At 68.8% G+C, this 52,653-nt stretch carries 48 protein-coding genes and 1 pseudogene (1 of these 49 running past the window's edge); 25 read left to right on the top strand and 24 right to left on the bottom strand.

From position 1 onward, the window contains the following. On the bottom strand, positions 1-1,156 hold the 5' portion of the coding sequence (locus OZ671_RS16030) for a lysine--tRNA ligase (RefSeq protein WP_268861677.1). The gene continues 500 nt to the left of window position 1, outside the view; only the first 1,156 of its 1,656 coding nucleotides appear in the window; its start codon is at positions 1,154-1,156; the stop codon falls past the left edge of the window. 227 nt (positions 1,157-1,383) lie between these two features. Here OZ671_RS16030 and OZ671_RS16035 point away from each other — a divergent pair, with 227 nt between their 5' ends. The 5 genes from OZ671_RS16035 (at position 1,384) to OZ671_RS16055 (ending at position 5,455) form a co-directional block, all read left to right on the top strand. Further along, complete coding sequence (locus OZ671_RS16035; protein ID WP_268861678.1) at positions 1,384-2,190, top strand: PhzF family phenazine biosynthesis protein; 807 nt, start codon at positions 1,384-1,386, stop codon at positions 2,188-2,190. A gap of 86 nt (positions 2,191-2,276) precedes the next feature. Then, positions 2,277-3,581 carry an MFS transporter gene (locus OZ671_RS16040; RefSeq protein WP_268861679.1) on the top strand — a complete coding sequence of 435 codons (1,305 nt, stop codon included), beginning with the start codon at positions 2,277-2,279 and terminating at the stop codon, positions 3,579-3,581. A gap of 27 nt (positions 3,582-3,608) precedes the next feature. Further along, on the top strand, positions 3,609-4,211 hold the full coding sequence (locus tag OZ671_RS16045) for a methylated-DNA--[protein]-cysteine S-methyltransferase (protein ID WP_268861680.1): 603 nt from the start codon (positions 3,609-3,611) through the stop codon (positions 4,209-4,211). Continuing rightward, positions 4,208-5,059: a helix-turn-helix domain-containing protein gene (locus OZ671_RS16050; RefSeq protein ID WP_442957089.1), complete on the top strand. Its 852-nt coding sequence runs from the start codon at positions 4,208-4,210 to the stop codon at positions 5,057-5,059. The genes OZ671_RS16045 and OZ671_RS16050 overlap by 4 nt, the downstream gene beginning before the upstream one ends. A 33-nt stretch (positions 5,060-5,092) precedes the next feature. Further along, on the top strand, positions 5,093-5,455 hold the full coding sequence (locus tag OZ671_RS16055) for a VOC family protein (protein ID WP_268861720.1): 363 nt from the start codon (positions 5,093-5,095) through the stop codon (positions 5,453-5,455). Positions 5,456-5,473: 18 nt separating this feature from the next. On the opposite strand, the gene OZ671_RS16060 is transcribed toward OZ671_RS16055, so the two are convergent. Both OZ671_RS16060 and OZ671_RS16065 read right to left on the bottom strand, forming a co-directional pair. Beyond that, positions 5,474-6,721 (bottom strand): hypothetical protein, encoded by a 1,248-nt coding sequence (locus tag OZ671_RS16060; protein ID WP_268861681.1) that lies wholly within the window; start codon positions 6,719-6,721, stop codon positions 5,474-5,476. Positions 6,722-6,839: 118 nt separating this feature from the next. Next, a complete protein-coding gene (locus tag OZ671_RS16065) occupies positions 6,840-7,748 on the bottom strand; it encodes a transporter substrate-binding domain-containing protein (protein ID WP_268861682.1) in 909 nt (302 codons plus the stop codon). 225 nt (positions 7,749-7,973) lie between these two features. On the opposite strand from OZ671_RS16065, the gene OZ671_RS16070 reads away from it, so the two are divergent. The 3 genes from OZ671_RS16070 to OZ671_RS16080 are packed head-to-tail and all read left to right on the top strand — an operon-like array spanning position 7,974 to position 10,713. Next, positions 7,974-8,759, top strand: a complete 786-nt coding sequence (locus OZ671_RS16070) for an enoyl-CoA hydratase-related protein (protein WP_038304993.1) — start codon at positions 7,974-7,976, stop codon at positions 8,757-8,759. A gap of 2 nt (positions 8,760-8,761) precedes the next feature. Continuing rightward, on the top strand, positions 8,762-10,276 hold the full coding sequence (locus OZ671_RS16075; protein ID WP_268861683.1) for a 3-hydroxyacyl-CoA dehydrogenase: 1,515 nt from the start codon (positions 8,762-8,764) through the stop codon (positions 10,274-10,276). A 2-nt stretch (positions 10,277-10,278) separates the two neighbouring features. Beyond that, positions 10,279-10,713: a PaaI family thioesterase gene (locus tag OZ671_RS16080; RefSeq protein WP_268861684.1), complete on the top strand. Its 435-nt coding sequence runs from the start codon at positions 10,279-10,281 to the stop codon at positions 10,711-10,713. Between the two features lie 7 nt (positions 10,714-10,720). Here OZ671_RS16080 and OZ671_RS16085 read toward each other — a convergent pair whose 3' ends face one another. After that, positions 10,721-11,692, bottom strand: coding sequence for an Hsp33 family molecular chaperone (locus OZ671_RS16085; RefSeq protein ID WP_268861685.1), 972 nt, complete (start codon positions 11,690-11,692; stop codon positions 10,721-10,723). 495 nt (positions 11,693-12,187) lie between these two features. Between OZ671_RS16085 and OZ671_RS16090 the strand changes: the two genes are divergently transcribed. The 6 genes from OZ671_RS16090 to OZ671_RS16115 all read left to right on the top strand — a co-directional run bounded on the left by OZ671_RS16090 (position 12,188) and on the right by OZ671_RS16115 (position 19,527). Then, entirely contained in the window at positions 12,188-12,811 is a 624-nt protein-coding gene (locus tag OZ671_RS16090; RefSeq protein WP_038304986.1) for a L,D-transpeptidase, read from the top strand. 140 nt (positions 12,812-12,951) lie between these two features. After that, positions 12,952-15,387, top strand: coding sequence for an ATP-dependent helicase (locus OZ671_RS16095; protein ID WP_442957090.1), 2,436 nt, complete (start codon positions 12,952-12,954; stop codon positions 15,385-15,387). Positions 15,388-15,657: 270 nt separating this feature from the next. Beyond that, positions 15,658-15,735 (top strand): hypothetical protein, encoded by a 78-nt coding sequence (locus OZ671_RS31970; protein ID WP_328286372.1) that lies wholly within the window; start codon positions 15,658-15,660, stop codon positions 15,733-15,735. A gap of 20 nt (positions 15,736-15,755) precedes the next feature. Beyond that, positions 15,756-16,052, top strand: coding sequence for a type II toxin-antitoxin system HicB family antitoxin (locus tag OZ671_RS16105; protein WP_038304979.1), 297 nt, complete (start codon positions 15,756-15,758; stop codon positions 16,050-16,052). A gap of 58 nt (positions 16,053-16,110) precedes the next feature. After that, entirely contained in the window at positions 16,111-17,013 is a 903-nt protein-coding gene (locus OZ671_RS16110; protein ID WP_268861686.1) for a 50S ribosomal protein L11 methyltransferase, read from the top strand. A gap of 84 nt (positions 17,014-17,097) precedes the next feature. Next, the gene (locus OZ671_RS16115; protein WP_268861687.1) at positions 17,098-19,527 is read left to right on the top strand and encodes a penicillin acylase family protein; all 2,430 of its coding nucleotides are present in this window, start codon (positions 17,098-17,100) and stop codon (positions 19,525-19,527) included. A gap of 9 nt (positions 19,528-19,536) precedes the next feature. Here OZ671_RS16115 and OZ671_RS16120 read toward each other — a convergent pair whose 3' ends face one another. The 3 genes and pseudogenes from OZ671_RS16120 to OZ671_RS16130 all read right to left on the bottom strand — a co-directional run. Further along, positions 19,537-19,995, bottom strand: coding sequence for a YybH family protein (locus OZ671_RS16120; protein WP_268861688.1), 459 nt, complete (start codon positions 19,993-19,995; stop codon positions 19,537-19,539). 498 nt (positions 19,996-20,493) lie between these two features. Further along, complete coding sequence (locus OZ671_RS16125) at positions 20,494-21,045, bottom strand: GNAT family N-acetyltransferase (RefSeq protein ID WP_268861722.1); 552 nt, start codon at positions 21,043-21,045, stop codon at positions 20,494-20,496. Between the two features lie 81 nt (positions 21,046-21,126). Then, positions 21,127-21,270: pseudogene (locus OZ671_RS16130) on the bottom strand (DUF1127 domain-containing protein); the annotation flags it as partial. Positions 21,271-21,380: 110 nt separating this feature from the next. Between OZ671_RS16130 and OZ671_RS16135 the strand changes: the two are divergent. Next, positions 21,381-22,298, top strand: a complete 918-nt coding sequence (locus OZ671_RS16135; protein ID WP_268861689.1) for a LysR family transcriptional regulator — start codon at positions 21,381-21,383, stop codon at positions 22,296-22,298. Here OZ671_RS16135 and gor read toward each other — a convergent pair. Beyond that, a complete protein-coding gene (gor, locus tag OZ671_RS16140) occupies positions 22,280-23,656 on the bottom strand; it encodes a glutathione-disulfide reductase (RefSeq protein WP_268861690.1) in 1,377 nt (458 codons plus the stop codon). The genes OZ671_RS16135 and gor overlap by 19 nt on opposite strands. Positions 23,657-23,904: 248 nt before the next feature. Here gor and OZ671_RS16145 point away from each other — a divergent pair, with 248 nt between their 5' ends. From OZ671_RS16145 to OZ671_RS16155, 3 genes are read left to right on the top strand one after another with little or no spacing between them, the layout of a single operon-like run. Then, positions 23,905-24,882: a Bug family tripartite tricarboxylate transporter substrate binding protein gene (locus OZ671_RS16145; protein WP_268861691.1), complete on the top strand. Its 978-nt coding sequence runs from the start codon at positions 23,905-23,907 to the stop codon at positions 24,880-24,882. Further along, positions 24,882-25,355 carry a tripartite tricarboxylate transporter TctB family protein gene (locus OZ671_RS16150; protein WP_268861692.1) on the top strand — a complete coding sequence of 158 codons (474 nt, stop codon included), beginning with the start codon at positions 24,882-24,884 and terminating at the stop codon, positions 25,353-25,355. The genes OZ671_RS16145 and OZ671_RS16150 overlap by 1 nt, the downstream gene beginning before the upstream one ends. An 11-nt stretch (positions 25,356-25,366) precedes the next feature. After that, entirely contained in the window at positions 25,367-26,872 is a 1,506-nt protein-coding gene (locus OZ671_RS16155) for a tripartite tricarboxylate transporter permease (RefSeq protein ID WP_268861693.1), read from the top strand. 90 nt (positions 26,873-26,962) lie between these two features. Here OZ671_RS16155 and OZ671_RS16160 read toward each other — a convergent pair whose 3' ends face one another. The 3 genes from OZ671_RS16160 to OZ671_RS16170 all read right to left on the bottom strand — a co-directional run bounded on the left by OZ671_RS16160 (position 26,963) and on the right by OZ671_RS16170 (position 30,176). Then, the gene (locus OZ671_RS16160) at positions 26,963-27,526 is read right to left on the bottom strand and encodes a DUF2059 domain-containing protein (protein WP_103169519.1); all 564 of its coding nucleotides are present in this window, start codon (positions 27,524-27,526) and stop codon (positions 26,963-26,965) included. Between the two features lie 54 nt (positions 27,527-27,580). Next, positions 27,581-28,282: a ribose-5-phosphate isomerase RpiA gene (rpiA, locus tag OZ671_RS16165; RefSeq protein WP_268861694.1), complete on the bottom strand. Its 702-nt coding sequence runs from the start codon at positions 28,280-28,282 to the stop codon at positions 27,581-27,583. Positions 28,283-28,436: 154 nt separating this feature from the next. Then, positions 28,437-30,176 carry an NAD+ synthase gene (locus tag OZ671_RS16170; RefSeq protein ID WP_268861695.1) on the bottom strand — a complete coding sequence of 580 codons (1,740 nt, stop codon included), beginning with the start codon at positions 30,174-30,176 and terminating at the stop codon, positions 28,437-28,439. A gap of 275 nt (positions 30,177-30,451) precedes the next feature. Between OZ671_RS16170 and OZ671_RS16175 the strand changes: the two genes are divergently transcribed. Then, a complete protein-coding gene (locus OZ671_RS16175) occupies positions 30,452-31,249 on the top strand; it encodes an outer membrane protein (protein ID WP_328286370.1) in 798 nt (265 codons plus the stop codon). 79 nt (positions 31,250-31,328) lie between these two features. On the opposite strand, the gene OZ671_RS16180 is transcribed toward OZ671_RS16175, so the two are convergent. After that, complete coding sequence (locus OZ671_RS16180; RefSeq protein WP_038304952.1) at positions 31,329-32,714, bottom strand: class II 3-deoxy-7-phosphoheptulonate synthase; 1,386 nt, start codon at positions 32,712-32,714, stop codon at positions 31,329-31,331. Between the two features lie 310 nt (positions 32,715-33,024). Between OZ671_RS16180 and OZ671_RS16185 the strand changes: the two genes are divergently transcribed. Then, positions 33,025-34,521 carry a hypothetical protein gene (locus tag OZ671_RS16185; RefSeq protein ID WP_268861697.1) on the top strand — a complete coding sequence of 499 codons (1,497 nt, stop codon included), beginning with the start codon at positions 33,025-33,027 and terminating at the stop codon, positions 34,519-34,521. A gap of 26 nt (positions 34,522-34,547) precedes the next feature. Here OZ671_RS16185 and OZ671_RS16190 read toward each other — a convergent pair whose 3' ends face one another. The 4 genes from OZ671_RS16190 to OZ671_RS16205 are packed head-to-tail and all read right to left on the bottom strand — an operon-like array spanning position 34,548 to position 38,728. After that, positions 34,548-35,501 (bottom strand): DMT family transporter, encoded by a 954-nt coding sequence (locus tag OZ671_RS16190; protein WP_268861698.1) that lies wholly within the window; start codon positions 35,499-35,501, stop codon positions 34,548-34,550. Between the two features lie 16 nt (positions 35,502-35,517). Next, positions 35,518-36,471, bottom strand: a complete 954-nt coding sequence (locus OZ671_RS16195) for an MBL fold metallo-hydrolase (RefSeq protein ID WP_268861699.1) — start codon at positions 36,469-36,471, stop codon at positions 35,518-35,520. Between the two features lie 5 nt (positions 36,472-36,476). Next, complete coding sequence (locus tag OZ671_RS16200) at positions 36,477-37,718, bottom strand: cytochrome P450 (RefSeq protein ID WP_268861700.1); 1,242 nt, start codon at positions 37,716-37,718, stop codon at positions 36,477-36,479. After that, positions 37,715-38,728, bottom strand: coding sequence for a fumarylacetoacetate hydrolase family protein (locus OZ671_RS16205; protein WP_268861701.1), 1,014 nt, complete (start codon positions 38,726-38,728; stop codon positions 37,715-37,717). The genes OZ671_RS16200 and OZ671_RS16205 overlap by 4 nt, the downstream gene beginning before the upstream one ends. 179 nt (positions 38,729-38,907) lie before the next feature. On the opposite strand from OZ671_RS16205, the gene OZ671_RS16210 reads away from it, so the two are divergent. Together OZ671_RS16210 and maiA are read left to right on the top strand one after the other, a co-directional pair. Further along, positions 38,908-39,393, top strand: coding sequence for a MarR family winged helix-turn-helix transcriptional regulator (locus tag OZ671_RS16210; RefSeq protein ID WP_268861702.1), 486 nt, complete (start codon positions 38,908-38,910; stop codon positions 39,391-39,393). A gap of 45 nt (positions 39,394-39,438) precedes the next feature. Continuing rightward, complete coding sequence (gene maiA / locus OZ671_RS16215) at positions 39,439-40,083, top strand: maleylacetoacetate isomerase (protein WP_268861703.1); 645 nt, start codon at positions 39,439-39,441, stop codon at positions 40,081-40,083. Between the two features lie 12 nt (positions 40,084-40,095). Here maiA and OZ671_RS16220 read toward each other — a convergent pair whose 3' ends face one another. After that, complete coding sequence (locus OZ671_RS16220) at positions 40,096-40,461, bottom strand: hypothetical protein (RefSeq protein ID WP_268861704.1); 366 nt, start codon at positions 40,459-40,461, stop codon at positions 40,096-40,098. Positions 40,462-40,655: 194 nt separating this feature from the next. Next, entirely contained in the window at positions 40,656-42,881 is a 2,226-nt protein-coding gene (locus tag OZ671_RS16225; RefSeq protein ID WP_268861705.1) for a transglycosylase domain-containing protein, read from the bottom strand. 211 nt (positions 42,882-43,092) lie between these two features. Between OZ671_RS16225 and OZ671_RS16230 the strand changes: the two genes are divergently transcribed. From OZ671_RS16230 to OZ671_RS16240, 3 genes are all read left to right on the top strand, one after another. Next, positions 43,093-43,350: a hypothetical protein gene (locus OZ671_RS16230; RefSeq protein WP_268861706.1), complete on the top strand. Its 258-nt coding sequence runs from the start codon at positions 43,093-43,095 to the stop codon at positions 43,348-43,350. A gap of 127 nt (positions 43,351-43,477) precedes the next feature. Then, positions 43,478-43,699, top strand: a complete 222-nt coding sequence (locus OZ671_RS16235) for an AbrB/MazE/SpoVT family DNA-binding domain-containing protein (protein WP_268861707.1) — start codon at positions 43,478-43,480, stop codon at positions 43,697-43,699. Continuing rightward, complete coding sequence (locus OZ671_RS16240; RefSeq protein WP_268861708.1) at positions 43,686-44,033, top strand: type II toxin-antitoxin system PemK/MazF family toxin; 348 nt, start codon at positions 43,686-43,688, stop codon at positions 44,031-44,033. The genes OZ671_RS16235 and OZ671_RS16240 overlap by 14 nt, the downstream gene beginning before the upstream one ends. Before the next feature lie 92 nt (positions 44,034-44,125). Here OZ671_RS16240 and OZ671_RS16245 read toward each other — a convergent pair whose 3' ends face one another. The 6 genes from OZ671_RS16245 to urtB form a co-directional block, all read right to left on the bottom strand. Then, positions 44,126-46,939 carry a [protein-PII] uridylyltransferase gene (locus tag OZ671_RS16245; protein ID WP_268861709.1) on the bottom strand — a complete coding sequence of 938 codons (2,814 nt, stop codon included), beginning with the start codon at positions 46,937-46,939 and terminating at the stop codon, positions 44,126-44,128. 86 nt (positions 46,940-47,025) lie between these two features. Beyond that, a complete protein-coding gene (locus OZ671_RS16250) occupies positions 47,026-48,627 on the bottom strand; it encodes a gamma-glutamyltransferase family protein (protein ID WP_268861710.1) in 1,602 nt (533 codons plus the stop codon). 146 nt (positions 48,628-48,773) lie between these two features. Next, positions 48,774-49,469 (bottom strand): urea ABC transporter ATP-binding subunit UrtE, encoded by a 696-nt coding sequence (gene urtE, locus OZ671_RS16255; RefSeq protein WP_268861711.1) that lies wholly within the window; start codon positions 49,467-49,469, stop codon positions 48,774-48,776. A gap of 57 nt (positions 49,470-49,526) precedes the next feature. Next, positions 49,527-50,336 (bottom strand): urea ABC transporter ATP-binding protein UrtD, encoded by an 810-nt coding sequence (gene urtD / locus OZ671_RS16260; protein WP_268861712.1) that lies wholly within the window; start codon positions 50,334-50,336, stop codon positions 49,527-49,529. Positions 50,337-50,345: 9 nt separating this feature from the next. Then, on the bottom strand, positions 50,346-51,485 hold the full coding sequence (urtC, locus tag OZ671_RS16265; protein ID WP_268861713.1) for an urea ABC transporter permease subunit UrtC: 1,140 nt from the start codon (positions 51,483-51,485) through the stop codon (positions 50,346-50,348). Beyond that, the coding region (gene urtB / locus OZ671_RS16270) for an urea ABC transporter permease subunit UrtB (RefSeq protein WP_268861714.1) at positions 51,485-52,653 on the bottom strand (1,169 nt) is incomplete at its 5' end. The genes urtB and urtC, both read right to left, overlap by 1 nt.

Genomic DNA, 52,653 nt, shown 5'->3' on the forward strand with positions numbered 1-52,653 from the left:
AGGAGATCGGCACGTCGACCACGGGCGGATTGCCGGCATGGATGTGCCAGGCCGGGTTCATCAGGCGCGCCTTGTCGTCCTGCCCCGGATACTTCTCCACGAAGGTCAGATAGTCGTCGGCATTGCGCGGAATGACGTCGAAGAACAGCCGCTTGGCGCTCTTCGGCTGCTGGTACATGAACAGCGACAGGCTCTCGGGCGAGGCATAGGTCAGCCATTCCTCGATGGTCAGGCCATTGCCCTTCGACTTCGAGATCTTCTGGCCCTTCTCGTCCAGGAACAGCTCGTAGTTGAAGCCTTCGGGCGGCGTGCCGCCCAGCGCCCGGCAGATCTTGCTCGATTGCGTCACCGAGTCGATCAGGTCCTTGCCGGCCATTTCGTAGTCGATGCCGAGTGCGGTCCAGCGCATCGCCCAGTCGGGCTTCCACTGCAGCTTGGCATGGCCGCCGGTGACCTTGGTCTCGTAGCGCGTGCCCGAGGCCGGGTCGCGCCAGACGATGGTGCCGCGGTCGACATGCCGCTCCTCGATCGGCACCTGCATGACGACGCCGGATTCGGGATGGACCGGCAGGAACGGCGAATAGGTGGCACGCCGTTCCTCGCCGAGGGTCGGCAGCATGATCGCCTGGATGGCGTCGAACCGCTCGAGCGCGATCAGCAGCGTCGCGTCGAAGGCGCCCGACCGGTACATCTCGGTCGAGGACACGAACTCGTAGTCGAAGCCGAACTGGTCGAGGAAGCCGCGCAGGCGGGCATTGTTGTGCTCGCCGAACGAGGCATGGGTGCCGAACGGATCCGGCACCGACGTCAGCGACCGGCCGAGATGCTGGGCGAGCAGCTCCTTGTTCGGCACGTTGTCGGGCACTTTGCGCAGACCGTCGAGATCGTCGGAAAAGGCGATCAGCCGGGTCGGCACCTTGTCCTCGGTCAGCAGCCGGAAGGCATTGCGCACCATGGTGGTGCGCGCCACCTCGCCGAACGTGCCGATATGCGGCAGGCCGGACGGGCCGTAGCCGGTCTCGAACACGACCGGTCCGGCCTTCGGCGCCTTGGCGAAGCGGGCCACGAGTTTGCGCGCTTCCTCGAACGGCCAGGCGGTCGAGACCTGGGCGGCCTCCACGAGGGCGGGCGAAAGCGTCAGCGGGGCGGCGGCCATGGGCTAGGTTCCGGGCAGGGCGGGCGGGACCTCGAGGTCCGGACGGGGCGGATAGGGTTCAGGGGGCGATGCAATAGGACTTAGCCGCGCAAGGGTCAATCAAGCCGGGCCCGCGCGCCGGCCCGAACGATCGCGATCGCTGGTCGGAGGCATCACCAATTGGCATTTGGAAAGGGCCGAGGCGGCCGGCATCGTCGGCCTGCGTCACCGCCAGGGAGATATGCCCGATGCCGCGTCTTACCATGTACCAGGTCGATGCCTTCGCCGACCGCGTCTTCGGCGGCAACCCCGCGGCCGTGCTCATCCTCGACGACTGGCTGCCGGCCGCGGTGATGCAGGCCATCGCCGAGGAGAACAATCTCGCCGAGACCGCCTTCGCCCGGCCGGGCTCCGCGGGCGGCTGGGATCTGCGCTGGTTCACGCCCACCCATGAGGTCAATTTCTGTGGCCATGCGACGCTGGCGACCGCCCATGTGCTGGCCGCCGAACGCGGCGAGCCGGGCGATCTCGCCTTCGCGACGCGGATCGGTGAATTGCGGGTGACGCGCGGCGAAGGCGGCGTGGCCGGCGATTATGTGCTGGACCTGCCCTGTCTCCGCCCCGAGCCGATCGGCAACGAGCCGCCGGTACTCGCGCGCATTTTCGCCGGGCTGCCGCGCAGGAGCTTCCGCAACTTCGAGAATATCTTCGTTGAACTGGCGGACGAGGCGGCGCTGCGTGCCTTCGTGCCCGATCTGACGGCCATCGCAACCCTCACGCCGCCCGGTCTCGTCATCACGGCCCGCGGCGAGAGCCATGATTTCGTCTCCCGCTATTTCGTTCCCGCCGAGGGCATTCCGGAAGATCCGGTGACCGGTTCGATCCACGCGACGCTGGTGCCCTATTGGGCCGACAAGCTGGGCAGGAGCGAACTCTCGGCCTTCCAGTGCTCGAAGCGCGGCGGCCATCTCAGATGCACGCTGGCCGGCGACCGGGTGCTGATCGGCGGCTCCGCGGTCACCTTCATGGAAGCGACGATCCGTTTGCCGGATTGAGGCGGATGCGGAACGGTGACGGTTCGGCCAGGCCCGAAACATCGGGCGGCCGGCACGGGCATTGTCGCCGCCGCGGCCGGCAGCCGATGGCCGAAACGGTAGAACGGGGACTGGGCATGGTGGCGCATACGGGAGAGGGTCCGTTCTTCGGCTGGCGGGTGGTCGCCGGCGCTTTTGTCCTCGCCGTCTTCGGCTGGGGCCTGGGCTTCTACGGCCCGCCGGTCTTCCTCCATGCCGTGCGCGAGGCGCGCGGCTGGCCTTTGACCCTGGTTTCGACGGCGGTGACCCTGCATTTCCTGATCGGCGCTTTCGTCGTCGCCAACCTGCCGGCGCTCTACCGCCGCTTCGGCGTGCCGGGGGTCACCAAGGCCGGCGCCCTGGCCCTGGCTCTCGGCGTCTATGGCTGGGCGGTGGCGGCCGAGCCCTGGCAACTCCTCGCGGTCACCGTGCTGTCCGGTGGCGGCTGGGTGGCGCTCGGCGCTGCCGCGGTCAACGCCATCGTCTCGCCCTGGTTCGTGCGTGGCCGGCCGGCCGCCCTGTCGATGGCCTATAACGGCGCGAGCATCGGTGGCGTCCTGTTCTCGCCTCTCTGGGTGGCCGCGATCGCGCAGGTCGGTTTTCCGGCAGCGGCCGCCGGCATCGGCCTCGTCACCGTCGTGGTGATGTGGCTGCTCGCCGATCTCCTGTTCCGCGCCACGCCCGAGAGCCTCGGGCTCGCCCCGGATGGACCGGCCTTGGCCGCCGCACCGGCAGCCGCACCGGCTCCCTTCGCCGCGCCGCTGCCGGGGCGGGCCTTGTGGCGCAACATCCGCTTCGTCACGCTGGCGGCCGGCATGGCGCTCGGCCTGTTCGCCCAGATCGGCCTGATCGCTCACCTGTTCTCGCTGCTCGTTCCCGCGCTGGGCGCCCAATATGCCGGCCTCGCCATGGGCTTCGCCACCATCTGCGCGATCGCCGGCCGGACGCTCGCCGGCTGGCTGATGCCCGCCAATGCCGATCGTCGCCGCGTGAGCTGCCTTGCCTATGCGATCCAGATCGTCGGGTCGCTGGTGTTCGTCCTGGCCGCCGGCCAGAACGTGCCCCTGCTCCTTCTCGGCGTCGCCCTGTTCGGATCGGGCATCGGCAATGCGACCTCCTTGCCGCCGCTGATCGCCCAGGTCGAATTTGCCCGCGAGGATGTCGCCCGGGTGGTGGCCCTGATCGTCGCCATCGCGCAGGCGTCCTATGCCTTCGCACCGGCCGCCTTCGGTCTGGTGCGCGACCTGACGCAGACGACGCCGGGCGTCGCGCCGCTGTTCTTCGCCGCCGCGGCGATCGTCCAGGGCCTGGCGATCATCGCCTTCCTCGTCGGCGGCCGGCCGGCTGCGGCAAGATTTTCCAAGCCCGCATGAGGCTCGCGGTGTTATGATCGGCGCGTCATGAGCGAAGCTGGCTATGCCCTGTTCGAAACCGCCATCGGTCTCTGCGCCATTGCCTGGGGACCGGCAGGCGTCACCGGCGCGCAACTGCCGGAAGGCAGCGCGGCGCGCGCCCGTGCCCGGCTCGCCCGGCGCTTTCCCGATCTCTCCGAGGCCGAGCCGCCGCCGGCGGTGCGCCGCGCCATCGACGACATCGTTGCCCATATCGGCGGCGAGGCGCACGATCTGCGCGACATCGTCCTCGACCTGACCGGCGTGCCCGCGTTCCACGTCAAGGTCTACGACGTCGCCCGCGCCATCCTGCCGGGCGAAACGCTGACCTATGGCGAGGTGGCGCGGCGTGTCGGCGAGCCGGGCGGCGCGCAGGCCGTCGGCCAGGCGCTGGGCAGGAACCCGTTCCCGATCATCGTGCCCTGCCACCGGGTGCTCGCTGCCGGGGGCAGGACGGGGGGCTTCTCGGCCGATGGCGGCGTCGAGACCAAGTTCCGCCTCCTGACCATCGAGAAGGCACGCACCAGCACCGAGCCGACCTTGTTCGATGGCGACAGCGCCTTCGCTTTCGTCGCGCCGCCGCGGGCGCGCACCCGGACGGGGCGGTCGTGAGCGCGATCCGGCTCCATGACGACGGCGCCATGATCGTCGTGGATTATCGCTGCGCGGCGGGCCCCGGCGATCGGCCCTATGCCGAGGTCCATGACCGCTTTTCCCTGTCCTATGTCCGTCGCGGCAGTTTCGGCGTCGCCTGCCGCGGCTGCCGTCACGAACTGGTCACCGGTTCGGTCTTTGTCGGCCGGCCCGGCACGGAATTCGTCTGCAGCCATGAGCATCACGGCGGCGGCGACGAATGCCTGTCGTTCCAGCCCTCGGCCGCGCTGGCGGACGCGGTCGGCCCCATCGGGGACATCTGGCTGAGAACCGCCATGCCGCCGCTGCCCGCGCTCACCGTCATCGGCGAGCTCGGGCAGGCGGCGGCCGAGGGGCGCTCCGATGTCGGGCTCGACGAGGCCGGCCTGATCATGATGGCCCGTTTCGTCGAGATCGCCTCCGACCGCCGCCGCGAGCCGGTCGACGGCGGCACGCGCAACCGCCGGCGCATGGTCGAGGCGGCGTTCTGGATCGATCAGGCCTCGCACCGGCCGATCGGCCTCGACGACGCCGCGCGCGAGGCCGGGCTCAGCCCGTTCCATTTCCTGCGCCTGTTCACCCGGGTCATCGGCGTCACGCCGCATCAATATCTGGTCCAGTCGCGGCTGCGCCACGCCGCGCGGCTGCTGGCCGACGACATGCGGACCATCACCGGCATCGCCTATGATGTCGGCTTCGCCGATCTCTCGAACTTCGTCCGCACCTTTCACCGGGCGGCAGGCGTCTCGCCGCGTGGTTTCCGGCGGGCCGCCAAGGGTGACCGCAAGATAATCCAAGAACGGCTGGGCCTGCCCGTCCTAGCCTGAGCCTCCCGATCACCAGGAGGCTTCCTCATGTCCATGTTCGATCATCTCGGCCTGCGTGTCCGCGATCTCGACGCCAGCGCGCGCTTCTACGAGGCCGTGCTCAAACCCCTCGGCCATGTCGCGGGCGCGCGCGGCGAGACCTATGCCGGTTTCGGCCCGGCCGACGCACCGGCGCTCTGGCTGCATCCCGCACCGGGCGGGTCGGGGGCGGGCTGCCATGTCGCCTTCACCGCCCGCAACCGCGCCGCGGTCGACGCCTTCCATGCGGCGGGGCTGAAGGCCGGCGCCAGGGACAATGGCGCGCCGGGCCTGCGCCCCGACTATGGGCCGACCTATTATGCCGCCTTCCTGATCGATGGCGACGGCAACAACATCGAGGCGGTTTGCACGGCCTGAGCCAGCCGGCCGGGTCCCTCAGTTGAACCAGAGCGCATAGGTCAGGAACTGGCCGGCGAAGATGCGCTGCCACTGGTTCCAGCTTGTCCGGGACATTTGCGGGCCGTCCTTGAGATAGGGCAGGGCGGCATGGCCGGTCCCCCACATGACGAGGTCGAAGGGGCGCGGCTCGGTGAAGACCGCCTTCAGGTCGAAGCCCTGGCGATAGCGCCAGTGCGGAACGAGCAGCGTGCCGTCGAGCGCCGCCTCGAACTCGGCCAGGGCGGCCTTCCACGCGTCGAGCCGATCGGCGGTCACCTCCAGGCCCGGAAAGGCGGTGTTGCGCTGGTTCGGGCCGGGCAGCCATTCATGGTCGTCGTCGGTCTCCGCCTGGATCTCGGTCCAGCTCTGGCGGCTGAGCGCGATCATGCTCTTCAGGTGCTCGCGCGCCCTTGGCAGGCGCTCCGGCTCGGCCAGCGGCCAGCGCACCAGATGGACGAGCGCGACGAGGTCGGCGAACTGGCCGCCGTCGCCGCCGAGGATCGGATCGCGCGGGCGCTCGGGCGCCGCCCGCGCTTCGGACGGGTCGCTCGCGCCGGCGAAGAACAGGTGGGCGGCGCCCGCATAGGTATCGCGCCAGTCATGGGCCAGCACGAATTCGAGCATGGCCGACAGGAGGTGGCAGTAGCCGCGCAGCCAGGTCATGTCGGCGCGGTCGAAGCCGACCTCCCAGGGCTCGACGGGCATATCGGCGGCCGGTTCGCTGAGGCGGGGATCGGCCCCGCCGACCCGGGCGACGATCCGGCCGAGCGCTTCCGCAGGACTCGCCTGGCCATCGCCGTCGAGATCGAGCCGCACCGCGTTGAGATCGAGCGGCAGGCGCACGGAGCCCTCGGGCAGGCGCGCCAGCACGGCCTCGGCCGCGGCGAGGTCGGCGAGAAAGCGGGCATAGATCGCCCTCAGCGCGTCATAGGTCAGCGGCGCCGGCTGCGGGTTTTCGGGCACCGGCAGGCGCAGCAGGGGAATGTTGTCGTGGCGCGGCGATTTCAGGCCGTGGCGATGGAGCCCCTGCGCCAATGTCTCGACGGCCCGCCCGAACTTGATCATGCCGAGAGCGGCGATGGCCTGGCGGTCTTGCGGCAGGGCCGCCAGCGCGGCCTCGCCGGCGGCAAGCGTCCCCGCTTCCGCATGGCGGCGCAGCAGGTCGGCCGGATCGATCCTTTGCGCCGTCGCCGCGCCGGCAAGGCAGAGGCCGGCGGCGAGAACGGCGGCGAGCGTCTTGATCACGAGGGAACTCCGTCAGGCCGATGCGGGGTGCGCTAGCCAAGCCCGATCACTGTGGCGGACTTGTGCCGGACCTCCGCACGGCGCGCGGATGGCCCGCTGCGGGATCGGCGCCTGCGTGTCAGTAGATGCCGACCGGGAAGGCCTTCAGATAGAGGTCGGCATAGACACCCCTTTCCCACAGGCGTTGCAGGGCGTGATTGATCGCGAGCCGCAGAGGATCGTTGCCGCGGCGCATGACGATGGCGAGGCCCTCGCCGAAATAGCGGTTTTCGGTGAAGGCCTGGCCGAGGAACCGGCAGCAGTCGCCGGAAGCCTGGCCATTCAGCCAGAAGGCATGGGTGATGCCGTCGCCGAACAGGGTGTCGACGTCGCGCTCGCTCAATGCCTTGCGGGCTTCGGCGAGCGTCGGATAGCGGCGGATCGCCGAGCCCTTGAAGAAGGCCTGGATATAGGCCTCGTGTGCCGTGCCGCTGACGACCGCGATCGAACGGCCGGCCAGGGCCTCCGGCGTGGCGTCGGTCAGAGCCGTGTCCTTGCGCATGACGAACCGGGCCGGCGTCTCCAGATAGCGGTCGGAAATCTCGTAGCGCCGGCGGATATCGGGTGTGATCGCCTGGGCCGCGATGATCGCGTCGCCGGCATTGCGGTCGAGGCTCTCGAGCAGCGTGTCCCAGCGCCGCACCTGGATGGTGCAGGGCACTCTCAGCTCCTCGCAGAGCGCCCGGGCAATGTCGACGTTGAAGCCGACCGGCTGGCCGTCGGCGCCGGCGAAGTTGAACGGCGGATAGTTGTCCTCGGTCAGGAACCGGATCTGCGGCACGCGCGTGAGATCGACGCGCTCGCTGCGCCGGCGCGGGTCCCAGTAGCTGGGAATGACGACGTCGGGGGCGGTCTCGGCCGGCCGCGGCCGCGGCACGGGCGCCTCCTGGGCGGCCGCGCCCAGAGGCCGGCCGAGCAGAACCAGGGCGCAGCCCGCGAGAGCGGCCAGTCCGGCCATCGCCAGGGCCTTGCCTATCCATGCCCGCATGATTGTCGCCGCCTCCGGATGGTCCGATGCCGCTGTCCTCGCGCCCAGCATAGGACAGATCGGGGCAGATCTAGGGTCGGATCGTCATTCTCGCGCATCTTCCTTGTTGGTGAAGGCGCGCATGCGGCGCCGGCGGAAGGTGGCGCGGGATTCCGGTTGCTTTCGCTGCGGCGAGAGCGGACAAAGTCGCCGCGGCCCATCGCGCCGCTTGGGGAGAGATCGGCAATGACGGAAGCCAGCAAGCCGAGCGTGGTCGTCGAGGATCTGGCGCCGCATGTCGCGCTCGTCCGGATCGACCGGCCGGAGGCGCGCAATGCGCTCAACGCCGAGACGCGGGCTGGGCTCGTCGCGGCCTTCCAGACGCTCGCCGCCGATCCGCAGGTGCGCGTCGTGGTGCTGACCGGCTCGGGCAAGGCCTTCGTCGCCGGCGCCGACATCAAGGACATGGCGCGGCGCATGCCGCCCGACGTGATGGCCGGCCGTACCCACCTGCAATGGCAGGTGATCGCCCAGTTCCCCAAGCCGCTGATCGCGGCGGTCAACGGCTTCGCGCTCGGCGGCGGCTGCGAACTGGCCATGCATGCCGACATCATCATCGCGGCCGAAAGCGCCAGGTTCGGCCAGCCCGAGGTCAAGATCGGCATCATGCCGGGGGCTGGCGGCACCCAGCGGCTGCTGCGCGCGGTCGGCAAGTTCAAGGCGATGAAGCTGCTGCTGACCGGCGCGCTGATCGACGCGCACGAGGCCGACCGCATCGGCCTCGTCACCGAGGTGGTGCCGGATGCCGAGCTCATGGCGCGGGCCACCGCGCTGGCGACCGAAATCGCGGCGCTGCCCCCGCTCGCGCTCGCCGAGATCAAGGAGGCGGCGCTGACCGGCGAGGACCTGCCGCTGGCGGCGGCACTGGCGCTGGAACGCAAGGCCTTCCAGCTCCTGTTCTCCACCGAGGATCAGAAGGAGGGCATGGCCGCCTTCCTCGACAAGCGCGCGCCGAACTTCAAGGGACGTTGAACATGGTTGAATTTGCACGGGTCGGCGTCGTCGGTGTCGGCGCCATGGGCGGAGGCATCGTCCAGATGGCGGCGCAGGCCGGTTCGCAGGTCGTCCTGTTCGACGCCCGGCCCGGCGGGGCACAGATGGCCATCGACAGGCTCGGCGCGACCTGGGACGGCCTCGCCGGCAAGGGGCGCATGACGGCGGAGGCGGTTGCGGCCGCCAAGGCGCGGCTGACGCCAGCCGCCTCCTTTGCGGACCTTGCAAGCTGCGACCTCGTCATCGAGGCGATCGTCGAGGACCTGGAGATCAAGCGCAAGACCTTCGTCGAGCTCGAGACCGTGGTCCGGCACGACTGCGTGCTGGCCACCAACACTTCCTCGCTGTCGGTCACCGCGATCGCCGCGGCCTGCGCGCGCCCCGAGCGGGTCGCGGGCTATCATTTCTTCAATCCGGTTCCGCTGATGAAGGTGGTCGAGGTCGTGGAGGGCGCGCGCACCGCCCCCGGCATCGCCGACCGGCTCGCGGCCCTCGCCCGCGAATATGGCCATCGCCCCGTCGCCTGCATCGATTCGCCCGGCTTCGTGGTCAATCACGCCGGCCGCGGCTTCGGCACCGAGGCCCTGCAGATCGTCGCGGGCGAAGGCGCCGCCAGCTATCCCGATGTCGACCGCGCGCTGCGCGACCAGGTCGGCTTCCGGCTCGGGCCGTTCGAGCTGCTCGACCTCACCGGCCTCGACGTATCGCAGCCGGTGGGCGAAAGCATGTATCGCCAGTTCTACGGCGAGCCGCGCTTCCGGCCGTCCTGGCTCCTGAAGCAGCGGCTCGATGCCGGCCTGCTCGGCCGCAAGGTCGGTCAGGGCTTCTATGTCCACGGGTCCGAGGGGCAGGACAAGCCCGCCGAACAGCCCGTGCCGCAGGCCTCGCCCCGGCCGGTCTGGGTCGCCGCGGTCGACCCGGCCTGGCGCGACGAGATCGTCGCCATCGTCGAGGCGGCGGGATGGCCGGTGGTGACCGGGCCGCAGCCGCCCGAGGATGCGCTGATCGTCGTCGCGCCGCTCGGCCACGACGCGACCGCGGCCGCGGCCGGGCTCGCCGTGCCGGCGACGCGGCTGGTCGCGGTCGACGCGCTGTTCGGTCTCGGCAAGCGTCGCGTCATCATGGCGGCGCCTGGCGCCGATCCGGCCTTCGTCGATGCCGCCCACGCCCTGTTCGCCGCCGACGGCACGCCGGTTACCCGCATGCGCGATTCCGCCGGCTTCATCGCCCAGCGGGTGGTCGCGACCATCGTCAACATCGCCTCCGACATGGCGCAGCAGCGCATTGCCAGCCCCGCCGACATCGACGACGCGGTGCGGCTCGGCCTCGGCTATCCGCAAGGTCCGCTCGCGCTCGGCGATGCGATCGGCGCGGAGCGGATCGCGGCCATCCTCGGCGCGCTGCATTCGCTGTCGGGCGATCCGCGCTATCGGGCGAGCCCGTGGCTGCGCCGGCGCGCCAGCCTCGGCCTGAAGCTGACGACGGCCGAGGCCTGACCATGGAGGATTCGACCGGTTCCGGGCTCGCCGACGGTCCTGGCCATCTGAGCGCCTTCCAGAAGCTGATCGGCTGGACGGTGGAGGAGTGGCAGGACGGCTATGCGGTGATCACCTGCCGGATCCGGCCGGATTTCATGAACCGCGGCGGCGTTCTGCATGGCGGATTGATCGCGACCCTGCTCGATTCGGTCGCCGGCCATGCCGCGTTCGGCGCGCCACCGGCCAACCCGGGCGAACCACGGCGCGGCGGCGTCACTCTCTCCTTCACGATCAACTATCTCGGCACCGCCCGTGACGGGGTGCTGACCGTCACCGGCCGGCGCACGGGCGGCGGCCGCAGCATCATCTTCGCACGGGCCGAAGTGGTCGATGCGAGCGGCAAGCTGATCGCCGAGGGCAGCGGCACCTTCAAGCGCCGCGCGCCCACCGCCTGACGGCGGCTTATTGGACCGGGTCGAATTCGGCCGGCGCGAAGCGGTAGCTGCTCGAGCAGTATTCGCAGGTGACCGTGATCGCGCCGTTCTCGATCATGTCGTGGCGCTCCTCGCGCGTGAAGCTGCGGACGATGCCTTCGATCTTGTCGCGCGAGCAGGTGCAGTGCTCGGTCACCGGCTGGCTGTCGAAGACGCGCACGCCGCGCTCGTGGAACAGCCGGTAGAGCAGCCTTTCGGGTGAAAGGGTGCGGTCGACCAGTTCGTCGTCTTCGATCGTATCGACCAGCGCCCGCGCTTCGATCCAGGCTTCGTGCGGCTCCGGCAAGGCGAGGCCTTCCGGGGCATCGCCCGGCGCAAGATCGCGCGGCGCGCCACCGGCCGGCGGCAGGTGCTGCACCAGGAGGCCGCCGGCGCGCCAGGCGCGCTGCGGGCCGTCCGGGCCTGGCACGAACTCCTCGGCCGCGGCGAGGCGCACCCGCGTCTCGACCTGCTCCGACTGGCGGAAATACTGGTCGGCCGCCTGTTCCAGCCCCTGGCCCTCGAGCGCCACGATGCCTTGGTAGCGCTGCATCTCGGCACCCTGGTCGATGGTCATCACGAGCTGTCCCGCGCCGAGCAGGCTCGCCGGATCGGCCTTGCCGGCGGCAATGGCGGCAGCGACCCGCTCGGCATCGAACCGGGCGAGCGCGCGCACCTTGTCGGGGGTCGCGATGTCCACCACCACCATGTGGACCGGACCATCGGTCTGCGCCTGCAGGATCAGCCGGCCGTCGAATTTCAGCCCGGAGCCGAGCAGCACGGTCAGCGCGGTTGCTTCCGCGACCAGCCGCGAGACCTCCGGCGGATAGCCGTGCCGGTCGACGATGGTGGTAGCCGAGCGGCCGAGCCGGGCGAGACGGCCGCGCAGGTCGAGCGCATCGACATGGAAGGGCACGACGATGTCGTCGGCCCCGTGGGTGAGATCGGGAACAGTAGCCATCGCCGCTATATGGCGCGTCCGGCCAGCAATTGCGAGAGCCGCGCGGCAGCGATGCGATCGGGGCCCGGCGGCCTTTGTTTCATCTCGGTCGCAGGTGGCGCGCGACGGGCGAAATCAAAGCGACATGAAGTCTTCCTAAAAGCCTCCCGTCCCGCGCTTCTCCGTCGGTGGCATGGCTGGAGTCGGGACGCAGGACATGGCAGTGGCGCGCGCGGGGGCTTGCCCCCGGACCGCCGCAATCACGTTGCGGTGAAATCATCGGGACAGTGCAAAAATTCAGCCTTCCTACGGGTTTGCACCGCTTGGAAAGTTGACGCCGACCAGCCACAGTCATGGCGGAAACGTGGCGAATCGCCTGCCGGGAGGAACTGCGCGCTTTTCTTTGCACAGCAACGCATCCGTGCCGCTTGGTGCTTTGAGCGGTGCTCCACGATCCGGGCCCGGATGGGCTCTTTCTCCCTCAGCGCTTATCTCAACAGGTCCAAGGTGCCATCCATGCGGCGCATCCTCCCCGTCCTCGCTGCGGCGACGACAGTTCTGCTGACGGCCTCGTCGGCTCAGGCGCAGTTCCTCTTTTTCGGCAACCAGGCATCCCAGCAGGTGATGTACGATCCGGCCACGGGGCAGCCCATGCGCGCGGCGCCGCGCACCGATGGCGGGCCGCGCGTCGGCGCCAATCCCGTGCCGCGCGAGACGGTCGCCTATCATGGCGGCCATGCGCCGGGCACTGTGGTCATCTCCACTCAGGAACGCAGGCTCTACCTGGTCCAGGCTGGCGGCACCGCCATCCGCTACGGCATCGGCGTCGGCCGCCCCGGCTTCACCTGGGCCGGCGTCAAGTCGATCACCCGCAAGGCCGAGTGGCCGGACTGGCGGCCGCCCGCGCAGATGCTGCGCCGCCGCCCCGACCTGCCGCGCTTCATGGCTGGCGGCCCGGACAATCCGCTCGGCGCCCGCGCCCTCTATCTCGGCTCCTCGCTCTATCGCATCCACGGCTCCAACGAGCCGCATACGATCGGCACCGCGGTGTCTTCGGGCTGTTTCCGCATGACCAATGACGATGTCACCGATCTCTATGGCCGCGTGCGCGTCGGCACGCGCGTCGTGGTCATGCGCTGACGCCCACAGGACTGTTTTGGGAGCGAAGGGGGGAGGGCCGGCGTTTGCGCCGGCCCTTTTTTCTCCATTTCGGGCGGGTTTGATTCCCGCGCCAAAAAGCCCATTTTGAGGGCGAACCGAATCGGAGCCCTTTGCGCGCCATGGCAGACCGCGAGACCATCAGCCAGCCGAGCCTTGCCGAACGGGCGATGGCTGCGCGCGGCGGACAGGCCGCGGCGGGCTATCTGGCCAACCTCAATCCCGAGCAGCGGGCGGCGGTCGAGACGATCGACGGCCCGGTTCTGGTGCTGGCCGGGGCGGGAACCGGCAAGACCCGGGTCCTGACCACCCGCATCGCCCATATCCTGGCAAGCCGGCGCGCCTTTCCGAGCGAGATCCTGGCGGTGACCTTCACCAACAAGGCCGCGCGCGAGATGAAGGAGCGCATCGGCCAGCTCGTCGGTGAGGCGGTGGAAGGCATGCCCTGGCTCGGCACCTTCCACGCGACCGGCGTCAAGATCCTCAGGCGTCATGCCGAGCTGGTCGGGCTGAAGCCAGGTTTCACCATTCTCGACACCGACGATCAGATCCGCCTGTTGCGCCAGCTGATCCAGGCCGAAAACATCGACGAGAAGCGCTGGCCGGCGCGGGTGCTCGCCGGTGCCATCGACGGCTGGAAGAATCGGGCGCTGACCCCCGACAAGGTGCCGGCCGGCGAGGCCGGGGCCTATGCCAACGGGCTCGGCCTCAAGCTCTACACCGACTACCAGGACCGGCTGAAGGTGCTGAACGCCGTCGATTTCGGTGATCTTCTGCTGGAGACCATCCGGCTGTTCCGCGAGAATGCCGACGTGCTCGCGCAGTATCAGCAGCGCTTCAAGTTCATCCTGGTCGACGAGTACCAGGACACCAATGTCGCCCAGTATCTCTGGCTGCGGCTGCTGGCCCAGCGCCAGGAAGGCCGGCGGCAGAACATCTGCTGCGTTGGCGACGACGACCAGTCGATCTATGGCTGGCGCGGCGCCGAGGTCGACAACATCCTGCGCTTCGACAAGGATTTTCCCGGCGCGACCGTCATCCGGCTCGAGCGCAACTACCGCTCGACCGGCCATATCCTGGCCGCCGCGTCCCATCTCATCGCCCATAACGAGGGCCGCCTCGGCAAGACGCTGTTCACCGACGGCGAGGACGGTGCCCGCCCGACCCTGACCTCGGTCTGGGATTCGGAAGAGGAGGCGCGCTCGATCGGCGAGGAGATCGAGCAGCTGCAGCGCCAGGGCCATGCCCTCAATGAGATCGCCATCCTGGTGCGCGCCTCGTTCCAGATGCGCGAGTTCGAGGACCGTTTCATCACGATCGGCCTGCCCTATCGTGTCATCGGCGGTCCGCGTTTCTATGAGCGGCTCGAGATCCGCGATGCGCTCGCCTATCTGCGCTGCGTGGCGCAGCCCTCGGACGATCTTGCCTTCGAGCGCATCGTCAACACGCCGAAGCGGGGCCTCGGCGATGCGACGCTGCAGCTCCTGCACGACCACGCCCGGGCGGAAAACGTGCCGCTGATGCAGGCGGCGCGCGTGCTCACCGAGACCGAGGAGCTGAAGCCTAAGGCGCGCAACGCGTTGAAGGGCCTGATCGAGGCCTTCGACGGCTGGTCGGCCAAGCTCGACGCGCTGCCGCACCAGGAGCTCGCCGAACTGGTGCTGGACGAGAGCGGCTATACCGAGATGTGGCAGAAGGACCGCACGGCGGAAGCGGCCGGGCGGCTTGAAAACCTGAAGGAACTCGTCCGCTCGATGGAGGAGTTCGAAAATCTTGGCGGCTTCCTCGAACATATCGCCCTCGTCACCGACGCGCGCGGCGATGCCGAGAGCGAGGATGCCGTCTCGATCATGACGCTGCATTCGGCCAAGGGCCTCGAGTTCGAGACCGTTTTCCTGCCCGGCTGGGAGGAAGGACTGTTCCCGCACCAGCGTTCGCTCGACGAAAGCGGCCGGGCCGGCCTCGAGGAAGAGCGTCGGCTCGCCTATGTCGGCATCACCCGCGCCCGCCGCAATGCGCGCATCTATTTCGCCGGCAACCGGCGCATTCACGGCCTCTGGCAGTCGACGGTGCCGAGCCGCTTCGTCAACGAGCTGCCCGAGAACCACGTGACCATTGCCGAGGGGCTCGGCACATCGGGTTACGGCGGCATGGGCCGCGGCGGCTTCGGTGAGAGCCGGTTCGACAAGGTGGGCTCCTTCGCGTCGACCTATGCGACGCCCGGCTGGCAGCGCGCCCAGGCGCAGAAGACGCTGGCCGATGCCGCCGGCCGATTCACCGGCCGTTCCGGCAGCCAGGCCTTCGGCTCGACCTTCGCCGAGGGGCGCGGCGGCTTCCAGGGCCGGCTCACCGAACGCGGCGGCCGCGGCCGCACAATCGAGGGCGAACTCATCGCCAAATCGACCGGCGAACCCTCGCGCCACAAGGTCGGCGACCGGGTGTTCCACCTGAAGTTCGGCTACGGCGAGGTGGTCGCCGCCGACGGCAACAAGCTCACCGTGCAGTTCGACAAGGCCGGCGAGAAGAAGGTCGTCGACAGCTTCGTCGAGGCGGCGTGAGCGGGTAATCGAGGATTGCATCGCACAATACATCTGCGCCGAAGATTGATTGCGCTCGGGTTTTTGTCCTCACATAAACGGATCCCTTTACCTCTCAGATCTGACCGCAGAATTGAGAGTAGTCTATTGGTTGGCACCCATCGATTCGAGGACCAACCATGCTGCGCAGCAGTCGCGACATCATCCGCCGTCTCGAGCTGGACGGTTGGGTGCTGGTTGGCGGGAAGGGCTCGCAAATTTCGGCATCCAGCGAGCGGTAAGATCGTTGTCGTGCCTCATCCGAAGAAGGATCTCGGAAAGGGGCTCGTCGACAGGATCTACAAGGCAGTCGGCTGGACGCGGGACTGACCTTGGCGCATCATCGACCCATGATCCACTATCTCGCGATCGTCGAGGATGCAGGGCCGGACCAGGCTGTCGGCCTCTGGTTTCCGGATCTGCCGGGCTGCTTCTCGGCCGGTGATACGGTCGAGGAGGCCATGCTGAACGCGCGCGAGGCGGTCGCGTTCTATCTCGAAGACTTCGTGAGCGAAGGACGATCATTGCCGCAGCCGCGCTCGCTCGCCGAGATCAAGGCCGATCCGGCGCATGCGGACGACGTGGCAAACCATATCATCGCCTTGATCCCATTCGATCCGCCGCCGCATCGGATCGCTGCCGAGTAGCGGGCTGGCCTGCCGTCACGTGAGGTGACAGGTCCGCCGCAGGCGACTAAGAAGCGCCATGCTCGAAGGCCTGCACCCGACCTCGCCCACCCACCTGATGCGTCTCGAAACCTCGGAGCGCGCCGCTCGGCGCGTCGGCGACATCATTTCCGAGAGCTTCGACCCGGCCGAGACCGCCGTCGCCGCCTTCGAGGCGCCGGATGGCCAGATCTGGCTGGTGGAGGTGTTCTTCCGCGAGGCGCCGGACGAAGCGGCCGTGCGCGAACTTGTCCGGGTGGTGGCGGGCGAGGCGGTGGCGGCAAGCGTCACCTTCCATGCCATCGAGAGCAAGGACTGGGTGCGCACCTCGCTCGACGGGCTCAAGCCCGTGGTTGCCGGCCGCTTCACCGTCTATGGCTCCCACGACCGCGACCAAGTGGCGATCAATGCCATTCCGATCGAGATCGAGGCGGCGCTCGCCTTCGGCACCGGCCATCACGGCACGACGCTCGGCTGCCTCCGGGCGATCGACGCGCTGGCCAAGCAGCGCCGCGCCTTCCGGCCGCTCGACGTCGGCACCGGCACCGGCGTCCTCGCCATTGCCGCGGGGCTGCGCCACCGGGTGGCCGTGCTCGCCTCCGACATCGATCCGGTCTCGGTCGCCGCCGCGCGCGACAATGCCGTGCTGAACCGGGCCCGCCCCTATGTTCATGCCATCCATGCCGCAGGCCTCAAGGACGCCCGTTTCCGCAACGGCGCGCCTTACGACCTGGTGCTGGCCAACATCCTGCCGCGCCCGCTCGTCGGTCTCTCGACCGATCTTGTCCGGCTGGTCGCGCCCGGCGGCACGGTGGTGCTGTCGGGCATCATCCCGCCCCATGCCAACATGGTCATCTCGGCCTATCGCGCGCGCGGCCTGAGGCTCGTCTCGCGCCAGCTGATCGAGGGCTGGGTGACGCTGACCATGCGCCGCGGCCGATGAAAAAATGACCGGGCTCGGACGCGTCCGGCGACTTGCCGGCCGCCGGGCGCAATGATCAACTCCGCTCCTGCGGAGAGACGTCAGATGATGCGCATCGCCCTTCGGATCGCCAAGTGGTCGGGGCTTTTCCTGGTTTTGGCGGTGGTCACCCTGGCGGGCAGCGCCGTCTGGTACTGGCGCGCGGTGGAACCGCAGATCTCCGGCACGGTCGCGTTGCCCGGCTTCGACAAGCCGGTCGAGATCATCCGGGACAAGGAAGGGGTCGCCCACATCTTCGCTGCGAGCGAGGCCGACGCCGCCGCCGCGCTCGGCTTCGTCCATGCCCAGGACCGGCTCTGGCAGCTGGAGATGAACCGGCGCATCGCCGCCGGCCGTCTCTCCGAAATCGTCGGCGAGCCGGGGCTGGAGACGGATCGCTTCCTGCGCACCATCGGCATCCGCCGCACGGCGGAAGCGATCTACCGCAATCTCGATGCCGAAACCCGCGCGCTGCTGCTCGCCTATTCGCGCGGCGTCAACGCCTTCCTGGAAACCAGCCGGGCGCCGCTGCCGCCGGAATTCCATCTGCTCCGCGCTCCGGCGCCCGAGCCCTGGTCGCCGATCGATTCGATCGGCTGGTCGCTGATGATGGCGCTCGATCTCGGCGGCAACCTGTCTTCGGAAATCATGCGCCTGAGGCTCGCCCAGGCCGGCATGCCGATGGCGCGGATCGGCGAGATCCTGCCGCCCTATCCGGGCGAAGCCTGGCCGGCGCTTGCCGACTACACCGCGCTCTACCGCCAGCTCGGCGACCAGACGCGGCGTGCTGCAGCGGCGATCGACGCGCTCGGCCTCGGCCTCGAAGGTGTCGGTTCCAACAATTGGGTCGTGTCCGGCGCGCGCAGCGAAACCGGCCGGCCGCTGCTCGCCAACGATCCACATCTCGGCCTGTCGGCACCGGCGCTCTGGTATTTCGCCAGGCTTACCTCGCCGTCCGGCACGGTCATCGGCGCGACGCTGCCGGGCACTCCGGGCGTCATTCTCGGGCGCAACGAGCGCATTGCCTGGGGCTTCACCAACACCAATCCGGACGTCCAGGATCTCTATATCGAGCGCATCGACGGCCGCGATCCCGATCTCTACGAGACGCCCGGCGGCTGGCAGCGCTTCGAGCGGGTGGAGGAACGCATCCGCGTGCGCGGCAGCGCCGACCACGTCATGACGGTGCGCATCGGCCGGCATGGGCCGATCATTTCGGACGGCGCCTCGCGCGGGGCGACCTCGGCTGCGCCGCGCGGTTTCGCGCTGGCGCTGAAATGGACGGCACTGAACCCGGACAATCTGACCGTGCAGGCGGCGGCTCGCCTCAACAGGGCGCGCAACTGGGACGAGTTCCTCGCCGCGGTCCGGCATTTCCAGTCGCCGCAGCAGAACATCGTCTATGCCGATGTCGACGGCAATATCGGCTTCATCGCCGCGGGCCTCGTGCCGGTACGCAAGCCTGACAACGATCTGCGCGGCCTGTTCCCGGCGCCGGGCTGGGACGCCCGCTACGACTGGGCGGGTTATGTGCCCTTCGAGGCGCTGCCGCGCGCGTTCAATCCGCCCGAAGGCTTCAGGCTCAGCGCCAACGAGCGCATCGTGCCCGACAGCTATCCGTTTTTCCTCACTTACGAATGGGCTTCGCCCCATCGCGCCGACCGCATCCGCGAGCTGCTCGCGACGCGCGACAAGCATTCCCTGGACAGTTTCCGGGCGATCCAGGCCGACCATCGCTCCAATGCCGTGCGCGAGCTCCTGCCCCTGCTGCTCGCAGCGCCGCCCGCGGGGCCGCGTGAACGGGCGATGATCGAGCGGCTGCGCGGTTTCGACGGCACCATGGCAATGGAGCGGGCCGAACCGCTCGTCGTCACGGCCTGGATGCGCGAACTGACCCGGCTCGTCTATGCCGACGAGCTGGGGCCGGACCTCTTTGCCGACTATTGGGATCAGCGCCAGGTGTTCATGAAGGCCGTCCTGGAGAATCAGGGCGGCCAGGGCGCCTGGTGCAACCGCCGCGGCTCGGCCGAGCCGGTGACCTGCGAAAGCCTGGTGCAGCGAGCGCTGGTTCTCGCGCTCGACGATCTCGAGAAACGTTATGGAGCCGACGCCGCACAATGGCGCTGGGGCCTCGCGCATGATGCTCGCTCCGAGCATCGGCCGTTCGCGCGCGTTTCAGGGCTCGCCCGCTTTTTCGACGTGCGCGTTGCCGTGCCCGGCGACACCTATACCGTCAATGTCAATCGCCACACGATCCGCAATGCCGCGGAGCCTTTCGTGTCGCACCATGCGGCAAGCCTCAGGGCACTCTATGACCTCGGCGATCCCGAGCGGTCGGTGTTCATCCACTCGACCGGCCAGTCGGGCCTGCCGACCTCGTCGCTCTACAGCAATTTTTCGGCCCGCTGGGCGCGGGTCGACTACATCCCCATGCGCACGCGCCGGGCCGACATCCAGCGTGACGCGCTGGGGATCCTGACCATCCAGCCGCGCTGACCATCCGCGTCATTGCGGCCGGAAGCGGCTCGACGAGTGCTGATGGGCGATGCGCCAGGCGCCGTCGCGCTTGACCAGAACGAAGGTGTAGCGTCCGGGGATCGAAATCGCGCGTCCGTCCGGCAGCATGGCCGACGCTTCCTCGTAGCCGGTCGCCAATACCGTATCGCCGGCGAGTTCCTGCAGCGTCGTATCGCCGAAGGCGATCCTGGCGCGTGCCTTCAAGGGCGCGGCGAAATAGCGGCGCAACGCTTCCTCGCCAATGATCAGGGTGGAGCTGACCAGGCCGTGCACGGTGGCATCCGGCAGGTAGAACCGCGCGACCGCGTCGGCATCGCCCGCGTTAAAGGCGGCCTCCCAGGCCGCCAGCGTCGCCTGCGCCTCGTCCTTCGGGCCCGCTTCAGCGGCGAAGGGCACGAGCGCCATCAGCGCGGCCGCGGCAAGGGACGAGGTCCAGCTCGATGGCATGGCATGACATTCCGTTGATGTTTGGGGACGGCGAGGCCGGATGCGCTGCGATGCACGCGGCATCGGCGCGGGCGGGGGAGCTTTTGCGGCCCAAGTCCTTACAAACGGTTGCAGTGAACGATTGAACACGGTTTCAAGGCCGTTTCCGTGCGGCCGCGACATGCTTCAATGACCACGGCTGGCCTGTGGAACACAGGCGATCGGATAGGTCCGGAAGGAATCGCCGCATCGGTTGCAGGCCTGCCCATCGGCTCCGGCGCGATCGAATGTCGGGAGAAACGCGGACTTGGGAGCCGCTTGCGCCACAATCGGCGCCGCGTGCGCCGCTCCCTGCACGTTCCTGAAATGCAACTTATGCGTGCGATTGGCGCGGCGGCGCACCACGGCAACCGCCGTTTAACCACGATCTGCAATTCGGCGGAATCGAGGCCGCCGGCCGCGCGAATCCCCGCCGGTGCTTGCGGTCGGGAGGCGGCAGCACGGCGCGTGGTGACGCGTTCAGCGTGGCGGGCTGCCGTTGCCGTCGCCCAGCACACGCTGCATCAGCACGGTATCGACCCAGCGGCCGAGCTTGAAGCCGACGGACCGGAGCGTGCCGGCCGGCTGGAAGCCCAGCCGGCGGTGCAGGGCGATCGAGCCGCTGTTGCCGCTGTCGCCGATGACCGCCAGGATCTGGCGCCACGGGCCGGTCTCGCAGCGGGCGATGAGGGTTCCGAGCAGCCGCGTGCCGATGCCCTGGCCGCCGAGGCCGTCGGCGACATAGACGGAGTCCTCGATCGTATGGCGATAGGCCGGGCGTGGCCGGTAGCTGGTCGCGTAGCTGTAGCCGACGATCCGGCCGCCCCGTTCGGCGGCGAGATAGGGAAGCCCGGCGGCGAGCACGGCGCTGCGGCGCGACAGCATCTCGTCCACCGAGGGCGGCGTTTCCTCGAACGTCGCGAGACCATGCAGGACATGATGCGCGTAGATCGCCTGCACTGCCGCCATGTCTTCGGGCCGGGCGTCGCGGACCAGAATGTCGGAGGCCTTCGTCGCGTCGTTCAGCGTCATGTCCGTTCCTTCAAGGCTGGCGCCATCATGGCTTCCTATCATGGTGCGCAGTGGCCGGAGACCCCTGGCCGTGACCGTGCCGCGCGTCAGTCCGACATCGGCGAGCAGGCGGTCGTCGAGTTCGCGCAGCGCCTGGTATTGCGCCAGGCGCGAGTGCGGCGAGGCGACGAGATAGCGTCCCACCTCCACCGCGATTCCGGCCAGTCGTTGCGGCAGCCACGCCATGATCCGTCAACCGGTTGGGCCGGTCTCGACGCCGGCAAACCAACCTTGCATCCGCCTCACCCATAATGGAAGCTTCTGGAAATTATTCGCTGCATAAGGATTTGTTTGAGATGAGCGGATTGAGCCTCGACCAGCTCCGACGCTTCGCCGATGTCGTCGAGCTCGGCAGCTTTTCGGCCGCGGCGGAGCGCGCCGGGATCAGCCAGCCCGCCGTCAGTCTCGCGGTGCGCCAGCTGGAAAAGCGGCTCGGCAGCCGCCTTGTGGAGCGTGTCGGCCGGCGGGTCAGGCCGACCGCCGCCGGCAGCGAGCTGATGGCCCACGCCGCGCGCATCGACGATGTCGTCGCCGCCATGCTCGACGGCATGGCACGCCATGCCTCGGGTACGGTCGGCCGGGTGCGGCTAGGCACCGGCGCGACCGCCTGCATCTACCTCCTGCCGCCGATCCTCAGGGCCCTGCGCCAGCGCCTGCCCTCCATCGAGATCACGGTCAGTACCGGCAACACGGCCGATGTGGTGAAGGCGGTGGAGGACAATCTCCTCGACATCGGCCTCGTCACCCTGCCGGTTTCCGGTCGGATGCTGGAAACGCTGCCGGTCTGCGAGGACGAGTTCGTCGCCATTCAGGCGAGCGACGGGCCACCCCTGCCGGCAACCGTGACCGCCGAAGCCCTGTCGCGGCTGCCCCTGCTGCTCTACGAGCCGGGCGCCAATACCCGGCGGCTTGCCGACGAATGGTTCGCCCGTTCGGGCATCCGGCTGCAGCCGGTCATGTCGCTCGGCAGCGTCGAGGCGATCAAGCAACTGGTCGCGGCCGGTCTCGGCGCGGCGATCCTGCCCCGCCTGTCGGTGCCGGACGACGCCGCGGACGGCCTCGTCGTCCGCTCGCTGACGCCCAGGCTGTCGCGCCGGCTCGTCCTGGTGCTGCGGCGCGACAAGCCGCTCGGCCGGGCGCTCAAGGCGATGATCGAGGCGCTGACCGGCGCAGGCGACGGTCCGCAGGGCGCCGCTCAGCCCGCCCTCGGATAGCGCGCGCTCGGCGTCCGCATGGTGACGAGCTCTTCCGCGGCGGTCGGGTGGACCGCCATGGTCGAATCGAAGTCTTCCTTGGTGGCGCCCATCTTCACGGCGATGCCTGCGAGCTGGATCATCTCGCCCGCATCCGGCCCGCAAATGTGCACGCCCAACACCTTCTGCGTCTCGCCGTCGACCACGAGCTTCATCAGCATGCGCGTGTCGCGGCCGCTCAAAGTGTGCTTCATCGGCTTGAACGTGGCCCGGTAGATGTCGACGGCCCGGCCGGAGGCGCGGGCAGCGGTCTCCGTGATGCCGACCGTGCCGATCTCGGGCTCCGAGAAGACGGCGGTCGGAATGTTGGCATGGTCGGCCGCCCAGCGCTTGCCGCCGAACACCGTGTCGGCGAAGGCATGGCCCTCGCGGATCGCGACCGGCGTCAGGTTGACCCGGTTGGTGACGTCGCCGACGGCGTAGATCGAGGCGACCGACGAGCGGCTCTCGGCGTCGACCTTGACCGCGCCGATCTCGTCGAGCGCGACGCCCGCCGTGTCCAGGCCGAGGCCGGCCGTGTTCGGCCGCCGGCCGATGGCGCCGAGCACGAGGTCGGTCGCGATCGGGGCATGGCCGTTGCGGAAATGCACGGTGAAGCCGTCGCCGGTCTTGTCGATGCGGCTGAACGTTTCGCCCATGACGAGGGTGATGCCCTTCTTGGCATATTCGGCCATGAGATGGTCGCGCAGGTCCTCGTCGAAGCCGCGCAGGATCTTTTCGCCGCGATAGACCAGCGTCACCTTCGTGCCGAGCCCGGCGAACACGCCGGCGAATTCGACCGCGATATAGCCGCCTCCGGCAATGACGATATGGTCGGGGCGTTCGGCAAGATGGAAGACCTCGTTCGAGGAGATCATGTGCTCGCGGCCGACCAGCGTGTCGTCGTCGGACGGCCAGGCGCCGGTCGCGATCAGGATGGTGCCGGCGGTCACCGTGCTGCCGTCGGCGAGGCGGACGCTGTGGGGCCCCGTCACCACGGCGCGCTGGGGCACGATCTCGACACCGGCCCGCTCCAGATTGGCGCGATAGGCCGCCTCCAGCCGGGCGATCTCCTTGTCCTTGTTGGCGATCAGCGTCGCCCAGTCGAAACGGGTCTCGCCGACGGTCCAGCCGAAGCCGCGGGCATCCTCGAAATGTTCATGATACTGCGAGGCATAGACCATCAGCTTCTTCGGCACGCAGCCCCTGATCACGCAGGTGCCGCCGACCCGATATTCCTCGGCGATCTTGACCTTGGCGCCATGACCGGCCGCGATCCGGGCGGCGCGGACCCCGCCGGAACCGCCGCCGATGACGAACAGATCGACATCATGGGCCATGGCTTCATCCTCTCGCATCGAACGCCCGTCTCAATGGGTCTCGTCCGGCCCGGGCGCGTGCCGAATCTGGAAACACAGGCAGGAACATAACGATCGGAACGCTCTGGCGACAGATCGCCCGTCCCGCAGGACAGGTCCGGCATGCGCGTGGCGCGGCGGACCCTTGGGGCGCCGAAATACGGGTTACCCCTCTATGGCCGCCCCTGGCCGGGACGGCGAAAGTCGACCAACGATTCAGGGAGGATATGATGAGCGTCTTGACGCGAAGGCAGGCCGTCGCCGCGTCTGCGGCCGGCCTTGCTGCCATGTTCGGTTCCTCGGCGCTGGCCCAGGCGATGCCCGAACTGAAGCTGCTCGTCCCGGCCGCGCCCGGCGGCGGCTGGGACCAGACGGCCCGGACGATCCAGTCCGTCCTCACCGGCCAGCAGATGGTGCGCTCGGTGCAGGTGACGAACGTGCCGAGTGCCGGCGGCATGAACGGCCTCGCCCAGTTCGTCAACGGCTTCAAGGGCGATCCGACCGGCCTCCTGGTGTCCGGCTTCGTCATGGTCGGCGCCATCCTCATGAACAAGTCGCCGGTGACGCTCGGCGACGTGACGCCGATCGCGCGCCTCACCGGCGAATGGCAGGCGCTGGTGGTCGCGCAGAATTCGCCGATCAAGTCGGTCGCCGATCTCGTCAACGCGATCAAGGCCGACGTGACCAAGGTGAGCTGGGGCGGCGGCTCCGCCGGCGGTGTCGACCACATTACCGCTGCCGCCTTCGCCAGCAAGGCTGGCGCCGACGGCTCCAAGGTCAACTACATCGCTCATTCCGGCGGCGGCGAGGCGCTGGCCGCGATCATTTCCGGCCGGGTGACGGTCGGGGTCAGCGGCATCGGCGAGTTCGAGCAGCACGTCAAGGGCCGCCGGCTGCGCTGGATCGGCATCGCGGCGCCGAAAGGCACCGCCGGCCTGCCGGGGGCGACCCTCGCGGATGCCGATTTCGACCTGGTCGTTCAGAACTGGCGCGGCGTCTTCGGCGGGCCCGATCTGAGCGACGCGCAGCGTGCGAGCCTGACCAAGGTGGTGAGCGACATGGCCAAGTCCGAGGCCTGGGCGAACCAGCTGGCACAGAAGGGCTGGGAGAACACCTATCTCGACGGTCAGGCCTTCGCGACCTTCCTTGCCGACGAGGTCAAGCGGGTCGACGCCGTGCTGCGTCAGGTCGGACTGGTGAGGACCTGATGGAGGAGGGCCGTCGCGCCGGGCCCGACCGGGCCGTCATCGCCATCGGCATCGGGCTGATCGCGGTCGCCGCCGTGGTGCTCTGGCAGTCCTGGGAACTCAGGGCGAGTTTCGGCAACCAGGCCATCGGCCCGCAAATGGCGCCCTTCGCCGTCTGCATCCTGCTGGCCGTGCTCGGCGGGCTCACCATACGCGAGGGCCTGCGCGGCGAGGTGCCCGCGCGCGAGGACGACGACTGGGGCGCGGTCTTGTGGATCGGCGGCGGCCTCGCCGCGATGATCGGCCTGATCAAGACGGCGGGTTTCGTGCCGGGGGCCGCCGTCCTGTTCGCGGCGACGGCGCGGGCTTTCGGCTCGGCCCGCACGCTCGTCGATCTCTTGGTCGGCGCGGCGCTGGCGCTCGTCGTCTATCTCGGCTTCGTCCGCCTGCTCGGCCTGACCCTGCCTTCGGGCTTTGTCGAAACCCTGTTCTGAGCGCCAAGCGAATGGAAACTTTCGACGCCCTGCTCAATGGCCTTGCCATCGCGGCCCAGCCGTCCAACCTCCTGTTCGCGCTGATCGGGGTCACGCTCGGCACCGCCGTCGGGGTGCTGCCCGGCATCGGCCCGGCCATGACGGTGGCCCTGCTCCTGCCCGTCACCTTCAAGATGGATCCCGGCGGCTCGCTCATCATGTTCGCCGGCATCTATTACGGCGGCATGTATGGCGGCTCGACCACGTCGATCCTGCTCAATACGCCGGGCGAAAGCGCCTCCATCGTCACCGCGCTCGAGGGCAACAAGATGGCCCGCGCCGGCCGTGGCGGTCCGGCTCTCGCGACCGCCGCCATCGGTTCCTTCGTTGCCGGAACCCTGGCCACGGCGCTGCTGACCCTGCTCGCGCCGAGCCTGGCCGAGATCGCCATCTCCTTCAGCTACGAGGACTATTTCGCGCTGATGGTGGTGGCTTTCATCACCGTGTCGGCCACTTTCGGTTCGTCGCGCCTGCGCGGTATCACCTCGCTCGCCGTCGGCCTGACGCTCGGCCTCGTCGGCATCGACAAGCTCACCGGCCAGACGCGCCTTGCCTTCGGCGTGCCCGACCTGCTCGACGGCCTGGAGGTGACGACGGTCGCCGTCGCCATGTTCGCCGTCGGCGAGGCCATGGCGGTGGCGGCCTCGCGCGGACGGGCCGGCAGCGAGACGGTGGAGGCGATCCGCGGTTCGCTCTGGATGACGGCGGAGGACTGGCGGAGGTCCTGGAAGCCTTGGCTGCGCGGCACGGCCTTCGGCTTCCCGATCGGCGCCTTGCCGGCGGGCGGCGCCGAAATCCCGACCTTCCTCTCCTACGCCACGGAAAAGAAGCTCAGCCCCCATGCGGAGGAGTTCGGCAAGGGCGCCATCGAGGGCGTGGCGGGGCCGGAAGCTGCCAACAATGCTGCGGCCGCCGGCACGCTGGTGCCGCTCCTCACCCTGGGCATCCCGACCACCGCCACCGCAGCGATCATGCTGGCCGGCTTCCAGCAGTACAATCTGCAGCCGGGGCCGCTGCTCTTCGTCAATTCGCCCGACGTCGTCTGGGGTCTCATCGCCTCGCTGTTCATCGCCAATGTCATGCTGATCGTGCTCAACCTGCCGCTGGTCGGCGTCTGGGTGCGGCTCCTGATGATCCCCCGCCCCTGGCTCTATGGCGGCATTCTCATGTTCGCGACGGTCGGCGTGCTGGCGGCGAAGGGCTCGCTGATCGAGCTCGCCTGCGTCCTGGCGCTCGGCCTTCTCGCCTTCCTCATGCGCCGGTTCGACTATCCGATCGCGCCGGTCATTGTCGGCATGATCCTCGGCCCGATGGCCGAGACGCAGCTGCGCCGGGCGCTTCAGCTGTCGAACGGCGATCCGACCGTGCTCGTCACCAGCCCGGTTTCGGCGGCGCTGCTGGCCCTTGCCGCCATCGCCCTGCTCGGCCCGCTGCTCTGGCGGAAGCTCGGCTGGACCATGAAGGCGGATGAAGACTGATCCGCGCCGCCTGCGGCAAAAAAGAAGGCCGGCGCAAGGCCGGCCTTCGATCCGATAGCGTTGCGTTCCGCCGGTGGCCGGCGTCCCGGCTCAGAGCCGGATGCCGCGCTTCTGGAACTCCTCGCGGAAGCGCTGGACGAGGTCGCGGGTGACGACCTGGCTCCACTGCTGCGACCGGGCAAAAGTCTCCTCCATGATGGAGGGCACCGTGCGCACCAGCTTCTGGCCTTCGGCCGACTGGTAGAAGGCCAGGATCCGCTTCAGCTCGTCGAGGGTGAAGCGCTGGGCATAGGCCACCGAGATCGACTGGATCAGCTCGTTGACGCGCGGCTGGAACTCGGTCTTGAGCTGCTCGCCGACCTCGTTGAACTGGCGGCCGAGATCGGGATTGGTCGGCAGGAACATCGCCTTGGCCTGCTCGATGAAGGCCGGGATGACGTTCTCGAACGAGGTCGAGGCACCCGACAGCTCGACCACCTGGCGGGCGAGCGCGACCTGCTCCGCCGAGGGCTGCGGAGCCTGCGGCTGGGCGGCCGGCGCCTGGGCGATCAGCGCACCCGGGCGCTGGACAGGTGCATTCTGCGCCAGGACGGCGGTCGGCGCAGCCATGGCGGCGGCGGCCAGCGCGGCAGCGGCGAACGAACGGGCGAACATCAAAGAACTCCTCGAGAGAGCGAACGGCCGCAAGAGGCCACGGCTGCGTCGGCGTTAGACACGTCCTACGACCTCCGCGCCGCCAGGGGAAGCAATGATCGCAAAACTGGCAAGACCGATGAACAATCCGTGCTCAACGACGCCTGGCACGGTGTGAAGGCGGGATGCGAGCCCGGCCGGATCGGGAATCCTGTCGCAGGCCGCATCCAGGATCATGTGACCGCCGTCCGTGACGAAAACATGGCCGTCGGAGGTTTTGCGCAGATTCAGCGGGCCCGGGCAGCCGGCCTCGGCGAGCACCCGGGCGATCGCCCGTTTCGTCGCTTCCAGGCCGAAGCCGTTGACCTCGATCGGCAGGGCGAAACGGCCGAGAGTCTGGACCTGTTTGGAGGCGTCGGCAATGACGATCATGCGCCGCGAGGCGGCCGCGACGATCTTTTCCCGGAGCAGCGCCCCGCCGCCCCCCTTGATCAGGTTGAGCTGAGGATCGATCTCGTCGGCGCCATCGACGGTCAGGTCGAGCTCAGGCGTCTCGTCGAGCGTCGTCAGCGGCACCCGCAGGCTTTCGGCCTGCCGGCGCGTCACTTCCGACGTCGGCACGCCCACGACCTTCAGGCCGCCGGCGACCCGCTCGGCGAGCAGGTCGACGAAATGTTTGGCGGTCGAGCCGGTGCCGAGGCCGAGACGCATGCCGTCCTCGACGAAGGACAGCGCCTTGGCGGCGGCATCGCGCTTGAGAGCCTCGGGATCGCTCATGGGCAGGGGTCCGGGTGAAACGTGCCAAGGCGGATAGCGCGGCCGGCTGCGAAGGTCCAGTGTTTAGAGCGGTTCCATCGGCCTGATGGCCGATGCCGCCGCCCGCCGTGGCCGGCCGTCCACAGATGTCGCGCGCCTCACCCGGCAGGGCAGGTCAGAAGTCGACGACGTCGAGCCGCGGGGCGGCGTTCGGGCTCATCACGGCAAGGTCGGGGCCGGGCAGCGCCGTGCCCGGGTCGCGGAAGCGGTTGACGATCGGATAGCGGCGGTCGCGGCCGAAATTGCGCGCCGTCACCTTGACGCCCGGAGCTGCCTGGCGCCGCTTGTATTCGGCGATGGCGAGAAGCCGCTCCACCTTCTTGACCGTCTCCAGATCATAGCCTTCGGCGGCGATCGAGGCGACCGACGCCTCCCTTTCGACCAGGCGTTCGAGGATCGCGTCCAGGACGTCATAGGGCGGCAGCGAATCCTGGTCCTTCTGGTTCTCGCGCAATTCCGCGGATGGCGGCTTCACGATGATGTTGGCGGGGATCACCTGACCGTCGGGGCCGAGCGCGCCGTCCGGCTTCCAGCGGTTGCGCAGCGCGCAGAGGCGGAACACCTCCGTCTTGTAGAGATCCTTGATCGGATTGTAGCCGCCGTTCATGTCGCCATAGATGGTGGCGTAGCCGACCGACATCTCGCTCTTGTTGCCGGTCGTCACCACCATCGCGCCGAACTTGTTGGAGATCGACATGAGGATGGTGCCGCGGGCCCGGCTCTGCAGGTTTTCCTCGGTGATGTCGCGCTTGGTACCCTGGAACAGCGGATCGAGCGCCGCTTCGAGACCCTTCACCGCGTCGGCGATCGGCAGCACGTCGTAGCGCACGCCGAGCGCCCGGGCGCAGGCGAGGGCGTCGGCGAGCGATTCCTCCGACGTGTAGATATAGGGCAGCATCACGCAGTGGACGCGGCCGGCGCCGAGGGCATCGACGGCAATCGCCGCGCACAGCGCCGAATCGATGCCTCCGGACAGGCCGAGCACCACGCCGGGAAAGCGGTTCTTCTCGACATAGTCGCGCAGGCCCAGCACGCAGGCCTGGTAGTTGGCCTCGTCGCCGCTGGCATGGCTCTCGATCGGTCCGGAGACGCTCCAGCGCCCGCCGCTCTTTTTTGCCTCGACGATGGCGAAGGCTTCCTTGAACGCCGGCAGCTGCAGCGCGAGCTTGTGGTCGGCATTGACGGCCAGCGAGGCGCCGTCGAAGACGAGCTCGTCCTGCCCGCCGACCTGGTTCAGATAGATCATCGGCAGGCCGGCTTCGGCAATGCGCGCGACGATCGCGTTCATCCGCTCGTCATAGACGCTCTCGCGATAGGGCGAGCCGTTCGGCACGATCAGCAGCTCCGCGCCGGTTTCCGAGAGGGTCTCGACCACGTCGGGCGCCCAGATGTCCTCGCAGATCGGCACGCCGATGCGGACGCCGCGGATGTTGATCGGTCCGGGCAGCGGTCCCGGCGCGAAGACGCGCTTCTCGTCGAACACCGAATAGTTCGGCAGGTCCACCTTGTAGCGCACGGCCTGGATCAGGCCGGCGTCGCAATAGACCGCGGCATTGTAGACATGGCCGCCGTCGGCCCAGGGGGTCGTGACGATCAGGGCCGGTCCGCCATCCGCCGTCTCGCGGGCGAGCGCCTCGGTCGCCTGCCGGCAGGCCGCCTGGAAGGCCGGCTTGAGCACCAGGTCCTCCGGCGGATAGCCGGAGATGAACAGCTCGGAGAAGACGAGGAGGTCGGCCTTGCCCGCCGCGGCTTCGGCGCGCGCCGCCCGGGCCTTGGCGAGATTGCCGGTGACGTCGCCCATCACCGGGTTGAGCTGGGCGATCGCGATGCGGAGCGAGGAGGGAGGCTGGGACATGAGGTCATGATGTAGACCGGGGCCGGGCCGTTCTCAATGCCGCAGCGGTCTTGCGGCTTTGCGTTGGCCGAAGCCCGCCTCGTCTTGACGTGGCCGGACATGTGATTAACGCGGCGGTAACCTTGATGATCCATGAATGAGCTGTTCGGCATTGGTCGCTGCGGCCGATTCCGGCGCTGGAGGAACAGGTCATGGCAAGGCGTGCATCGGCCGCTTTGGGAGCGACGGCGCTCGCGGCCGTCCTGGCCGCGACGACGGGGGCAACGGCCGCCGACATGGCGCTGCGCGGCTCGCTGCCGGCCTACGAGGCGAGCGGCCCGAACTGGGGCGGCCTCTATGGCGGTATTCACGGCGGTGTCGGTTCGGCGAATTTCGACGGCAATTCGGCTGCGCGTTCGGAGGCGACGCGCCGCTTGACGGGTCTGATCTACCTCGGCAGTTCGGCAAGCAATCTGCCAGCAGCGCCGGACATGATCCAGGTTGGCGCGGTCAGATCGTCGCCGACGATCTTCGGTCTCTTCGCGGGCTATCAGGCACAATTCGAGGATGCGGTTGTCGGCTTCGAGGTCGATTATACGCGCGTTGGTGGCGGGCGAGGCGGCACCAGGTCCTGGACTCAGCCCTACGCGGTCCTCTATCCCTCGTCCGGCTTCACCGACGCTTTCTCGCAGCGAGTATCAGTTTCCGCATATCTGCAGGACTATTTCACCGCGCGACTGCGGGCCGGCTGGGCCTACGGCCGTTTCATGCCCTACGTGACCGTAGGCGTCGCCCTGGCTCGCGGCAGCACCTCGATTTCCTATGATGCTGGCTCCTCGCGCATCGATACGGCACCGACTGATGGCGTCGATTGGACAAGGCCGTTCACGCCGATCACCGGCGATCCGCCGCTCAATACCACGTCGTCTCCGAATGCGACTGGTTTCGGTTTCGTCGCCGGCGGTGGCCTCGAGGCGCTGATCACCGACAATATCTTCGTGCGCGGCGAATATCAGTATCTGCGCGTGCCGAGCCTCGGCGGCGTCGCGATGACGCTGCATACTGTGCGCGCCGGCGTCGGCATCAAGTACTGACCGCAGCGCCCGTCAGTCGAAAAAAAAGCCCGTACCGGTCGCCGGCACGGGCTTTCGTTCGTATCGCAGGCGCCGCCTTTTACTCGGCGGCCTCGCGGACGCCCGGGCCGCGGCTGAGCCGCTGGCGCTTCAGGAGCTCGGCCACCTTGAACGACACTTCCAGCGCCTGTTCGGCATTGAGCCGCGGGTCGCAGTGGGTGTGGTAGCGGTCGGAGAGGTCGGTATCGGTGATCGCCGCCCGTCCGCCGGTGCATTCGGTGACGTTCTTGCCGGTCATTTCCAGGTGGATGCCGCCGGCATAGGTGCCTTCGGCCTCGTGGATGGCGAAGAACTGCTCGATCTCGCTCATGATCAGGTCGAACGGGCGGGTCTTGTAGCTGTTGGCCGACTTGATCGTGTTGCCGTGCATGGCATCGCACGACCAGACCACGGTGCGGCCTTCGCGCGCCACCGCCCGGACCAGCGCCGGCAGGTGCTTTTCGACCTTGTCGGCGCCGAACCGGCAGATCAGCGTGATCCGGCCGGCCTTGTCCTCGGGATTGAGGATGTCGAGCAGGCGCAGCATGCCGTCCGGGTCGAGGCTCGGCCCGCACTTGAAGGCGATCGGGTTCTGCACGCCGCGGAAATATTCGACATGAGCATGGTCGGGCTGGCGTGTGCGATCGCCGATCCACAGCATGTGGCCGGAGGTCGCGTACCAGTCGCCGCTGGTCGAATCGACGCGGGTCAGCGCCTCCTCGTAGCCGAGCAGCAGCGCCTCGTGGCTGGTGAACATCTCGGTCGTGCGCATTTCCGGATGGGCTTCCGGATCGATGCCGCAGGCACGCATGAAGTCCAGCGCTTCCTGGATCCGTTCGGCCAGGTGCCGGTACTTGTCGGTCGCCGGGCTGTCCTTGACGAAGCCGAGCATCCACTTCAGCGCGTTGTCCAGGTTGGCATAGCCGCCATAGGCGAAGGCGCGCAGCAGATTGAGCGTGGCGGCCGACTGGCGATAGGCCATGGCCTGCCGCTGCGGATCGGGCTCGCGCGCTTCCGTCGTGAAGGCGATGTCGTTGATGATGTCGCCGCGATAGGAAGGCAGGCTTACGCCGTCGATCGTCTCGGTGTCGGACGAACGCGGCTTGGCGAACTGGCCCGCGACGCGGCCGACTTTGACCACCGGCATGCCGCCGGCATAGGTCAGCACCACGGCCATCTGCAGGAAGGCGCGGAAGAAGTCGCGGATATTGTCGGCGCCGTGCTCGGCGAAGCTTTCGGCGCAGTCACCGCCCTGCAGGAGGAAGGCCTCGCCTTTTGCGACTTTTGCGAGGGCTCTCGTCAGATTGCGCGCCTCGCCCGCAAAAACGAGCGGAGGAAAGCCCGCAAGGCGCTTCTCAACCTCCTGAAGGGCAGCCTGGTCCTTGTAGACCGGCACCTGCAGGATCGGCTTCGACCGCCAGCTCGACGGGCTCCAACGCTCGCCCATGTCATCCTCCTAAGGGGCTCGACGCATCACAATGATCGTCAATAATGATCGGGTCGTGCCGCGATGGACACGTTCCGATCAGGATCGCGGCTTATACACGACGACTGCGGTGCGGGCGAGTGCTGCGAATCAGCGCCCGCTTTCCTTTCCGGAACCGCACGTTGCGTTCTTCCGTTCTGTCTTGTACGCGCTTTCAGTGTCGCGATTTCACCGTTCGCCTCACCTCGATATCAGATGCCGGGCAGGCGGCGAAATCAAAACGACACCGGGTATCACCAGACTGCTCCAGCAACGATATCGAGGCTTTGAAATGACCCGTGTCCTGCGCTCCGTCATGCTCGCGACCGTCGCAACGGTTGCGCTCGGTCTCGCCGCGGCGGCGATCGCGCAGACACCGGGGCACAGGCTGGAGGTCAATGTCGACCAGGCGGCCTGCATCGCCAAGCCGCAGCCGAGCTGCACCGCCGAGCTCGCGCTCGCGGCCGCGCGCGACGAGGCCGAAGGCTGGGCGGCGACGGCCGCCTTCGAAGCCTTCATTGCCGCCGATCCCGATCTGGCGGCGCGCGACCGCTGGATGCAGCGCTACGAGGCCTGGGCGGCGATCGCGACCGTCGACGGCATCAAGGAGCGCATCGTGCCGGTGCGCGCCGAGCACCTGGCCCGCAAGGGCGACTTTCCCGGCGCCTATCGGGAGCTCGGCCTCGACCGCGCCCAGCCGGACGCGCTCGCCGAACCGTCCGTCCTGATTCTCGACGAGGCCCGCGCCGGCCGGGTGCGCGAGGCTTTGGCGCGGGTCGACCGGCTGGTCGAGACCGACAGCCGGGACGACCTGAAGCTGGAGATCCTGGAAATTGCGCTGGCGCGCGCGCCGGCCGAGGCCGACGCAGTCGCGGCGGGCATCAAGGACCGGTTCACGCGCCGGCTCGCGCAGGCGCTGCAGGCCGGCGCCCGCGGCGACCAGGCGATCGGTCGCTCGATCGACGAATGGGCGCGCGGCGCCCGCGCCAACCAGACGGTGCCGTTCGACGATGCCGACACGGCCCGCCGCGAGAGCTGGGACACTTTCCTGCGCGGCGCGGTCGCGGCCGGCAATATCGAGGCCTTCAAGGTCGGCCTTGCCGGCCGGCCCGCCTTCGACACCGCGGCCGATACGGAAGGGGCGAGCAAGCTCCTGCGCGTCCTCATGCGCGAGGGCCGGGCCGACTGGCTCCGTCTCCTCGGCCCCGCGCTCAAGCTGCCGGCCGGCGAGACCGTGTCGATCGACGAGGATATCGGCCAGATGCGCGCGCTGCCGGTCGACAAGCTGGTGGCCGTGGCGGCCGCGGCCGACACGGCCGGGCCGGCGCGGGGCGCGGTGATCGACACGGTGCTCGAAATGCTGGTCGCGCAGGGCGCGGTCGATCAGGCCCGCGAGCTCTTCGTCAGCACCGGCCGGCTCGACGAGCTGAACCGCGTCACCTTCGACCAGGAGCGTATCGGCGTCATGTTCGAGACGCTCTGGCGCTCGATCGTCGGCAAGGGGCCGAAGGCGACCGTCGATGCGCTCGCCGCCCGCATCACCTCGACCGGCGCCAAGGAGTACATGGCACGGGTGGAGCGGCTGACGGCGCGCATGCAGGACATCGCCGCCGGCAACAAGGGCGAGGAGCCGGCCGACGACGAATGGGCGATCATGCTTGACGTGGCGATTGCCTCGGGCGACCCGGTGCTGATGACCAAGATCGCGGCCGCGATGAACGATGCCGGCCTGCGCTCGACCGCCTTCGTCCAGATCACCCGCAATCTCTGGGACCGCGGCGTCCGCTGACCGCGGGCGCGGCCGTCTCGAACCCGTCAATGGCCGGGCGCGCCGGCTGCGTCCGCCGCCGGCATGAAGGCGCGGATCGCGCCGATCACGCCGCCGACCAGCAGCACGATGGCCGCGGCCTCCGCCGGTGTCGGCAGGCGTCCGGCATGGGCAAAGCCGTAGAAAAGGCCGAACAGCGTCTCGGAAACGATGAGCTGGGCCGCCAGCGAAACCGGCAGGCGGGTCGAGGCGATCGACCAGAGCCAGGTCGCGAGGAACGAGGAGGCGAGCCCGACGGCGAAGCTCCAGGCGACGAGCGGGCCCAGCCGCGCCGGATCGAGGCCAAGGCTCGGCACGGCGGAAAGCCCCGAGAACCAGGCGACGGCGGCCAGCAGCGGCAGGCTGACGAGCGTCGCTGCCCCCGTCAGCGCCGTCCAGCCGACGGCATCGGCCTTGACCTCGCCGCGGCGCAGCACCGCGGCATTGCGCATGCCGTACCAGTACCAGCTGAGAAAGCCGCCCACGGCCATCAGCACGCCGGCGGCTATGCCGATCCGGCCGGTGGGCGGGGCCGCGCCGAGCGCGGCGCCGTTGACGATGGCAAGTCCCAGGGCGATGGCCGCCAGCGGCGGCACGAGCCGCTTCGGCGAGAGGCGGTCGGAGCCCTGGTTGCCGCCGAGCGCCATGGCGACCGGCAGGGCGCCGATGATCAGCGCGACGATCGCCGTTCCGGCGCGCGGCACGGCGAGCGCGATCAGCGCGAAATAGAGATTGAAGCCGGCGGCCCCGAGCAGGATCAGTGTCAGGCCCATGCCGCGCGGCAGGGCGGCAACGTCACGAAATCCGCGCAGCGCCAGGATGGCGAGCGACATCAGGCCGAACACCAGGGTGCGCAGCACGACGAGGTCGAGCGGCTGATAGGGCGCGACCATCAGCGGCGCGACGAAGGTCAGGCCCCACAGCGCGCCGGCGGCAAGGCCCGCGAGAATTCCGATCGGCATGATCCACCCGGCGCGCTCAGTCCTGGAGCTTCGCCCACATCTCGCGATCGCGGACGTCGGTCCAGATGACCGGCCAGTCGATGCCGCTGGCTTCGTCATAGGCGCGGGAGACATTGAACGGCAGGCAGTGCTCGTAGATGGCGAAGGACGCGAATTTCGGGTCCATCGCCGTGCGGGCGGCGTCGAAGGCCTCTTTCAGCGAGCGCTTCCGCGCGACGCTGTCGGAGACCGAGGCATAGAGCGTCGACAGGAAGTCGCGGGTCAGGCTGAGCCCGTCCTTGACCATGGCCGGCGTGGTCAGAGCGGCGCCGCGGCCCGGCACGATGGCCTTCGCATCGAGGGCGGCGATCGCGTCGAGCGTTCCAGGCCAGTCCTTGAAATGGGCGTCGCCGCAATAGCAGGCCGAATGATATTCGACGAGATCGCCGGTGAAGGCGACGTCGGCATCGGGCACCAGGGCGACGATGTCGCCGGCGGTGTGGCCACGACCGAGATGCAGCAGCCGCACCGCCCGCTTGCCGAGCCAGACGGTCATTTCGCGCGGAAAGGTGACATGCGGCCAGGTGAGGCCGGCCGGAATCGACTCGGCACCCGGAAACAGCCGCGGAAAGCGGCCGATCTCGCTCGCCTTGTCCTGTTCGCCGCGCTCGACGATCAGGCCGCGCGTCGCCTCGGAGGCGATGATCGTGGCGCCGTCATAGGCCGAGGCTCCGAGCACGCGCACCGCGTGATAGTGCGACAGGACCACATATTTGATCGGCTTGTCGGTGACCTCGCGCACCCTGGCGATGACGTCGCCCGCCATGGCCGGCGTCGCCTGGGCGTCGATCACCATGCAGCCGTCGTCGCCGACGATGATGCCGGAATTCGGATCGCCCTCGGCGGTATAGGCGAAGAGCCCTTCGCCGAGCTGATCGAACGAGATCTTTTTCGGGCCGAGATCGGCGGTGGACGCAAAGGCCTTGCTCAATGGATCTACTCCAGAAGGGCGGGCAGCGACTGGAAGCCGCGAAAACGCAGGCGTCCGGTCCGCACCGCTGTTCCGGTCAGCCGATAGCACGGAAAGCGGGCGATGAAACGGCCCAGGGCGACGCGGCCCTCCAGACGCGCGACAGCCATGCCGACGCATTGATGTGGCCCCGAGGCGTAGCCGAGATGCCGGTTCGGCTGCCGGCCGATATCGAAGCGGTCGGGATCGGCGAACACCGCGGGGTCGCGATTGGCGGCCCCGATGCACAGCGTCAGGCGGGTGCCTGCGGAAAGCGCCTCGCCGCCGACCACGGCCGGCCCGGTGGTGATGCGATTGCCGAGCTGGTTCGAGCTTTCCAGCCGCAGCGCCTCTTCCACCGCCGTGCGCGCGAGGCTGGGATCGGCGATCAGCCGGGCCCGCTCCTGCGGCCAGCGGTCGAGCAGCCAGAGCGCATTGCCGATCAGGTTGGTGGTGGTCTCGTGGCCGGCATTCAGGATGAAGATGCAGTTCTCCAGGAGCTCGATCTCCGACAGGCGGTCGCCGTCGGCCTCGCCCTGGATCAGCCGGGTCAGCACGTCCTTGTCGGGATCGCCGGGCGCGCGCCGGCGGCGCGCCACCAGCGTTTCAAGATAGCCGAGGAAAGCGGTGACGGCGGCGTTGCCGCGCGCCATCTGCTCGTCCGTCAGCACCGGCTCGAGCGCGCCGAGAATGGCGAGCGACCAGTCGCGCAGGGGCTCGCGCTCGTCATGCGGCACGGCCAGCAGATTGCCGATCACCTCGACCGGAATGGCCGCGGCGAAATCCTCGATGAGGTCGACCGTGCCGCGCCCGGCCATGGCCGCGATCAGCCGGTCGACCAGGCCGACGACGTCGGGTTCCAGCGCCGAGACGGCGCGTGGATTGAGCGCGCCGGCGAGGATCTTGCGCACGCGCGTATGCAGCGGCGGATCGTTGAAGACGAGGCTCGTCGTATGGTGGCGGAACAGCGGGCTGTCGCCGTATTTCGGCCCGAACTCGGCGCGCTTGTCGGAGGAGAAGGTGGCCGTGTCCTTGTAGACCGCCTCGAGATCGGCATGCCGGGTCAGGAAGACCGAGCCATCGGGCATCCGCTTGACCGGCTGATGCTCGCGCAGCGCCCGATAGACGGGGAAGGGATCCTCGACGAAGCCCGCGGGCGGCGCCCTGAGGTCGAAGCGCGCGGCAATGTCGGCCAGGTCGACCGGCCCGGCGGCGGAGGCCATCGTCATGGGTGATGTTTCCGGACGATCTGGTCGATGGCGCCGAAAATCGAATGACCCCTGGCATCCTTCATTTCGATGCGCACCGCGTCGCCGAAACGCATGAACGGCGTCTTCGGCTCGCCGTCGCGGATGGTTTCCACCGTGCGCAGCTCGGCAATGCAGGCATAGCCGAGCCCGCCATCGGCGATGGTTCGGCCGGGACCGCCATCGGCGTCGCGGTTGGATACGGTCCCCGAGCCGACGATCGTGCCGGCGCCGAGCGCGCGCGTCTTGGCGGCGTGGGCGATCAGCGTGCCGAAATCGAAGGTCATGTCGACGCCGGCCTCGGGCTTGCCGAACGGTTCGCCGTTATAGAAGGCGAGCAGCGGCCGGTTGAGCTTGCCGTCCCGCCAGGCATCGCCGAGTTCGTCGGGCGTGACCGCGACCGGCGAGAACGCGCTCGACGGTTTCGACTGGAAGAAGCCGAAACCCTTGCCGAGCTCGGCCGGGATCAGGTTGCGCAGGCTGACATCGTTGACCAGCATGACGAGGCGGATCAGGCCGCGCGCCTGCGCCGGGGTGACGCCGATCGGCACGTCGCCGGTGATCACCGCCACCTCGCCTTCGAAATCGATGCCATGGGCTTCGTCCGGCAGCGGGATCGGGTCGCGCGGGCCGAGAAACGTGTCGGAGCCGCCCTGGTACATCAGGGGATCGGTCCAGAACGAGGGCGGCATTTCGACGCCGCGCGCCTGCCGCACCAGGGCGACGTGGTTCACATAGGCCGAGCCGTCGGCCCACTGGAAGGCCCGCGGCAGCGGGCTCATGCAGTCGTGCTCGTGGAACCGGAACGAAGGCACCGAGCCGATCTCGAGCTGCTCGGCGAGGTCGGCGAGGCGCGGCCCGTATCGCTCCCAGTCGTCGAGTGCGGCCTGCAGCGTCGCTACGACCGGGAAGGCGTCGGTGGCGCGCGTGAGGTCCCGGGACACCACCACCAGCCGTCCGTCACGGCCGTGCTTCAGCGAGGCAAGTTTCATGGGCGGCGACCCCTGCAGCTTTCGATTTCGCGCCCGCGGCCGGCATTGGCCCGGACGCATCCATCAAAGCCTGTCGCGGCGGGATTGGCCAGCGCCTTGAGGCCTGCGCGTTGCACGCATCGGCGCCGCCACCTAGGATCGGCTCGCCGGCGCGGCACCGCCGGCAGGGGAATGGTCGCATGGATGCTGAGGTCGGGCAGGGATCGAAAGGCGCGGCCGCGAGGCTGGAGCTGGAAACCTTCATGCCTTACCGGCTGAACGTGCTGGCGACGGTGGTCAGCCAGGGCCTCGCGCGCATCTATGCCGAACGCTACGGCATCGGCATTCCCGAATGGCGGGTCATGGCGACGCTCGGCCAGTTCGGCTCGCTGACCGCCAAGGACATCGGCGCCCACAGCCGCATGCACAAGACCAAGGTGTCGCGCGCCGTCGCCATTCTCGAGGAGCGCGGATTGGTCCGCCGGCGGGCCAACCGGCAGGACCTGCGCGAAGCCTTCCTGTCGCTGACCGCGCCCGGCCGGGCGATCTATGACGACCTCGTGCCGGTGGCGCTGACCTTCGCGGCGAGCCTGACCGAGGGCCTGACGGTCGCCGAGCGAACCGCGCTCGACAGCCTCATCGGCAAGCTCACCGCCCGCGGCCTGCAATTGCTCGGCGACGGCTGACGGGCGCAGACATCGAAAACGGCATTTCGGCAGGGGAGTCCGGCCATGAAGCTCTACACCTATTTCCGTTCCTCGGCGGCCTTCCGCGTCCGCATCGCGCTCAACCTCAAGGGACTGAGCTACGAGGCCGTTCCGGTCCATCTTGTCCGCGATGGCGGCGAGCAGAAGAAGCCGGCCTATCGGGCGGTCAATCCCCAGGGCCGTCTGCCGAGCCTTGTCGTGGACCATGCCGGGAGCGAGGCGGTCCTCACCCAGTCGCTCGCGATCATCGAATATCTCGACGAGATCAGGCCGGAGCCGCCGCTGCTGCCGGCCGATCCGGTGCTGCGCGCCCGCGCCCGCGCCGCGGCACTGCTGGTCGCCTGCGACATCCATCCCCTGAACAATCCGGGCACGACGGGCTATCTGCGCGACGTCATGGGCCAGCCGCCCGAGGCGATCGCCAAATGGTACGGCCATTTCATCCGCGACGGCTTCGCCGCGCTCGAGCAGATGATCGCGCCGGGGCCCTATTCCTTCGGCGCGGCGGTGACCGTCGCCGACCTCTGCATCGTGCCGCAGGTCTTCAACGCCCGCCGCTTCAACGTGCCGCTCGACGATTTTCCGAAACTTCTGGCGGTGAACGAGGCCTGCATGGCGCTCGATGCCTTTGCCAAGGCGAGCCCGGGGGCGCAGCCCGACGCCGAATGAGGCTGTGGCGCCTCAGCGCTGGGCGCGCGGATCGCGCCAGCCGGGCCGGCCCGGCGGTCCCGACGGAATGGTCGAGCCCCAGCTCCGCCTGCCGGGCAGGCTGTCCTGGCGGCGGCGGGTCATGGCATGGCCGATGCCGGCGCCGGCCAGGATGCCGAGCGTGCCGACCAGCCAGACCAGCAGTACCACCGACAGGCCGAGGCTGTGCAGCGCCTCGGCGAACCAGCCGAAGGAATAGGTGTCGGGCGTGAAGCCGGGCACGCTGCCGTAGCCGGCCGCGCTCGACCCGAACAGGTCGACCAGTGCATAGGCGACATAGGCGACGATCGACCACAAGGCGACCGCGATTCCCGTGCCCCACCAGATGAACTTGCGCATGGCGAATCTTCCTCGCAGGCAGTGCCGGCACACGCGATGTAGGGTGCCGGTCGGGCGATGCAAGGCTCGGGCTGCCTTTGCGGCCCATGCGCCGACGGCGTTCTTCGGGCGAAGAGCCGGCAGCGTTCGCGTCACGAAACCCCGTCAAACGGGAAACTGGGTCTTTCCCTGTTGCCGCGAAACGGTGAAGGAGCCTAGCGGAAGAAGCGCTCGAACAGGCCGCCGCCCGGCGGCGGCCGGATCACGTCGCCGCGGTCCTCGGGTTCGCTCGGCCGGCCCGCGACGCGGCGCGGCGCCTGGCCCGGTTGGTTCATCACCATCGGCTGGTCGAGAACCTCGCCAGGCACGGCGCGCGAGGGAGCCCCATAGGCGCGCCAGTTGCCCGGCAGGTCCACCGGCGGCTGGCCGCGATGGGCCTCGGCCATGACGCGGTTCCAGATCTCGACCGGCAGCGTGCCGCCGGACAGGCGCTTGGTCGGCTGGCCGTCGTCATTGCCGAGCCAGACGCCCGCGACATAGCGGCCGGTATAACCGAGGAACCAGGCGTCGCGGAAATCCTGGCTCGTGCCGGTCTTGCCGGCGGCGGTCCAGCCGGGCAGGCGCAGCGATCGGGCCGAGCCGGTAACGGTGGTCTCGTGCATCATGGCGTTCATCATCGCCACATATTGCGGCTCGACGACCCGGCCCGGATTGACCGGCGTGCGCCGGTAGAGCACCCGGCCATTGGTGGTGCGGATGCGGTTGATGACATGCGGGATGACGCCGTTGCCGCCGTTGGCGAAAGGCACATAGGCCCCCGTCATCTCCAGCACCGTCACTTCCGACGTGCCGAGGGCGATCGACGGATTGGCCTGCAGCGGCGAGCCGATGCCCAGACGCTGCGCGGTCCTGACCACCGTGCGCGGGCCGACCTCGCTGGTCAGGCGCACCGCCACCGTGTTGAGCGAGGAGGCGAGCGCCGTCTGCAGCGTCACCTCGCCGCGATAGTCGCGGGTGTAGTTTTCCGGTCGCCAGCCCTGGATCGCCACCGGCGCGTCGACGCGCACCGTATCCGGCGTCATGCCGCGCTCCAGCGCGCTCAGGAAGACGAAGGCCTTGAACGAGGAGCCCGGCTGACGCCGCGCCGTCACCGCGCGGTTGAATTGGCTCTGCGCATAGTCGCGGCCGCCGACCAGGGCGCGCACCGCGCCATCGGTGTCGAGCACGACGACTGCGCCCTGCCGCACGTCGTAGCGGGCGCCGCTGCGGCCGAGCACGTCGTTCAGGGCGCTTTCGGCGGCCTGCTGGAGCGGCGCGGCAATGGTCGTCTCGATGATGAGGTCGGTCTCCACTTTGCCGACATAGTCGTCGAGCAGATCCATGACCCAGTCGGCGACGTAGTTGATCGAGCCGCTGGCGGCCGTGCGGCTCGCCTGTGCCGGATGGGCGATGGCCGTGCGCGCCTGGGCGCTGGTGATGAAGCCCTGGTCGGCCATGGCCGAGAGCACCAGCTGGGCGCGCGCCGCGGCGGCCTCGGGGTTGCGCGTCGGCGCCAGGCGCGAGGGCGCCTTGACGAGGCCGGCAATGGTCGCGGCCTCCTGCAGGGTCAGCGCGGTCGCGGGCTTGTCGTAGTAGCGGCGGGCGGCGGCCTCGATGCCATAGGCGCCGGCGCCGAAATAGACGCGGTTGAGATAGAGCTCGAGGATCTGGTCCTTGGAATAGTTGGCTTCCAGCCAGAGCGAGAGCACCGCCTCCTGGATCTTGCGCCCCATGGTCCGGTCGGGTGTCAGAAACAGGTTCTTGGCGAGCTGCTGGGTCAGCGTCGAGCCGCCTTGGGAGACGCCGCGATTGGTGACGTTGGTGACCACCGCGCGCAAAAGGCCGATGACGTCGAGGCCGAAATGCGAATAGAAGCGCCGGTCCTCGATGGCGATCAGCGCCTGCGGCACATGGCGCGGCAGGCTTTTCAGCTGCACGGCCGCGCCACCCGTATCGCCGCGATTGGCAAGTTCCGAGCCGTCGGCGGCGACGATGGCGATGTTGGGCGGGCGCGGCGGCACTTCCAGCGTATGGGTCGGCGGCAGGCGCGCGGCATACCAGGCGACGACGCCGGCGCAGACGATCAGGCCCCAGACCGCGGCGGTCAGTCCCCAGACCACCAGCCGGCCGAAAATGCCGCGGCGGCGGCGGCGTTTCGGCGCCGGCTCCTTGGCCGCCGCTGCCCTTCCCGCCCTGCGTTTCGGCTGCTTGCGTGGCATGTCGCGCGGCTCGGCCTCCTGGTCGTCGGGTTCAATGCGGGGCTTGGCTGCCTTCGGCGGTTTTTCCGGCGCCGCGACGGCCACGACCGGCCGGTCCTCGGGCATGGCGCGCAGGTCCATGCCGCCGCGCGCGGTCCCGAAGCTCGGTTCGATCCGTTCTCTGCCGCCTCGTCCTCGTGCCATGCCTGCCGTGTCACCACCCGGCCCTTCCGGGCCTCAATCCTTTCCCGCTTGTTCGCAATAATCGGGGCGCAATGAAGGGGGCGTTAAGGCGATCTCGCGTCACTGTTTCATTCTTGGTCAAGGTAAATGGACATTTACCGGCTTCCGGAGGCTTTGACAGGAAACGAGCAAGGCGAAGCCGGCTACAAGGCCTTGTTCCGGAGTTCCGCTGATGTCGCCAAGCCCCGCCGGCAACCCGCCCGACGCCGGCGATCCCGCCTGCCAGACCATCATCGCGGAAGCGCTGTCGATGGCGCTGCTCGCCCGGGTCCGCACCCTGCGCGTGCTGCTGGAAACCGATGCCGGCGGCTCCGCCCCCGCCGCCGACGCGGTGCGCCTGCACGACCGGCTGGAGGCGATCGAGGCCGAGCTCGAAGCGCGGCGCCGCGCGGCGGAAGGCGAGACGATCGACATCGTCTATCTCGATTGAGCGGCGGATCCGCGTTCGAAAGGCGACGGTGACCGGTTTCGGTGGCATGGAGCGGGTGTGTTCCGGGATTGCGGAACGAGCGTCTGGCACCTAATGTAAGGATATTCCTTACGGAGCGTTGCGGTCGATGATTACGAGCAAGCTGACCAGCAAGGCGCAGACGACAATCCCGCAAGCGATCCGCGCGGCATTGCGCCTGCGGGAAGGCGATGAAATCGCCTATTCCATCGAAGGAGACAAGGTGACGATCCGCAAGGTGTCGGCGGTTGGGCCGCCCGCCGAGGATCCTTTCGGCGTCTTTTCCGAATGGGACGGCGAGGCCGACAGGAAGGCCTATGCCGACCTCTGATTTCGAGCGAGGCGACATCGTCAGAGTGCCGTTCCCCTACACCGATCGGCCCGTCAGGCAACACCGACCAGCGCTCGTCGTGAGTGCGGGCCGGATCGGTGAAAACGGAGCGTTGTTGTGGGTCGCGATGATAACGTCCGCCGAAAACCGGCCATGGGCGGGTGATGTACCGCTGGGGGCGCATTATCGAGAGGCCGGCCTGCCTGCGCCGAGCGTCGTCCGTCCCGTTAAGATCGCGACGATCGAGGCGGCGCACGCCGAAAAGCTGGGCAGCATAGCGCCGGATCTGATCGCGCTGGTTGGCGAGCGGATCCGCGCATATGCCGATCTTTGACGGTAGCCGGTCCAGTATGCCCATGGCAGTGTCCGGTGCGGATGTCGCCGTGCCGGGCATCTGGGTGATGGCGACGGGTCGGCCGGTGCCCGTCACCGCCCGCCGTCGTCCTCCAGCACGTTGGTCAGCACCTTGCGGATGGCCGCCTGGCGCTGCGCGGTCTGGATCTTGGCGCCCATCAGGTCGGTCACATAGAACACGTCCACGGCCTTCTCGCCGAAGGTCGCGACATAGGCCGAGCCGATATTCAGGCTGTGGCGCGACAGCGCCGCGGTCAGGTCGTGCAGGAGGCCGGGCCGGTCGAGCCCGGACACCTCGATCACCGTGTAGCGGTTCGACCAGGTGTTGTTGATCGCCACCTCCGGCGCGATGCGGAAGGTGCGCGAGCGATGCCGCGCCGGCGACTTGCGGTGGGCGGCGGCGATCGCCTCGCCCACCTTGATCTCGCCGCGCAGGGCCTTTTCGATGCCGTCGGCGATGCGCTTGGCACGCCGCTCCTCGTCCTCGTCACGGTCGAACCCGCGGGTGATCGAGATGGTGTCGAGCGCCAGGCCGTCGGTGGTCGTGTAGATCTGTGCGCCGATGATGTTGGCGCCCGCCGCCGCGCAGGCGCCGGCAATGATCGACAGGAGCCGCGGGTGGTCGGGGGCGAGCACGGTGAGATGCGTCACGCCCTGGCCGGCGATCAGGTCGACCCGGGTCGCCAGCGACTGGCCGGCCGCCTCGGCGCCGAGCAGGAAGCGCGCATGCTCGATCTTGGTGGCGAGATCGACCTTCAGCCAGTAGGCCGCATAGTGCCGGCCGATATAGCTCTCCATGGCCGGGCCTGAGAGTTCCGGCAGGGCGGTGGGCACGGCCTGGCGGAACTCCTCCTGCGCGATCTCGACGCGGCGCGTCCGGTTGACCTCCGAGAAGCCACCGGTCACCACCGGCTCGGTCTCGTAATAGAGCGTGCGCAGGAGCTGGCTCTTCCAGCCGTTCCAGACGCCCGGCCCGACCGCCAGGATGTCGGCCGTGGTCAGGATCAGCAGCATCTTCATGCGTTCCAGCGACTGCACGACGCCGGCGAAGGTCTCGATGGTCTTGCGGTCGCTCAGGTCGCGCGACTGGGCGATGGTCGACATGACCAGGTGGTTCTCGACCAGCCAGGCGACCGTTTCGGTCTCGGCCTTGGTCAGCCCGAAGCGCGGCCCGAGCCGGCGGGCGACCTTGGCGCCGGCGATCGAATGGTCCTCCGGCCTGCCCTTGGAAATGTCGTGCAGGAACAGCGTGATGTAGAGCAGGTCGCGGTTGCGCGGCTGGATCGTCCGGATCAGGTCGGCGGCGAGGCCGAGATTGGGGTCGCCGCCGCGCTCGATCTGCTGCAGCGTGCCGATGCAGCGCAGCAGATGCTCGTCCACCGTGTAGTGGTGGTACATGTTGAACTGCATCATCGCCACGACCCGGCCGAAATCCGGGACGAAGCGGCCCAGCAGGCCGGCCTCGTTCATGCGCCGCAGCACCACCTCGGCGCTGTTCGACGAGGTCAGGATGGAAATGAACAGCTGGTTGGCGGTCGGATCGTGGCGCAGCTTGTCGTCGATCAGCTTCAGCGACCGCGTGAGCAGCCGCATCGCGTCGGGATGCAGCGCCAGATTGTAGCGGTCGGCCAGCGCGAAGATGCGGATCAGGTTGACCGGATCGCGGGCGAAGGCCTCGTTGTCGGACACCGTGATCCGGTCGTGGTCGATCTGGAAGTCAGGGCTTTCCTTCAAGCCGCGCAGCGATTTCGGCCGGAGCTTGGCCATGAACCGGTCGAGCACCGGCGCCGGTTTCTCGTGCCGCTCCTCGAGCTCCGCGCACAGGATGGCGGTGAGGTCGCCGACATCCTTGGCGATGAGGAAATAGTGCTTCATGAAGCGTTCGACGTCGCGCAGGCCCGAATGGCCGCGATAGCCGAGGCGCGGTGCCAGCTCGCGCTGCAGGTCGAAGGACAGCCGCTCCTCCGCCCGGCCGGTCAGGAAGTGCAGGTGACAGCGCACCGTCCAGAGGAACTTCTCGCAGCGGCGGAAGATCTGCATCTCGCGCCGGTCGAACACGCCCTTCTTGGCGAGCTCCTCGTCGGTCTTCACCCGGTAGGCGTAGCGGGCGATCCAGAACAGCGTGTGCAGGTCGCGCAGGCCGCCCTTGCCGTCCTTGACGTTGGGCTCGACGAGATAGCGCGACTGGCCGGTCTTGCGATGGCGCTCGTCGCGTTCGGCGAGTTTGGCAGCGACGAATTGTGGCACGGTGCCGCGTACCACCTCGGCGTCGAACCGCTGTTCCAGCTCCTTGAACAGGCCCTTGTCGCCGAGAATGTGGCGCGCCTCGAGCAGCGCCGTACGGATGGTCTGGTCGGCCCGCGCCTGGCGGATGCATTCGTCGACCGAACGCGTCGCGTGGCCGACCTTCAGGCCCATGTCCCAGAGGCAGTAGAGGATCGCCTCGGCGACGCTCTCGCCCCAGGCGGTCTGCTTGTAGGGCAGCAGGAACAGAAGGTCGATGTCGGAGCCGGGGGCCAGCATGCCGCGGCCATAGCCGCCGGTGGCGACCACCGTCATCCGCTCGCCGGAGGACGGATTGTCGGAGGGATAGAGGCGCGAGACGATCCAGTCATAGGCCAGGCGAATGATATCGTCCTGGAAGCCGGACAGCGCCTCGGCGCAGGCGCGCCCGTCGGCATCGGCGATCAGTCTCTGCTCGGCGGTCCTGCGCGCTTCGCCGAGCCGGCGCTTGAGGATCTGCACCACCTCCGCACGCGCCTCGCGCGAATTGCCGGCATGGACGCGCACGGCGTCGAGATCGCGGGCGATCGCTTTGGGATCGACGAGCGGGCCGTGATCGGCGGCGCGGCGGCGCGGGCTGGCTTCGATGCTCGTCTGGTCCATCGCTGCTCGTGAAGATCGCGTCTGAGGAAGGGGCGTCCCGCGCGAACTTCGCACGGGCCCGAGGTGCCGCCAAGGTTTTCGGGGCGCTAGAGGCCGCTCGCGCCGCCGTCCGCGCGCGGATCATGCGCACCGTCGAGGCTCTGGTCGGGGAACCAGGTCACGCCGCCGGCATGGCCCATCGTGTCGGAATAGCTCTCGCCGATGAAATCGGCGGCGTGGCCGATCCGCTGCAGCTCCCTGACGAGGCTCTCGTCGAAGCGGTTCTCGAAGCGCAGGCCGGTCACCGTCGAGCCCCAGGTGCGGCCGAGCAGCCAGCGCGGCCGGTCGAGCGCCTCCGCGAGCGGCACGCCGTGGCGGACATGGCGCTCGAACACCATGGCCTGCGTCTGCGGCTGGCCCTCGCCGCCCATCGTGCCGTAGCCGAACACGCGGCCGTCCTTCAGCCGCGCCAGGGCGGGGTTGAGTGTGTGGAACGGCCGGCGCCCGGGCTCCAGCGGGTTGAGCGCCTTCGGATCCAGGGCGAAGCTCGCGCCGCGGTTCTGCATCAGGAAGCCGGTGGAGGGCGAGATGCAGCCTGAACCGAACTCCCAATAGATCGACTGGATATAGGAGACGACGCGGCCGTCAGCGTCGGCCGCGCCCATCCAGATGGTGTCGCCGGCGGCCGCGCGCTGCGGCCAGGCGAGGGCCTCGCGCATGTTCACGGCCGTCGCCTCGCGCTGCAGGGCGGTCTCGGCGAGATAGGCCTGAGGGTCGCCGGCCAAGTGATCGAAATCGGTGACGAAGCTGTCGCGGACGATGAAGGCCCGCTTGGTCGCCTCGACGAGGCGGTGGACGAAGCCGGGCGTCTCCGGCGTGACCGGCCCGTACATGGCCTCCAGCCGGTCGACGATGCCGAGGATCATCAGCGAGGCGAGCCCCTGGGTCGGCGGCGGCATGTTGAATACCTCGCCAAGGGAATGGTCGAGGCTCAGCGGCGTGCGTTCGATCGCGTAATAGGCCTGAAGATCGGCGCGGGTCACCGGCGAACCGATCAGTTCGAGGTCCTTGGCGAGCTCGCGCGCGATGTCGCCGCGATAGACGTCCTCGAAACCGGTGCGCGCCATATGGTCCAGCGAAGCGGCGAGCTGCGGCTGCTTCAGCACCGTGCCTTCGGCCGGCGCCTTGCCGTCGACGAGGAACAGGTCGGCGAAGCCGGGGCAGTCCTTCAGTTCGTAGAGCTTGTCGACGGTCAGCCGCGCCTGTGAGCGGGTGACGGCATAGCCCTCGCGGGCGGCCCGCATGGCCGGCTCGAGCAGCACGCTGCGCGGCAACCGTCCGCCCGCGGCCTTGGCCATGGCGTTGGCCATGCGCCAGCCGCCGATCGCACCCGGCACGGTGAGGGCGGCGAGCGGCCCGCGCGTCGGCATTTCGTCGTAGCCACGGTCCCGATAGGCGCGGATGGTCGCGCGCTCGCCGGCAAAGCCGGCGGCCTCGATGCCGCGCACCTTGCCGCCCGGCTCGTGGATCAGCCAGAAGCCGTCGCCGCCGACATGGGTCATGTGCGGATAGACGGCGGCAATGGCGGCGGCCGCCGCGATCATTGCCTCGATCGCATTGCCGCCTTCGGCGAAGATCTGGCGGCCGGCTTCGGCTGCCGTGGTGTGGGGGGCCGCGATCACGCCGCGCGAGAAGGGGCCTTGTGCCATCAGGAACGATCCCTCGAATGCTCAGCCGGACCGGCGCGCCGGTCCACCACCTGTCCTAGCCTGCGGGGCGCGGCGAGGCTAGTTGCGCAGGGGCGGCTACGCAGTCTTGCCGAGGCGCACGTCATTGCCAAGGCGCGACCGGCGCGTCAAAGCGCCATCGACCGGCCGAGCTCCTCGCGCGTCACCTCCGCTTTCGCACCGGCCAGAACGATACGGCCACGCTCCATGACGGCGAAATCATCGCCCAGCTCTTCGGCGAAATCGAGATATTGCTCGACCAGCAGGATGGCGATGTCGCCTTTCTGCCTGAGATAGCCGATGGCGCGGCCGATATCCTTGATGATCGAGGGCTGAATGCCTTCGGTCGGTTCATCGAGCACGATGAGCCGTGGCCGCGTCACCAGGGCCCGGCCGATGGCGAGCTGCTGCTGCTGGCCGCCCGACAGGTCGCCGCCGCGCCGCCCCAGCATGTCGCCGAGCACGGGGAACAGCGCGAAGATGTCGTCGGGAATGCTGCGGTCGCCGCGCTTCAGCGGCGCGAAGCCGGTCTGCAGGTTTTCCTTCACGGTCAGGAGCGGGAAGATCTCGCGCCCCTGGGGCACGTAGGCGATGCCGCGCCGGGCGCGTTCGAAAGGCGGCATGCGCGTGATGTCGCGGCCTTCCCACAGGATCTCGCCCGCCGAGACCGGCTGATGACCGACAATGGCGCGCAGCAGCGAGCTCTTGCCGACGCCGTTGCGGCCGAGCACGCAGGTCACCGCGCCCGGGCGTACCGTCAGCGACACGTCGCGCAGCGCCTGGGCGGCGCCGTAATGCAGGTCGACATGACTGACCTCGAGCATGGTCTGAACTCCTCCTCGTCATCCGCCGCGCGGCCGTTGCCACACAGGGCTTGCCTGTCACCGCCCGAGATAGACCTCGATGACCCGCTCGTCCGCGCTCACCTGGTCGAGCGCACCTTCGGCGAGGACGGATCCCTCGTGCAGGCAGGTGACCTTGACGCCGAGCTCGCGGATGAAGCCCATGTCGTGCTCGACCACCACCACGGAATGGCTTCTGGCAATGTCCTTCAGGAGGTCGGCGGTCGCCGCGGTCTCGGCGTCGGTCATGCCGGCGGCCGGCTCGTCGATCAGCAGGAGCTTCGGATCCTGGCCGAGCAGCATGCCGATTTCGAGCCACTGTTTCTGGCCGTGCGAGAGCTCGGCGGCCAGCCGATTCCTGTGGTCGCCCAGCCTGACGATGTCGAGGATCTCGTCGATCCGGGCGGCGATGCCGGCCGACCGGCGCGCGAACAGCGTGCCAAACACCGTGCGGGTCGCCTTGACCGCCATGAGCAGATTGTCCGCCACGGTCTGGCTCTCGAATACGGTCGGCTTCTGGAATTTCCGGCCGATGCCGAGATTGGCGATGGCGGTCTCGTCGAGCTGCGTGAGGTCGGTGTCGCCGGCGAAGATGACGTCGCCCGTGTCGGGCTTGGTCTTGCCGGTGATGACGTCCATCATGGTGGTCTTGCCGGCGCCGTTCGGGCCGATGATCGCGCGCATCTCGCCGGGCGCGATGACGAAGCTCAGGCTGTTGAGCGCGCGGAACCCGTCGAAGGTGACGCTGACGCCGTCGACATAGAGCAGCGACTGGGTGACGACCTGCGGCCGGGTCAGCGCCTTGACCGGCGCGGCCGCGATGTCGGCTTCGATGAGATCGGCGAGCATGGTCCGCTCCTATTGCGCCGGCTGGGCCGCGGTCCCGGCGGGCGCCTCGCGTCCCGCGCGCCGCGCCGCCGACCAGGCGGTGAAGGTGCCGAGCACGCCTTTCGGCAGCCACAGCGTGACGACGACGAACAGGGCGCCGAGCGCGAACAGCCAGGCTTCCGGGAAGGCGCCGGTGAACCAGCTCTTGGCGAAATTGACGAGGCCGGCGCCGAGGGCCGCGCCGACGAGCGTGCTGCGGCCGCCGACCGCCACCCAGATGATCGTCTCGATCGAATTGGCCGGATGGAATTCAGACGGGTTGATGATGCCGACCTGCGGCACATAGAGCGCCCCGGCAATGCCGGCCATGACCGCCGAGACGGTCCAGACGAACAGCTTGAAGTGCTCCACCCGGTAGCCGAGGAAGCGTGTCCGTGCCTCCGCGTCGCGGATCGCCACCAGGATCTTGCCGGCCTTCGAGGTCACGATGGCGCGGGCGACGAGATAGCCCGCCATCAGCGCCAGGGCGGAAAGCGCGAACAGCACGGCCCGCGTCGGCTGGGCCTGGATGTTGAAGCCGAGGATGTCCTTGAAATCGGTCAGGCCGTTATTGCCGCCGAACCCCATGTCGTTGCGGAAGAAGGCGAGCAGCAGGGCATAGGTCAGCGCCTGCGTGATGATCGACAGATAGACGCCGGTCACCCGCGAGCGGAAGGCGAACCAGCCGAATACCAAGGCAAGGAGGCCCGGCACCAGCACCACCATCAGCAGGGCATAGGGGAAGGACGAGAAGCCCCACCAGGTCAGCGGCAGCTCCTTCCAGTTGAGGAACACCATGAAGTCGGGCAGGACCGGATGGGCATAGACGCCGCGCGGGCCGATCTGGCGCATGAGATACATGCCCATGGCGTAGCCGCCGAGGGCGAAGAAGGCGGCGTGGCCGAGCGACAGGATGCCGCAATAACCCCAGACGAGATCGACCGCGACGGCGAGCAGGGCATAGGTCAGGTATTTGCCCCAGAGAGCCATCGCCGTGTTCGACACGTGGAAGGCCGAATCCGGCGGCACGGCGAGATTGAGGATCGGGATCAGCACGGCCGCGAGCGCAACGAGGCCGAGAAAGATCCAGCCGGTTCGGTCGATGGTCTGGAACAGGAAACGGCTGAACATTATTCGACCACCCGTCCCTTGAGGGCGAACAGGCCCCGCGGACGTTTCTGGATGAACAGGATGATGAAGACGAGCAGCAGGATCTTGGCCAGCACCGCGCCGGCATAGGGTTCGAGGAACTTGTTGGCGATGCCGAGGGTGAGGGCGGCCACCAGCGTGCCCCAGAGATTGCCGACCCCGCCGAAGACCACGACCATGAAGCTGTCGATGATGTAGCCCTGGCCGAGATTGGGGCTGACGTTGTCGATCTGGCTGAGCGCCACGCCGGCAAGTCCGGCAATGCCGGAGCCGAGGCCGAAGGTGAAGGCGTCGACCCAGTTCGTGCGGATGCCCATGGCGCCGGCCATGCGCCGGTTCTGCGTCACCGCCCGGGTCTGGAGGCCGAACGGCGTGCGCTTGAGGATGACGAGCAGCGCGGCGAAGACCAGCGCCGCGAACAGAATGATGGCAAGCCGATTGGCCGTGATGGCGAGGTTGCCGATCTCGAAGGACCCCGACATCCAGGACGGCGTGACGACTTCGCGGTTGGTCGCCCCGAACCACGAGCGCACCGCCTGCTGCAGGATGAGGCTGACGCCGAAGGTGGCCAGCAGGGTTTCCAGCGGCCGGCCGTAGAGATGGCGGATGATCAGGCGCTCGATGGCCACCCCGACAGCGCCCGCGACCAGGAAGGCGAGCGGCAGTGCCACGAACAGCGACAGGTCGATGAGGCCCGGGGCCACGGCGCGCAGCGCCTGCTGCACGACGAAGGTCGTGTAGGCGCCGAGCATGACCATTTCGCCATGGGCCATGTTGATCACGCCCATCACGCCGAAGGTGATGGCAAGGCCGATGGCCGCGAGCAGCAGCACCGAGCCGAGCGAGAGCCCGTACCAGACGTTCTGGACCGCCTCCCAGAGCGCGAGCGAGCGGCGCACGGTGCCGGCGGCGTCATCGGCGGCCTGGCGGACCAGCGGCGTCGTGTCGGGCCCGAGCGCGCCGAGCACGGCCAGCGCCTGGGCGTCGCCGCGCCGGCCGACCGTCGCGATCGCTTCGATCCGCTCGGCATCGCCGGCACGGGGATCGGTGACGAGGATGGCCGCGCGCGCCTCTTCCATCATGCGCCTGACGCGCGGGTCGCTCTCCCTCGCCAGCGCGGTGGTGAGGCCGGCGAGGGCGCCGGCGTCGC

This window comes from Phreatobacter sp. AB_2022a, assembly GCF_026847585.1.
GTDB lineage: Bacteria > Pseudomonadota > Alphaproteobacteria > Rhizobiales > Phreatobacteraceae > Phreatobacter.

Excerpts from the sequence above, each read along its gene's own strand:
- OZ671_RS16120 (WP_268861688.1), bottom strand. The coding sequence starts at position 19,995 with ATGCCATCGAGCTGGACCTCGTCCCTTGCCGCGGCCGCGCTGATGGCG.
- OZ671_RS16035 (WP_268861678.1), top strand. The coding sequence starts at position 1,384 with ATGCCGCGTCTTACCATGTACCAGGTCGATGCCTTCGCCGACCGCGTC.
- urtE (WP_268861711.1), bottom strand. The coding sequence starts at position 49,469 with ATGCTCGAGGTCAGTCATGTCGACCTGCATTACGGCGCCGCCCAGGCG.
- OZ671_RS16205 (WP_268861701.1), bottom strand. The coding sequence starts at position 38,728 with ATGAAACTTGCCTCGCTGAAGCACGGCCGTGACGGACGGCTGGTGGTG.
- OZ671_RS16190 (WP_268861698.1), bottom strand. The coding sequence starts at position 35,501 with ATGCCGATCGGAATTCTCGCGGGCCTTGCCGCCGGCGCGCTGTGGGGC.
- OZ671_RS16080 (WP_268861684.1), top strand. The coding sequence starts at position 10,279 with ATGGAGGATTCGACCGGTTCCGGGCTCGCCGACGGTCCTGGCCATCTG.
- OZ671_RS16105 (WP_038304979.1), top strand. The coding sequence starts at position 15,756 with ATGATCCACTATCTCGCGATCGTCGAGGATGCAGGGCCGGACCAGGCT.
- OZ671_RS16240 (WP_268861708.1), top strand. The coding sequence starts at position 43,686 with ATGCCGACCTCTGATTTCGAGCGAGGCGACATCGTCAGAGTGCCGTTC.
- OZ671_RS16180 (WP_038304952.1), bottom strand. The coding sequence starts at position 32,714 with ATGGGCGAGCGTTGGAGCCCGTCGAGCTGGCGGTCGAAGCCGATCCTG.
- urtC (WP_268861713.1), bottom strand. The coding sequence starts at position 51,485 with ATGTTCAGCCGTTTCCTGTTCCAGACCATCGACCGAACCGGCTGGATC.
- OZ671_RS16145 (WP_268861691.1), top strand. The coding sequence starts at position 23,905 with ATGAGCGTCTTGACGCGAAGGCAGGCCGTCGCCGCGTCTGCGGCCGGC.
- OZ671_RS16170 (WP_268861695.1), bottom strand. The coding sequence starts at position 30,176 with ATGTCCCAGCCTCCCTCCTCGCTCCGCATCGCGATCGCCCAGCTCAAC.
- OZ671_RS16160 (WP_103169519.1), bottom strand. The coding sequence starts at position 27,526 with ATGTTCGCCCGTTCGTTCGCCGCTGCCGCGCTGGCCGCCGCCGCCATG.
- OZ671_RS16200 (WP_268861700.1), bottom strand. The coding sequence starts at position 37,718 with ATGACGATGGCCTCCGCCGCCGGGCCGGTCGACCTGGCCGACATTGCC.
- OZ671_RS16095 (WP_442957090.1), top strand. The coding sequence starts at position 12,952 with ATGGCAGACCGCGAGACCATCAGCCAGCCGAGCCTTGCCGAACGGGCG.
- OZ671_RS16210 (WP_268861702.1), top strand. The coding sequence starts at position 38,908 with ATGGATGCTGAGGTCGGGCAGGGATCGAAAGGCGCGGCCGCGAGGCTG.
- OZ671_RS16085 (WP_268861685.1), bottom strand. The coding sequence starts at position 11,692 with ATGGCTACTGTTCCCGATCTCACCCACGGGGCCGACGACATCGTCGTG.
- OZ671_RS16185 (WP_268861697.1), top strand. The coding sequence starts at position 33,025 with ATGACCCGTGTCCTGCGCTCCGTCATGCTCGCGACCGTCGCAACGGTT.
- OZ671_RS16225 (WP_268861705.1), bottom strand. The coding sequence starts at position 42,881 with ATGGCACGAGGACGAGGCGGCAGAGAACGGATCGAACCGAGCTTCGGG.
- maiA (WP_268861703.1), top strand. The coding sequence starts at position 39,439 with ATGAAGCTCTACACCTATTTCCGTTCCTCGGCGGCCTTCCGCGTCCGC.
- OZ671_RS16075 (WP_268861683.1), top strand. The coding sequence starts at position 8,762 with ATGGTTGAATTTGCACGGGTCGGCGTCGTCGGTGTCGGCGCCATGGGC.
- OZ671_RS16135 (WP_268861689.1), top strand. The coding sequence starts at position 21,381 with ATGAGCGGATTGAGCCTCGACCAGCTCCGACGCTTCGCCGATGTCGTC.
- OZ671_RS16155 (WP_268861693.1), top strand. The coding sequence starts at position 25,367 with ATGGAAACTTTCGACGCCCTGCTCAATGGCCTTGCCATCGCGGCCCAG.
- OZ671_RS16045 (WP_268861680.1), top strand. The coding sequence starts at position 3,609 with ATGAGCGAAGCTGGCTATGCCCTGTTCGAAACCGCCATCGGTCTCTGC.
- rpiA (WP_268861694.1), bottom strand. The coding sequence starts at position 28,282 with ATGAGCGATCCCGAGGCTCTCAAGCGCGATGCCGCCGCCAAGGCGCTG.
- OZ671_RS16245 (WP_268861709.1), bottom strand. The coding sequence starts at position 46,939 with ATGGACCAGACGAGCATCGAAGCCAGCCCGCGCCGCCGCGCCGCCGAT.
- OZ671_RS16115 (WP_268861687.1), top strand. The coding sequence starts at position 17,098 with ATGATGCGCATCGCCCTTCGGATCGCCAAGTGGTCGGGGCTTTTCCTG.
- OZ671_RS16070 (WP_038304993.1), top strand. The coding sequence starts at position 7,974 with ATGACGGAAGCCAGCAAGCCGAGCGTGGTCGTCGAGGATCTGGCGCCG.
- OZ671_RS16125 (WP_268861722.1), bottom strand. The coding sequence starts at position 21,045 with ATGACGCTGAACGACGCGACGAAGGCCTCCGACATTCTGGTCCGCGAC.
- OZ671_RS16220 (WP_268861704.1), bottom strand. The coding sequence starts at position 40,461 with ATGCGCAAGTTCATCTGGTGGGGCACGGGAATCGCGGTCGCCTTGTGG.
- gor (WP_268861690.1), bottom strand. The coding sequence starts at position 23,656 with ATGGCCCATGATGTCGATCTGTTCGTCATCGGCGGCGGTTCCGGCGGG.
- OZ671_RS16110 (WP_268861686.1), top strand. The coding sequence starts at position 16,111 with ATGCTCGAAGGCCTGCACCCGACCTCGCCCACCCACCTGATGCGTCTC.
- OZ671_RS16175 (WP_328286370.1), top strand. The coding sequence starts at position 30,452 with ATGGCGCTGCGCGGCTCGCTGCCGGCCTACGAGGCGAGCGGCCCGAAC.
- urtD (WP_268861712.1), bottom strand. The coding sequence starts at position 50,336 with ATGCTCGCCGATCTCATCGAAGCCGACATCGCGGCCGCGCCGGTCAAG.
- OZ671_RS16250 (WP_268861710.1), bottom strand. The coding sequence starts at position 48,627 with ATGGCACAAGGCCCCTTCTCGCGCGGCGTGATCGCGGCCCCCCACACC.
- OZ671_RS16065 (WP_268861682.1), bottom strand. The coding sequence starts at position 7,748 with ATGCGGGCATGGATAGGCAAGGCCCTGGCGATGGCCGGACTGGCCGCT.
- OZ671_RS16055 (WP_268861720.1), top strand. The coding sequence starts at position 5,093 with ATGTTCGATCATCTCGGCCTGCGTGTCCGCGATCTCGACGCCAGCGCG.
- OZ671_RS16090 (WP_038304986.1), top strand. The coding sequence starts at position 12,188 with ATGCGGCGCATCCTCCCCGTCCTCGCTGCGGCGACGACAGTTCTGCTG.
- OZ671_RS16040 (WP_268861679.1), top strand. The coding sequence starts at position 2,277 with ATGGCCGAAACGGTAGAACGGGGACTGGGCATGGTGGCGCATACGGGA.
- OZ671_RS16150 (WP_268861692.1), top strand. The coding sequence starts at position 24,882 with ATGGAGGAGGGCCGTCGCGCCGGGCCCGACCGGGCCGTCATCGCCATC.
- OZ671_RS16235 (WP_268861707.1), top strand. The coding sequence starts at position 43,478 with ATGATTACGAGCAAGCTGACCAGCAAGGCGCAGACGACAATCCCGCAA.
- OZ671_RS16230 (WP_268861706.1), top strand. The coding sequence starts at position 43,093 with ATGTCGCCAAGCCCCGCCGGCAACCCGCCCGACGCCGGCGATCCCGCC.